At 46.7% G+C, this 43,428-nt stretch carries 48 protein-coding genes, 2 tRNA genes and 1 pseudogene (1 of these 51 cut by a window edge); 42 read left to right on the top strand and 9 right to left on the bottom strand.

Annotated elements, in window-relative coordinates; translation table 11 throughout:
• Positions 1-441 (top strand): FimV/HubP family polar landmark protein (locus M0R47_RS02310; RefSeq protein WP_292549720.1); only part of this gene is annotated, 441 nt, incomplete at its 5' end.
• 49 nt (positions 442-490) lie between these two features.
• Here the strand turns inward: M0R47_RS02310 and M0R47_RS02305 are convergent.
• The gene (locus M0R47_RS02305) at positions 491-1,261 is read right to left on the bottom strand and encodes an Hpt domain-containing protein (RefSeq protein ID WP_292549717.1); all 771 of its coding nucleotides are present in this window, start codon (positions 1,259-1,261) and stop codon (positions 491-493) included.
• A 416-nt stretch (positions 1,262-1,677) separates the two neighbouring features.
• On the opposite strand from M0R47_RS02305, the gene M0R47_RS02300 reads away from it, so the two are divergent.
• The 16 genes from M0R47_RS02300 to M0R47_RS02225 all read left to right on the top strand — a co-directional run bounded on the left by M0R47_RS02300 (position 1,678) and on the right by M0R47_RS02225 (position 14,592).
• On the top strand, positions 1,678-2,178 hold the full coding sequence (locus M0R47_RS02300) for a flagellar basal body-associated FliL family protein (RefSeq protein ID WP_292549714.1): 501 nt from the start codon (positions 1,678-1,680) through the stop codon (positions 2,176-2,178).
• A gap of 1 nt (position 2,179) precedes the next feature.
• Complete coding sequence (fliM, locus tag M0R47_RS02295; protein WP_292549710.1) at positions 2,180-3,175, top strand: flagellar motor switch protein FliM; 996 nt, start codon at positions 2,180-2,182, stop codon at positions 3,173-3,175.
• Positions 3,176-3,230: 55 nt separating this feature from the next.
• Positions 3,231-3,611: a flagellar motor switch protein FliN gene (gene fliN, locus M0R47_RS02290; protein WP_292549707.1), complete on the top strand. Its 381-nt coding sequence runs from the start codon at positions 3,231-3,233 to the stop codon at positions 3,609-3,611.
• Positions 3,611-4,051 carry a flagellar biosynthetic protein FliO gene (fliO, locus tag M0R47_RS02285; RefSeq protein ID WP_292549704.1) on the top strand — a complete coding sequence of 147 codons (441 nt, stop codon included), beginning with the start codon at positions 3,611-3,613 and terminating at the stop codon, positions 4,049-4,051. The genes fliN and fliO overlap by 1 nt, the downstream gene beginning before the upstream one ends.
• A 19-nt stretch (positions 4,052-4,070) precedes the next feature.
• Positions 4,071-4,817 (top strand): flagellar type III secretion system pore protein FliP, encoded by a 747-nt coding sequence (fliP, locus tag M0R47_RS02280; RefSeq protein ID WP_292549740.1) that lies wholly within the window; start codon positions 4,071-4,073, stop codon positions 4,815-4,817.
• A gap of 19 nt (positions 4,818-4,836) precedes the next feature.
• Positions 4,837-5,106 (top strand): flagellar biosynthesis protein FliQ, encoded by a 270-nt coding sequence (gene fliQ, locus M0R47_RS02275; protein WP_292549702.1) that lies wholly within the window; start codon positions 4,837-4,839, stop codon positions 5,104-5,106.
• Positions 5,107-5,109: 3 nt separating this feature from the next.
• On the top strand, positions 5,110-5,883 hold the full coding sequence (gene fliR, locus M0R47_RS02270; protein WP_292549699.1) for a flagellar biosynthetic protein FliR: 774 nt from the start codon (positions 5,110-5,112) through the stop codon (positions 5,881-5,883).
• Positions 5,884-5,886: 3 nt separating this feature from the next.
• Positions 5,887-7,017 carry a flagellar biosynthesis protein FlhB gene (gene flhB, locus M0R47_RS02265; protein WP_292549696.1) on the top strand — a complete coding sequence of 377 codons (1,131 nt, stop codon included), beginning with the start codon at positions 5,887-5,889 and terminating at the stop codon, positions 7,015-7,017.
• Between the two features lie 4 nt (positions 7,018-7,021).
• The gene (gene flhA, locus M0R47_RS02260; RefSeq protein WP_292549693.1) at positions 7,022-9,121 is read left to right on the top strand and encodes a flagellar biosynthesis protein FlhA; all 2,100 of its coding nucleotides are present in this window, start codon (positions 7,022-7,024) and stop codon (positions 9,119-9,121) included.
• Positions 9,122-9,137: 16 nt separating this feature from the next.
• Positions 9,138-10,697, top strand: a complete 1,560-nt coding sequence (flhF, locus tag M0R47_RS02255; protein ID WP_292549690.1) for a flagellar biosynthesis protein FlhF — start codon at positions 9,138-9,140, stop codon at positions 10,695-10,697.
• Positions 10,698-10,728: 31 nt separating this feature from the next.
• Complete coding sequence (locus tag M0R47_RS02250) at positions 10,729-11,562, top strand: MinD/ParA family protein (protein ID WP_292549687.1); 834 nt, start codon at positions 10,729-10,731, stop codon at positions 11,560-11,562.
• Positions 11,559-12,287, top strand: coding sequence for an RNA polymerase sigma factor FliA (locus tag M0R47_RS02245; protein ID WP_292549684.1), 729 nt, complete (start codon positions 11,559-11,561; stop codon positions 12,285-12,287). Before M0R47_RS02250 ends, M0R47_RS02245 begins: the two co-directional genes overlap by 4 nt.
• Positions 12,288-12,318: 31 nt before the next feature.
• Positions 12,319-13,074 (top strand): flagellar motor protein, encoded by a 756-nt coding sequence (locus M0R47_RS02240; RefSeq protein WP_292549682.1) that lies wholly within the window; start codon positions 12,319-12,321, stop codon positions 13,072-13,074.
• 3 nt (positions 13,075-13,077) lie between these two features.
• Positions 13,078-13,929 carry a flagellar motor protein MotD gene (gene motD, locus M0R47_RS02235; protein ID WP_292549680.1) on the top strand — a complete coding sequence of 284 codons (852 nt, stop codon included), beginning with the start codon at positions 13,078-13,080 and terminating at the stop codon, positions 13,927-13,929.
• Positions 13,930-14,014: 85 nt separating this feature from the next.
• On the top strand, positions 14,015-14,173 hold the full coding sequence (locus tag M0R47_RS02230) for a hypothetical protein (RefSeq protein WP_292549677.1): 159 nt from the start codon (positions 14,015-14,017) through the stop codon (positions 14,171-14,173).
• Positions 14,173-14,592: a DUF2802 domain-containing protein gene (locus tag M0R47_RS02225; protein ID WP_292549674.1), complete on the top strand. Its 420-nt coding sequence runs from the start codon at positions 14,173-14,175 to the stop codon at positions 14,590-14,592. Before M0R47_RS02230 ends, M0R47_RS02225 begins: the two co-directional genes overlap by 1 nt.
• A 70-nt stretch (positions 14,593-14,662) precedes the next feature.
• Here the strand turns inward: M0R47_RS02225 and M0R47_RS02220 are convergent, their stop codons facing one another.
• The gene (locus tag M0R47_RS02220; RefSeq protein ID WP_292549672.1) at positions 14,663-15,331 is read right to left on the bottom strand and encodes a Bax inhibitor-1/YccA family protein; all 669 of its coding nucleotides are present in this window, start codon (positions 15,329-15,331) and stop codon (positions 14,663-14,665) included.
• Between the two features lie 136 nt (positions 15,332-15,467).
• On the opposite strand from M0R47_RS02220, the gene M0R47_RS02215 reads away from it, so the two are divergent.
• Both M0R47_RS02215 and M0R47_RS02210 read left to right on the top strand, forming a co-directional pair.
• Positions 15,468-15,863 (top strand): group II truncated hemoglobin, encoded by a 396-nt coding sequence (locus M0R47_RS02215; RefSeq protein WP_292549669.1) that lies wholly within the window; start codon positions 15,468-15,470, stop codon positions 15,861-15,863.
• Entirely contained in the window at positions 15,856-16,626 is a 771-nt protein-coding gene (locus tag M0R47_RS02210) for a SprT family zinc-dependent metalloprotease (RefSeq protein WP_292549666.1), read from the top strand. The genes M0R47_RS02215 and M0R47_RS02210 overlap by 8 nt, the downstream gene beginning before the upstream one ends.
• Positions 16,627-16,712: 86 nt before the next feature.
• Here M0R47_RS02210 and nhaD read toward each other — a convergent pair whose 3' ends face one another.
• From nhaD to M0R47_RS02185, 5 genes are all read right to left on the bottom strand, one after another.
• Positions 16,713-18,143 carry a sodium:proton antiporter NhaD gene (gene nhaD / locus M0R47_RS02205; RefSeq protein WP_292549737.1) on the bottom strand — a complete coding sequence of 477 codons (1,431 nt, stop codon included), beginning with the start codon at positions 18,141-18,143 and terminating at the stop codon, positions 16,713-16,715.
• 297 nt (positions 18,144-18,440) lie between these two features.
• The gene (locus tag M0R47_RS02200) at positions 18,441-18,698 is read right to left on the bottom strand and encodes a hypothetical protein (protein WP_292549663.1); all 258 of its coding nucleotides are present in this window, start codon (positions 18,696-18,698) and stop codon (positions 18,441-18,443) included.
• Positions 18,699-18,706: 8 nt separating this feature from the next.
• Positions 18,707-20,536 carry a Na/Pi symporter gene (locus tag M0R47_RS02195; RefSeq protein WP_292549661.1) on the bottom strand — a complete coding sequence of 610 codons (1,830 nt, stop codon included), beginning with the start codon at positions 20,534-20,536 and terminating at the stop codon, positions 18,707-18,709.
• A gap of 128 nt (positions 20,537-20,664) precedes the next feature.
• Positions 20,665-21,489 carry an MOSC N-terminal beta barrel domain-containing protein gene (locus M0R47_RS02190; RefSeq protein ID WP_292549733.1) on the bottom strand — a complete coding sequence of 275 codons (825 nt, stop codon included), beginning with the start codon at positions 21,487-21,489 and terminating at the stop codon, positions 20,665-20,667.
• Positions 21,490-21,501: 12 nt separating this feature from the next.
• The gene (locus tag M0R47_RS02185; RefSeq protein WP_292549659.1) at positions 21,502-21,852 is read right to left on the bottom strand and encodes a hypothetical protein; all 351 of its coding nucleotides are present in this window, start codon (positions 21,850-21,852) and stop codon (positions 21,502-21,504) included.
• 260 nt (positions 21,853-22,112) lie between these two features.
• Here M0R47_RS02185 and M0R47_RS02180 point away from each other — a divergent pair, with 260 nt between their 5' ends.
• From M0R47_RS02180 to M0R47_RS02140, 9 genes and pseudogenes are all read left to right on the top strand, one after another.
• Positions 22,113-23,306, top strand: a complete 1,194-nt coding sequence (locus tag M0R47_RS02180; protein WP_292549731.1) for an ABC transporter substrate-binding protein — start codon at positions 22,113-22,115, stop codon at positions 23,304-23,306.
• Between the two features lie 2 nt (positions 23,307-23,308).
• Positions 23,309-24,269 (top strand): annotated as a pseudogene (locus M0R47_RS02175) (PQQ-dependent catabolism-associated beta-propeller protein).
• Positions 24,266-25,006, top strand: a complete 741-nt coding sequence (locus tag M0R47_RS02170; RefSeq protein WP_292549656.1) for an ABC transporter ATP-binding protein — start codon at positions 24,266-24,268, stop codon at positions 25,004-25,006. Before M0R47_RS02175 ends, M0R47_RS02170 begins: the two are co-directional and overlap by 4 nt.
• Before the next feature lie 59 nt (positions 25,007-25,065).
• A complete protein-coding gene (locus tag M0R47_RS02165) occupies positions 25,066-25,869 on the top strand; it encodes an ABC transporter permease (RefSeq protein ID WP_292549730.1) in 804 nt (267 codons plus the stop codon).
• A gap of 92 nt (positions 25,870-25,961) precedes the next feature.
• The gene (locus tag M0R47_RS02160) at positions 25,962-27,548 is read left to right on the top strand and encodes a hypothetical protein (protein ID WP_292549653.1); all 1,587 of its coding nucleotides are present in this window, start codon (positions 25,962-25,964) and stop codon (positions 27,546-27,548) included.
• A gap of 253 nt (positions 27,549-27,801) precedes the next feature.
• On the top strand, positions 27,802-28,287 hold the full coding sequence (locus tag M0R47_RS02155) for a hypothetical protein (RefSeq protein ID WP_292549651.1): 486 nt from the start codon (positions 27,802-27,804) through the stop codon (positions 28,285-28,287).
• A 50-nt stretch (positions 28,288-28,337) separates the two neighbouring features.
• Positions 28,338-28,412: transfer RNA gene (locus M0R47_RS02150), tRNA-Gly, on the top strand.
• Between the two features lie 54 nt (positions 28,413-28,466).
• A tRNA-Cys gene (locus M0R47_RS02145) sits at positions 28,467-28,540 on the top strand.
• A 716-nt stretch (positions 28,541-29,256) separates the two neighbouring features.
• Positions 29,257-29,508 carry a hypothetical protein gene (locus M0R47_RS02140; protein ID WP_292549648.1) on the top strand — a complete coding sequence of 84 codons (252 nt, stop codon included), beginning with the start codon at positions 29,257-29,259 and terminating at the stop codon, positions 29,506-29,508.
• Positions 29,509-29,610: 102 nt separating this feature from the next.
• Here the strand turns inward: M0R47_RS02140 and M0R47_RS02135 are convergent, their stop codons facing one another.
• Positions 29,611-30,387 carry a ComF family protein gene (locus M0R47_RS02135; protein ID WP_292549727.1) on the bottom strand — a complete coding sequence of 259 codons (777 nt, stop codon included), beginning with the start codon at positions 30,385-30,387 and terminating at the stop codon, positions 29,611-29,613.
• A 121-nt stretch (positions 30,388-30,508) separates the two neighbouring features.
• Here M0R47_RS02135 and bioB point away from each other — a divergent pair, with 121 nt between their 5' ends.
• The 12 genes from bioB (at position 30,509) to M0R47_RS02075 (ending at position 42,210) form a co-directional block, all read left to right on the top strand.
• On the top strand, positions 30,509-31,477 hold the full coding sequence (gene bioB, locus M0R47_RS02130) for a biotin synthase BioB (RefSeq protein WP_292549645.1): 969 nt from the start codon (positions 30,509-30,511) through the stop codon (positions 31,475-31,477).
• A 120-nt stretch (positions 31,478-31,597) separates the two neighbouring features.
• Positions 31,598-32,767, top strand: coding sequence for an 8-amino-7-oxononanoate synthase (gene bioF, locus M0R47_RS02125; RefSeq protein ID WP_292549642.1), 1,170 nt, complete (start codon positions 31,598-31,600; stop codon positions 32,765-32,767).
• Positions 32,764-33,537 carry a pimeloyl-ACP methyl ester esterase BioH gene (bioH, locus tag M0R47_RS02120; RefSeq protein ID WP_292549639.1) on the top strand — a complete coding sequence of 258 codons (774 nt, stop codon included), beginning with the start codon at positions 32,764-32,766 and terminating at the stop codon, positions 33,535-33,537. Before bioF ends, bioH begins: the two co-directional genes overlap by 4 nt.
• A complete protein-coding gene (gene bioC / locus M0R47_RS02115; RefSeq protein WP_292549636.1) occupies positions 33,528-34,301 on the top strand; it encodes a malonyl-ACP O-methyltransferase BioC in 774 nt (257 codons plus the stop codon). The genes bioH and bioC overlap by 10 nt, the downstream gene beginning before the upstream one ends.
• The gene (bioD, locus tag M0R47_RS02110; RefSeq protein WP_292549634.1) at positions 34,301-34,960 is read left to right on the top strand and encodes a dethiobiotin synthase; all 660 of its coding nucleotides are present in this window, start codon (positions 34,301-34,303) and stop codon (positions 34,958-34,960) included. Before bioC ends, bioD begins: the two co-directional genes overlap by 1 nt.
• Before the next feature lie 202 nt (positions 34,961-35,162).
• Positions 35,163-37,007: a hypothetical protein gene (locus tag M0R47_RS02105; RefSeq protein ID WP_292549631.1), complete on the top strand. Its 1,845-nt coding sequence runs from the start codon at positions 35,163-35,165 to the stop codon at positions 37,005-37,007.
• A 163-nt stretch (positions 37,008-37,170) separates the two neighbouring features.
• Entirely contained in the window at positions 37,171-37,569 is a 399-nt protein-coding gene (locus M0R47_RS02100) for a bacteriohemerythrin (RefSeq protein WP_292549629.1), read from the top strand.
• A gap of 249 nt (positions 37,570-37,818) precedes the next feature.
• Positions 37,819-38,973 carry a cytochrome c oxidase subunit II gene (gene coxB, locus M0R47_RS02095; RefSeq protein WP_292549626.1) on the top strand — a complete coding sequence of 385 codons (1,155 nt, stop codon included), beginning with the start codon at positions 37,819-37,821 and terminating at the stop codon, positions 38,971-38,973.
• Between the two features lie 54 nt (positions 38,974-39,027).
• A complete protein-coding gene (gene ctaD, locus M0R47_RS02090) occupies positions 39,028-40,635 on the top strand; it encodes a cytochrome c oxidase subunit I (protein ID WP_292549624.1) in 1,608 nt (535 codons plus the stop codon).
• 37 nt (positions 40,636-40,672) lie between these two features.
• A complete protein-coding gene (locus M0R47_RS02085) occupies positions 40,673-40,795 on the top strand; it encodes a hypothetical protein (RefSeq protein ID WP_292549621.1) in 123 nt (40 codons plus the stop codon).
• Positions 40,792-41,334 carry a cytochrome c oxidase assembly protein gene (locus M0R47_RS02080; protein ID WP_292549618.1) on the top strand — a complete coding sequence of 181 codons (543 nt, stop codon included), beginning with the start codon at positions 40,792-40,794 and terminating at the stop codon, positions 41,332-41,334. Before M0R47_RS02085 ends, M0R47_RS02080 begins: the two co-directional genes overlap by 4 nt.
• Before the next feature lie 12 nt (positions 41,335-41,346).
• A complete protein-coding gene (locus M0R47_RS02075) occupies positions 41,347-42,210 on the top strand; it encodes a cytochrome c oxidase subunit 3 (protein WP_292549615.1) in 864 nt (287 codons plus the stop codon).
• Positions 42,211-42,284: 74 nt separating this feature from the next.
• On the opposite strand, the gene M0R47_RS02070 is transcribed toward M0R47_RS02075, so the two are convergent.
• Positions 42,285-42,533: a twin transmembrane helix small protein gene (locus M0R47_RS02070; protein WP_292549612.1), complete on the bottom strand. Its 249-nt coding sequence runs from the start codon at positions 42,531-42,533 to the stop codon at positions 42,285-42,287.
• 106 nt (positions 42,534-42,639) lie between these two features.
• Between M0R47_RS02070 and M0R47_RS02065 the strand changes: the two genes are divergently transcribed.
• On the top strand, positions 42,640-43,350 hold the full coding sequence (locus tag M0R47_RS02065; protein WP_292549609.1) for an SURF1 family protein: 711 nt from the start codon (positions 42,640-42,642) through the stop codon (positions 43,348-43,350).
• Positions 43,343-43,428, top strand: partial view of a hypothetical protein gene (locus tag M0R47_RS02060; RefSeq protein ID WP_292549607.1) — the 5' portion only. 511 nt of this gene lie beyond the right edge of the window; only the first 86 of its 597 coding nucleotides appear in the window; it begins with the start codon at positions 43,343-43,345; its stop codon lies beyond the right edge, outside the window. Before M0R47_RS02065 ends, M0R47_RS02060 begins: the two co-directional genes overlap by 8 nt.

The raw sequence follows: 43,428 nt of genomic DNA, 5'->3' as shown, positions 1-43,428 counted from the left end.
GACGACTTTACTGCTCTCAGCGCTGTTGCGGATAAGCCGGGCGCAGAAATAGAAAGCGTTGATTTCGATCTAAGCTCGTTTTCAATGGATACCGAAGAGACGGCGGATGACTTTGCCGGTTTAGAAAATAACAATAAAAAGTCACAGGACATTGAGTTTTCTGCGGATAAATCATTAGACTTCAGTGATGATTTTGGCGGTGACTTTGACTTTAATTTTGATTTTGATCTGACAACTAGTGAGCAGTCCAGTCAGAATGATGAATTTGGTGTTTCTGATCTAACCGACATGGATGAGTTGGAAACGAAGCTGGATTTGGCAAAAGCCTATGTGGATATGGGCGATGCAGATGCGGCTAAGGATATTGCCAAAGAAGTGCTTGACCAAGGTACGGTTGAACAAAAAAAAGCAGCCCAGGCACTGCTTGACGAATTAGGCTAAACCGGTTTTTGCAGCCCGTAAGAAAGCCCTTTATGGGCTTTTTTATGGCTTAGTATTTGCCTAAGTGTGTCAGGATAAATTTTTGATGGCTTGAAAAAGTTAGAATGCATTGTTGCAGCATGAGAAAGTGCTGATATACGCTGGCAAAACTATTGTTTAACAGGCCGCTTTCTAATGCATTTGCTGACTGTTGAATGTCCGTTAAGCCACAAAAACTCGCCGAACCATTCAACTTGTGCGTAATTTCATGGGCAAGATCGTATTGCTTGTTTTCCAGCGCATTTTTAATGTCAATGACTTGCGAAGGCAATTCATCAAACAATTTTTCAAAAAGGGTTAGAGTAAGCCGCGGGTTATTTTTAGTTTTACTCAGGATTATTTGCACGTAATCAAAAGCCTTTGTTTGCCAAAGATCTATAACCTCATTGACCCGTTGTTCCGTTATGGGACCAGTCAGACAATCATAAAATGCCATCGGATATTGTTCATCGCTATAGAATTCGTCTTCCGTATTAGTGATAGCGATAACCGGTGTTTCGTTGTTTATTCCAAAAGGATTTTTGATGCGAGTGATAAGCTCCGATTGCCAAGGATAACGAGAGTGTTGCAATCGGTCGGGAATCGGTGCGGTCGAACAGTTTGCAGTAAAATCAAGCAGTATTAGGTCGAATTGAGTCGTTTCAATGTTCATCAAAATATCGTCATATTGGCTGGCTACAATAATATTTTGACGCCGATTCTTTAACGACAAATGGTTAATGTTGATATCAATGGTCATTAATACAATAAATTGTTCATGCTGCTTTGTTTTTAATGGCATTTCACTTTCCAAGGAATGATGTTGTTTTGATGAGCAACTGTGCCTGGCCATCAAGAACATTTATTGCGGACAGGGGTGAAAGTTTTCATTGCGCATAGGCGTCGGTTTTATGGCGGGTTCATTTACCAAGGTCGCGGTTCTTTGAGCGTATTCACTTCGCAAGACTTGTAATTGATGCTTGTCACAATTAATCATTAACATTTACAAGTATTCGTATCTTATTCTTTTAAAAGGATCTTTTTTCTTGTATGATTCGGTTTTGTGATGCCGGTCAATGATAACATTCAGCTGTTTGTTAGTGTTATTTACAGATGTCGGTGAATGGCAATTTTAATTTACTAAGTTGTTTTATAAGTATTATTGTTATGTGGTCTTTAAATTGCTTAATTACGGATTAAAAACTAAAGGGTTTTAACATGGCTGAACTTGAGCAAGAAAGCGGGAGCATAAAAAAGTCTCCCAAAAAACTGATCATCATAATTGTCGCGGCAATAATACTATTAGCAGCGGGTGGCGGCGCCACTTTCTTTCTTATGAAAGAGGATTCATCCAATGGAAAAGGTGAGCATGCTGATGAGGATGAGGCGGCAGTTCATGCGGAAAAGCTCTATTTTGATATGAGCAAACCGATTGTTGTCGACTTTCCCAAGGGAGCGGCAATTCAGCACGGGCGGATTACAGTGTCCATGTTAGTCGAAGGCGCCGAGACTATTGAAGTTTTAAAAAAAAATGAACCTATGATGCGCAATAATCTGTTGATGCTGATTGGTGCGCAAGACCCGGCAAGTTTGAATACTCGCGAAGGAAAGGAGCTGTTAGGCAAAGCTATGTTAGATGATGTGACCGCCGTGCTAGTAAAAATGGCAGGGAAGGGGAAGGTTAATGAGATTTTTTTTACTTCATTTGTAATGCAATAACATGAGTGATTTACTCTCGCAGGCAGAAATAGATGCACTGCTAAATGGTGTTAGCGATGGAGATATCGAAACAGAGGATGATTCCGAGTTTTATGCTGAAGCCGATGCTGAAGAATTTTATGAAAAAGGCGCGGTCAGGGAGTATGACTTTGCCAGCCAGGAAAGAATTGTTCGCGGGCGTATGCCGACCCTGGAAATGGTTAATGAACGGTTTGCCAGATTTATCCGCATTTCATTATTCAACTTTCTGCGTCGCTCGGCAGAAATCTTTATATCCGGTATTCAGGTTCAAAAGTTTTCTGAATATATACAGGGCTTGCTGGTTCCGACTAATTTAACGATTGTTCGGTTTAATCCCTTGCGCGGCAAGGCATTGATAGTCATCGATCCGCGACTTGTCTTTACGGTAGTCGATAATTTTTTTGGCGGTGCAGGACAATTTTATAACCAGACCGAAGGCAGGGAATTTACGCCGACTGAAATGCGGGTGGTTCGAATCATCATTGACATGATCTTCAAGGATTTGAAAGAAGCCTGGAAGCCGGTCATGGATCTCGATTTCGAGTATATCGGCGCAGAAATTAATCCACGGTTTGCCAATATTATCGGGCCTGGGGATATTATCGTGATCTCTACCATTCATGTCGAGCTGGAAGGCGGGGGTGGCGACGTCAATATTGCTATGCCCTATGCGATGCTTGAGCCAATCCGGGAGTTGTTGGATGCCATCAGCAGTGATAGTGGCGAGGTAGATAATGGTTGGCAGGCGGCATTGCGTGGAGAAGTATTGAGAGCAGAGGTCAATGTAAACAGCCTTCTAGTGGAAAAAAGCATGTCCATAAGAGACGTTATGCGGTTAAAAAAAGGCGATGTCATACCTATTGATATGCCGGAGACGGTAATCCTTAAAGCGGAAGGAATTCCTGTGTTTGAAGGTAAAGTGGGCGTATCGGACGGCAATTATGCAATACAGATTATGGATAAGGTAAAGCTTTGAATCGACCTGATGCGTTGTAGGGTTTGATCATAACAATATTAAGTTGGGAAATAACATGAGTGAATATCCAGATATGCCTGGGGGTGCAGAACCGGTTGATGACTTTGAGGCCGCTGCATTCCAGGAGTTTAATAATCAGTTTGAAGATAAACAATCATCTTCGGCTTCAGGCGATGAAATCAATCTTGATGTTATTTTGGACGTTCCCGTTACTATTTCAATGGAAATTGGCAGGACACAGATTAATATCAGAAATCTTTTGCAACTAAATCAGGGCTCGGTTGTTGAGTTGGAGCGTTTTGCCGGAGAACCGCTTGATGTGTTGGTGAACGGCACACTGATCGCGCATGGTGAAGTGGTAGTAATCAATGATAAATTCGGGATTCGCTTAACCGATGTCATAAGTCCGTCGGAACGGGTTAAAAGATTAGCCTGATGCCTGAAAAGATAATTACCGCATGGTTGATGTTCTGGTGGTTTCCCGCCTGTTTTGCTGTGCCGGGAGCCGATGTTTCCAAACAGGCAGTCAGGACGGTTTCCTCCGGAGATATGCTTCATTGGGGCATGGCCTTGTTGATAGTCTTGGCTATCTTTTTTTTCTGTGTCTGGGGAATGCGCAAGTTAAGCGGAATCTCTGCCGGTGGCACAGAAAAAATGCGCGTCGTTGGCGGTCTGTCATTGGGCATGCGGGAAAAAGTCGTTTTGCTCCAGGTTGGAAAAAAGCAGCTGATTTTAGGGGTGACGCCGGGACGTATCGACGCTCTGCATGTGTTGGAAGGCGACGATTGCTTGACTAATGAGCCGTCGTCTATCGACAAAGACAGCGGATTTAGCGCGATAGTGCAACAGGTAATCAAAGGAAGAGCCAATGGCTAACAGCGCTTTATTTCGATCAATGGCGTTTCGGTTGCTGATTATAGGGATCGCTTTTTTTGCGCTCGATACGCCGTCTTACGCCGCAGCGGGTATTGATGCAGTCACCATTACTACAGGCAAGCAAGGCGCTCAGACCTACTCGGTAACGATCCAGATTCTGGCGTTAATGACCTTGCTGACCGTGCTGCCGGCGCTGTTGCTGACCATGACGTCGTTTACCCGGATCATGATCGTCCTGAGCTTGCTGCGAACGGCATTAGGCACCGGACAGGCGCCAAGTAACCAGGTGTTGTTAGGCTTGTCCATGTTTTTGACAATCTTCATCATGATGCCGGTCTTCGATAAGGTGAACACCGAAGCCGTACAGCCCTATCTGGAAGAGAAAATCGACGTGACCGCAGCCCTTGAAAAAGCGTCCGAGCCGTTCCGGCAGTTTATGCTCAAGCAGACCAGAGAGTCAGACCTGGAATTATTTATCAGGATTTCCGGCAATGCGGAACTGGATTCGGCTGAAAACGTGCCGTTTTCGTTATTGTTGCCGGCTTTCGTGACCAGTGAATTGAAGACGGCTTTTCAAATAGGCTTCCTGATTTTTCTGCCTTTTTTGATCATCGATTTGGTGGTGGCCAGCGTGCTGATGTCCATGGGTATGATGATGCTGTCGCCGATGATTATTTCCCTGCCTTTTAAAATCATGTTGTTTGTTCTTGCTGACGGTTGGTCTTTGATCATGGAAATGTTGGCGGCGAGTTTTTATGTCAGTTGACGGCAGCTCAAGGTAATTTATGGCGCCGGAAACTATCTCCATGGTTGCCCAGGAGGCGATGATTGTTGCGATCAAGCTGACTGCGCCGATATTGCTGCCTTCTTTGGCGGTGGGTCTGATTATCGCGATGTTCCAGGCGGCCACCCAGATTAATGAGGCGACCTTGACATTTGTGCCCAAGGTCATCGTTATAGGGATTGTGTTGATGATTATGGGGCCGGCCATGCTGCAAATGTTCCTTGATTATTTTCAAGGCTTGATCAGGGACATCCCCCATTTAATTGGTTGAACGTTGAACTTTACCGATGCGCAGATTCTCAACCAAGCGGCATTGTTTATATGGCCGTTAATGCGTATTAGCGCGATGTTTGTATCCGTGCCGTTGTTTAGCATTCGAGCCGTGCCGGCTCGGGTCAGGCTGGTTCTTTCAGTGGCAATAACGCTCGTGGTCATGCCGTTGCTCCCCCCTTTACCGAAAGTTGAAATGTTCAGTTATCCCGGATTTATGATGGCCCTGACGCAGATTATGATCGGCTTGACGAGCGGCTTTATTTTACAGTTGGTATTTGCGGCGGTCGTGTTTACCGGGCAAAGCATTGCTTTAAGCATGGGTCTGGGCTTTTCGATGATGGTTGATCCGCAAAGCGGGCAGCAGGTGCCGGTGATTGCACAATTTTATACCGTCACTACGACGCTAATTTTTATTAGTTTGGATGGGCATTTATTGCTGATACAAATGCTGCTGGATAGTTTTAAAACCCTGCCGATTGGCGTTGACGGTATCGACAAGGCCGGTATCTGGTCTATCCTGGCGTGGAGCAGCCGAATGTTTGCCGGCGGATTATTGTTGGCTATGCCCGTGGTCGCCAGCCTGTTGCTGATTAATGTCATTTTTGGAGTGGCGTCCAGAGCGGCTCCGCAATTACAAATATTCTCGGTGGGCTTTCCGGTAACTTTGATGCTGGGCATGTTGTTGGTCTGGAAAACATTGCCGGATGTGCTGGATCAATTCTCCGGGATGTTAACGGACGCTTATGATTTGATCGGGCAGTTACTGCGATTGTAGATTATGGCTGAAGATTCGGATCAGGAAAAAACAGAACAGCCCACCGGTAAGCGTTTAGACGACGCCCGCAAAAAAGGCCAGATTGCCCGCTCCAGAGAGCTTAACACTTTCGCGATGCTGATCGTCAGCGCAACCTTGTTGCTGATTCAGGGGGAGAAAATCGGTAAGGGTCTGTTGGGCATGATGCGGGCCGACTTTCAACTGAGCCGTGAAACCATTTTTGATCCGGTCAGCCTCACTCTGTATTTTAAGCAGGCAATGATTGATGGCCTCATGTTGGTTGCGCCGTTTTTTGCGTTGATGGTCGTTGTCGCTATTATTGCGCCGATATCAATGGGCGGCTGGATATTTAGCTGGGAAGCTATTTCGCCCAAGCTGGAAAAAATGGACCCCATCAAGGGCATACCCCGGCTGTTTGCGATGCGGGGACTGATAGAAATGCTCAAAGCATTGCTGAAGATTTTATTGGTTTTTGCTGTCGCGGTTGCTTTGTACCGATCCTATATCAGTGAATTGCTGGGTTTGGGTGTCGAGTCGCCTGAGCAGGCAGTAGACCATGCACTCAATATCATTGGCATGTGCTTTTTACTGCTCAGTGCCTCGCTGATTGTTATTGCGATGCTTGATGTGCCTTATCAGTTATGGGATCACAACAAGAAACTGAAAATGACCTTGCAGGAAATCAAGGATGAGCATAAAGAGTCCGAGGGTAGCCCCGAGGTGAAAGGGCGGCAGCGCAGGATGCAAATGGATATGGCGCAAAACCGGATGATGGCGGAAGTGCCGAAAGCCGATGTTATTGTGACTAATCCCAGCCATTATGCGGTGGCTTTAAAATATGACCAAACTTCTAATGGCGCACCAAAACTAATTGCCAAGGGCGTCGATTTGATAGCCGCCCAAATCCGTAACGCGGCGATAGGCGCCGATGTGCCGCTGGTGGCGTCACCGCCCTTAGCCAGGGCGCTGTATTATTCGACCGAGTTGGATAGAGAGATACCGCAAGGGCTTTATTTGGCTGTGGCGCAAATACTTGCCTATGTCTATCAGTTAAAAGCAGCGCAGAAAAACGACTGGAGAGCGCCATTGCCACCGGCAGATATTAACGTGCCTGACGAATTTAAACGGGATTAGAGGTATGGATTTTACTAAATTAAAAGCCGCGTTGGCGATGCTGGGCAAAGCCGAGCTGGGTGCGCCGTTAGTTATCGTTATGATTCTGTCGATGCTGATATTGCCCTTGCCGGCATTCGTACTCGACCTGTTTTTTACCTTTAACATCGCATTCTCGCTAATCATCCTGCTGGTCGTTGTTTATACGCTTAAGCCGCTGGAATTTGCCTCATTTCCAACCGTTATCCTGCTTGCGACCATATTGCGTTTGGCGTTGAACGTGGCTTCGACGCGTGTCGTACTGATTGAGGGTCATAAGGGCGGCGACGCGGCCGGCAAGGTGATTGAGGCCTTTGGCGCTTTCGTGATCGGCGGCAACTTTGCCGTGGGTCTGGTGGTTTTTGCGATCCTGGTGATCATCAATTTCATGGTTGTCACCAAAGGCGCCGGGCGGATTGCCGAAGTCGGGGCGAGGTTTACCCTGGATGCGATGCCGGGCAAGCAAATGGCCATCGATGCCGATTTGAACGCCGGCTTGCTGACCCAGGATCAAGCACGTGAGCGGCGCGCCGAAGTGGCTACCGAAGCGGATTTTTACGGTTCTATGGACGGTGCGAGCAAGTTTGTCCGGGGTGATGCGATTGCCGGGATTATCATCCTGTTTGTTAATATGATCGGCGGCTTGGCCATTGGCGTTCTTCAGCACGATCTGAGTTTTGCCGAGGCAGGAAAGATTTATGTATTGCTGTCCATTGGCGATGGCTTGGTCGCCCAGATTCCGTCCCTGTTGTTGTCGGTAGCCTCCGCGCTGGTCGTTACTAAAGTTGGCAGCACTGGCGAAAATATCGGGCAACAGGTCACCGCGCAGCTGTTTGCAAACCCTAAAGCGTTGACGGTCTCGGCAGCGGTGGTTGGCGCGCTGGGCATCATTCCCGGCATGCCGAATTTAGTATTTATCTTGCTCGCCTCGGTTCTGGGCGGTGCAGCCTATTTAATCGAAAAACGGCATAAAGACGCCGAGTTGGTGACTATCGATTATCCGCAGGAGCTGACTCAAAACCTGCTCGCTCCTGAGACCAAAGAGCTGGGTTGGGATGATGTGATGCCGGTTGATGTGGTCGGCCTGGAAGTAGGTTATCGGCTCATTCCGCTGGTGGACAAGAACCAGGGTGGGCAGCTTATGGTTCGCATCAAGGGAGTACGGAAAAAGCTGTCCCAGGAATTGGGCTTTTTAATTCCATCGGTGCATATCCGGGATAATCTTGATTTAAGTCCAACGGCTTACAAGATTTCGCTGATGGGCGTGGCTGTAGGTGAGGCCGAAATTATGCCGGATATGGAGATGGCGATTAATCCCGGCCGTGTTTTTGGCACTTTGAAGGGCAAGGAATGCAAGGACCCTGCATTTGGCCTGGATGCGGTATGGATAGAACCCAACCAGAAAGATCATGCGCAAACCTTGGGTTATACGGTGGTCGACCCTGGGACGGTGGTGGCGACCCATCTGAGCCATCTTTTGCAGGCACATGCCCATGAGTTGTTCGGCTATGAAGAGGCGAATAAAGTACTCGACAACCTGGCTAAGTCCGCCCCTAAGCTGGTCGAGGACCTGGTGCCGAAAACATTGCCGTTGGGCGTAGTGGTCAAGGTATTGCAAAACTTGTTACAAGAGCATGTGCCTATCAGGGATATGCGCACTATCGTCGAAACTTTGGCGGAGTATGGGCTTAGGAGTCAAGATCCCGACATCCTGACATCGGCGGTACGTGCCGGATTAGGGCGGTTAATTATCCATGAAATCAGTGGCATGCAGGATGAGTTGCCGGTTATTACCTTGGATCATGAGTTGGAACAGTTATTGCATAAGTCTTTGCAAACGGCAGGCGAAAGTGGTGTTGGGATAGAACCGGGGTTAGCAGAACAAATGCATACATCCTTGCAGGAAAGTATGCAGAAGATGGAAATGGAAGGGCAGACCGCAGTGTTGCTGGTTTCTTCTTATATCCGCCCCTGGCTGTCCCGATTCGTTCGCCATTCAATTCCGGGTTTACATGTCTTGGCATACAATGAAATACCTGCTGATCGCCAGATCAAAGTGGTTTCAACTGTCGGACGAAGAACATAGTACATGAGGCTAAGTAATGAAAATTAAACGTTTTTTTGCGGCAGATATACGCCAGGCCATGCGCATGGTTAAAGAAGAATTGGGTTCAGATGCAGTCATAATGTCCAACAAATCTGTTGATGGCGGTGTTGAAATTGTCGCCGCGCGGGATTTTGATGAACAGCTGATCCAGAGCAAGCTGCAAAAACAGGCCGCAGAACAACAGTCTTCTGATCGGTCGTACAGGTCTTCTGCCGATAGCGATATTTTAAGCAGTCGTGAAACTAAAAAAGTTGATTTGCCTGATTTTGAAGCGGAAAAAAATCATTTGCATGTATTAAGCAGTCAAAGAAAACAAAGCGCGGAAGGTTTCGTGCCTGAGCGCTCTCCCGCGCGGCCGCAACGCTTCCCGGCCGATCGCGACACTTCCGGCATTTCTGGCGGTCGGTCGAACCGATTCCCTACCGATTCCGACACTTCCACCATCCCTGGCGGCCGCCGGAATATTGACCAATATGTCGGCTATGCGGAAAAAGTGCATCTACGCGGAAATATGGAAACGGTGTCCGCAAAAGCTGCCAAACCGGTCGTGTATTCCACGCCACAGAAGCCCAAGCCAGCAGAACGGCCTATGCAAATAGCTATGCCATCTGAAAAGCAGGGCAGCCCGGCCGATAATTTGCTGATGGAAATGAGCAAAGAGCTTAAATCCTTACGGTCTGCGATGGACTCCAAGCTGTCCAGCGTTAGCTGGGCCGCAATGTCACAAACCAACCCGGTCAGGGCTGACTTGCTACAGCGATTGGCTGGGATGAGTATTTCAAGAAAACTGAGTGTTAAAATTGCTAATCGCTTTACCAATCACACGGATCCAGAACTTGTTTTTAGTCAAGCTCAAGAGCTGTTGGCTAAAGTGCTGCCTGTGGCCGAGGATGATTTGCTACAGCACGGCGGTATTGCCGCTTTGGTAGGGCCTACTGGCGTCGGAAAAACCACAACGATTGCCAAGCTGGCCGCCAAATTCATTTTAAAACACGGGCCGAGACAGGTGGCGTTGATTACTACCGATAATTATCGCATTGGCGCGCATGAGCAGCTGAATACCTATGGACGGATACTTGACGTTCCGGTTCGGGTGGCATCCAGTGCCGCTGAATTGCGTAACCTGATCACCGGTTTTTCGGACAAGCGCCTTATTTTGATCGATACTGCCGGCATGAGCCAACGCGACATGAAGCTGGTCGAGCAGATTAACACCCTGCAACAAAGCGGCATTGCCATTAAATCCTATCTGGTAATGTCGGCTGCGACCGAATACAAGGCCATGAATGAAATCATCAAGGCTTTTCAGGTTTTTGAACCACAAGCCAGTATTTTGACTAAACTTGACGAAGCGGCAACGATAGGTTCGGCAGTTTCTTCAATCATAGAGAATAATCTGCCGCTGTCTTTTATTGCCGACGGCCAGCAAGTACCTGAGGATATGCACTGCCCTTGTGCCCGAACTTTAATCTCGCAATGTGTGGCTGAGCTGGATATGGAAACTGATTACAACGATATAAATAATGAAGCTTGGGCGGCACAAGGCTATGCATAAACAATCTGACCAAGCAGCCGGGATAAGAAAAATGAATAAAATGAAACCCGTTCGCGTCATTGCAGTCACCAGCGGCAAAGGGGGCGTAGGCAAAACAAACTTGTCGGTTAACATTGGCATCGCGTTGTCGCAAATGGGGCAGCGGGTGGTGTTAATGGATGCTGATATGGGACTGGCTAATGTCGATATTTTGCTAGGCGTGTATCCCCAGTTCAATCTGTCTCATGTGCTGTCAGGGGAAAAGACCTTGGATGAGATCATGATGGACGGCCCTTCAGGTTTGAGAGTGATTCCCGGGGCATCCGGTATTCAGAAAATGTCTGAATTGAACACAATTGAACAGGCCGCAGTGATCCGTGCCTTTAGCGAGATCGATCAGGATATCGATGTATTGATTGTCGATACTGCGGCCGGCATATCCGCAAGCGTGGTCAATTTTGCCCGCGCGTGCCAGGAAATTATCGTGGTTGTCTGCGATGAGCCGACATCGTTAACCGATGCTTACGCATTTATCAAGTTGCTGAACAGGGATTACGGCTTGTCCCATTTTCATGTGATCACCAATATGGTTCAAAGCGTTCAGCAAGGCCATGCGTTATTCCAGAAGTTAAACAAGGTAACGGATCGCTATCTGGATGTTACCCTGAAGTTTGCAGGCGCGGTGCCGTATGACGAATATTTGCGTAAATCAGTCCAAAAGCAGTCGCCGGTTATTATGGGCTTTCCCAGAAGCAAGGCTTCTCTCGCACTGAAAGCAATCGCATCAAGAATTGACAGTTGGCCGCTGAAATCTCAAGCAGGCGGCTATATTGAGTTTTTTATTGAAAGAATGATTCAATACGGATCCCAAAAGGATGTCGCATGAGTGGAGTGGCAATGTACACTGCGGTACAGGCTGGAGGCACCGATGAGCGTGTCTTGCAGCATGCGCCGTTAGTTAAGCGCATTGCCTACCACTTATTGAACAGGCTGCCGGATTCCGTTCAGGTCGATGATTTGATTCAGGCGGGGATGCTCGGCTTGCTGGAAGCCATCAAGAATTATGACGTCTCGCAGGGCGCCAGCTTTGATACCTATGCGGGCATTCGTATCCGGGGAGCCATGCTGGATGAGGTCAGGCGCAGTGATTGGACGCCTCGCTCCGTGCATAAGAAATCACGGATGGTTTCCGACGCCATACGGGAAATCGAAAATAGAACCGGCCGCGAAGCAAGAGACGTCGATGTGGCCGAGCAGCTAGGCATCGCCATGGATGAATATAATCACATTCTTCAGGACTCAAGCAGCTGCCGCCTGTTCAGTGTCGAAGAATTGGCGGAAGATGGTGATTATTACCTTGATGATGTCCTGGATCATGAACAAGGCCTTGTAGACGGCATCAGCCGGGAGGGTTTTCAACGGGCGTTGGCAAAGGCCATCATGGGCTTGCCTGAGCGTGAGCGTTTGGTTATAGCTCTTTATTATGATGAGGAACTAAATTTGCGCGAAATCGGAGAAGTTTTGAATGTGAGTGAATCCCGGGTCAGTCAAATCTGCACTCAGGCGGTGTTGAGATTGCGTTCAAGATTGTCCGAATGGACCAACGATTAATGATTTCCGGTAGGCAAGCTGAAAACTAAAAATGGATATTTTAAGTATTGCGGGGATTTTTGTCGGCTTCGGTGCAATTTTGTTGGGAGTTATGCTGGATGGCGGTGATGTCAGTTCGCTGATTAACGTACCTGCGCTCATTATTGTGTTTGGAGGAACAGTCGGGGCGACACTGTTGCAATTTCCGCCAGCCGTTTTTGTCAGGAGCATGAAAATGCTTTCATGGGTATTAATGCCTCAGAAAATAAATCTTTCTGTGCAGATTGACCAGGTAATTCATTGGAGTCACATGGCGCGTAAGGAAGGCTTGTTAGGCCTTGAAAATACGCTGCCCGATGAACAAGATCCGTTTATAAAAAAAGGCTTGCAGTTGCTGATTGACGGAACTGATCCTGATGCCATTCGGGATATACTGGATTTGGATATATTGTCGAAAGAAAGTATAGGCTTACAGGCGGCAGGATTATATGAAGCGATGGGTGGGTATGCGCCGACCATCGGTATTCTCGGCGCTGTGATGGGCTTAATTCATGTCATGCAAAACCTCACTAACCCGGAACTTTTAGGGGAGGGCATAGCAACAGCTTTTGTCGCGACAATATATGGCGTAGGATCTGCTAACCTGGTTTTTTTACCGATGTCCAATAAATTAAAAGCTTATGTACTTGCGGCGACCCAGGCCAGAGAAATGTTGGCTGATGGCATTATTGCTATTGCAGAGGGCGAAAATCCAAGAAATATCGAGCTGAAACTGGGCGGCTATCTACAAGATTCATCTAAAGACTAGGCTATGGCGAGGCGCAGGAAAAGACGTACAGCAGAGGCTAATAATCACGATCGGTGGCTGGTGTCATACGCCGATTTCATAACTTTGTTATTTGCCTTTTTTGTGGTCATGTATGCAATTTCCTCAGTTAATGAAGGCAAGTACAAGACACTGTCCGAGTCATTAGGCGAAGCGTTTTCCAATAACGGACAACACGGCAATGAAATTGACCCCATTCAGATAGGTACTGTGCCGACATCTATTCAGCCCATCCCGTTGGAAAATCCAGCGACGACAGATGTTGAGGAAAAGCGCGATCTAAGTGAAGAAATATTAAAGGAAAGAAAGCGGTTGAGCCAAGTGTCAGGCCAATTTGAGCAGGTTTTAGCGCCTTTTATTGACGACAAGTTCGTGGCAGTTAAGAAAAATGACTATTGGATAGAGCTGGAAATGAATAGCGAGATGCTGTTCTTGAGCGGTGAGGCGGAATTATCCAAAACAGCGATACCGGTATTGAAAAAGATTGCCGAGGTGATTAACCCGTTGCCCAATATGGTTCAGGTTGAAGGGCATACCGACAATGTCCCTATCGATAATATAAAGTTCAGGTCGAATTGGGATTTGTCGTCCGCCCGGGCAACCAGTGTTGTGCATGAGCTTGTTAAGGAGGGTATTCATCCTCTTCGTTTGTCGGCGATCGGCTATGGAGAATTTCATCCTATCGCCGACAACAAGACCGAGGTGGGCCGGTTTCAGAACCGGCGGGTGGTTCTGGTTTTAATGTCGCAGGCTTTTGCCCGTTATGGCGCGAATGATGAAGAACGCGCCAAATTGTTAAACTTGGCTCCGACGGCAACGGTTGTTGATCGGCCATGATGCTTTTTTAACAATAAAGCGGAATGACTGCTAATATTAAATATGAGATCCTCATTTACGCCAATTTTAGTTACAGGAGGCCGGTATGTTAGAAATACAGCCCGTATCACCCTCTTTTCCAGTCATAAAACCCAAAAAAATCGACCGGGATGATCATCGCCAGAAAAAACAGCAGCGCAGAGAAAATGCGGAAGAGCAAGAGCAAGATGCTGAACCTGCTCAACATATTGATGAAATTGCCTGATGAATAATCTTTTAATGGTCGCCTTTATCATTGAGAGCGTAATTATCGTTGTGATGCTTGTGGCGTTTTTTTGGCTGGTGCGTGGGCAAATGAAAATTAAACGCGATTATCAGGTTCTTAATGATGTCGTTCACGGTAACTGCAATGATATTGCCGGCTTGTGCTCCGCCGCTTTGAGTGTCGACAGCCGAATAGCCACGGTAGACAATCGGATAGCCGTTACCGACGAGCAAATCGATGATCTGGCGGCAAAGATTGCTGAAGTCGAGCAAAATGACCAGTCTTCTCACCCGTACAGCGGAGATATCCGAAAGGTAAGAAGCGGGGCTAGCGTTAATGAACTCATGCAAAACTCCGGGTTAAGCCATGATGAGGCCGCTTTATTGATCCGATTGCATGGCTCTAAAACACAGCCCTAAAACGGCAAACATAAAAAAAGCCCGGTTTACCAAATTAAGCCGGGCTTTTTTTATGTAAAAACGCTACTTATTAATCGTCGCCACTAAATACACCCAGCAATTGCAGCAGGCTCAGGAACAGATTGTAGATGGAAACGTATAAGGAAACAGTCGCCAGAATGTAGTTGGTCTCGCCACCGTGAATGATTTCACTGGTTTGGAATAAGATCATACCGGACATCAGCAGGATAAACATGGCCGATACCGCCAGCGATAAAGCCGGAATGGTGAAAAACAGTGCGCCCAGGCCTGCCAGGAATGCCACCAACACACCCACCATTAAAAAGCCGCCCATGAAGCTGAAATCTTTACGCGTAGTTAAAGCGTAGCCGGAAAGCCCCAGGAATATGACGCCTGTGCCCCCTAAGGCTGTCATGATCAGCTCGTGGCCGTTGCTGAAAGCCTTAATGTACATGGTTAAAATAGGGCCGAGAGTGAGCCCCATAAATCCGGTCAACGCAAAAACGAAAACCAGGCCCAAGCCACTGTTGCTAAATTTGGTGGTCAAGAACAACAGGCCGAAATAACCGACCAAAGTAATGATAGGGCCGAAATGCGGCAGGTTCAACATCATTGCCGCACCTGCGGTCATCGCACTGAACAGCAATGTCATCGACAATAATAAATAAGTGTTTCTTAGCACTTTGTTGGTTGCCAGAATATCGGCTTCCGGACGTGAAATAGCAGTATTTAGTCTCATTTTATTTGGACTCCTTAAAATACATGGTTAACAGAAAAGATAGACCGCTAAATCTTACAAGAGTTTGGAGGCGTTGGTAAGAATATTTAGTAAAATAGCGGATTATTGAAAGAATGATTTTTTACAGCATCGGATTATGACAGAAAACACACCAGTAACGCCTTATGAACTGATAGGCAAAGAGGCAGCGATACGCAGTTTGGTTGAGCGGTTCTATTTTTTTATGGATACCTTGCCCGAGGCCGCCGGAATTCGGGCCATGCATGCGGCGGACTTGTCGTCTGCGCATGACAAGTTGTTCAAATTTATATCCGGCTGGCTGGGAGGCCCCGATCTGTTTGTTCAGGAATACGGACACCCAAGGTTGCGGCAGCGGCATTTTCCGTTTGCAATAGATGCTTCTGCGCGAGATCAATGGATGTTGTGCATGAATAAAGCCTTAGCCGAAGTCAATATGGATGTAAGGCTCAGGGAGAATTTAAGCCAGGCATTACAACAGCTGGCAACTCACATGATTAACCAAGATGCTTAAGCTAATCGAAAATATCTTGTCACCATCAAAACAGAGAGCCGATATTTCTAATCCAGCATTTTCCTACCAGATCCGGCGCAGTCAACGGGCTACGCAGATGCGCATCGTCGTAACGCTTGGCAAAGTCGAAGTTGTCGCTCCTCCCAGAGCCTCCGAGCATAAGATTCATCAATTTGTTCAGATCAAACAACAGTGGATAATTCAAACCCTGGCTAAAATCGAAGCCAATAGCCTGCATCATAAAAAATTGGCTCCGGCTGTTTATGGCCATGGCGCTGAAGTTCCTTATCAGGGCGCATCGTATAAATTGTCAGTGCTAGCTTCAAAATTGAAACGGATAAAAATAGAATTTGGCCAGGAGTTTACCGCCCATGTGCCCGAGGCATTGTTAATTAAAGACCACAGTGCCGAAATAAAGGAAGCGTTAATTCGCTGGATGAAAAAGGAATCGAAAATTCAGGTAGAGCAGGTGGTAAAACAGCATGCGGAAAGAAAACAGCTGTTTCCGCAAACCATTAAGATTAAAACTCAAAGAAGCCGCTGGGGCAGCTGCGGCATTCATAACGACATCAATATCAATTGGCTGTTAATCATAGCCCCGCCCGAAGTCCTGGAATACGTGGTGGTTCATGAGCTTTGTCATATCAAAATCAGGAACCACTCCGCCCATTTTTGGGCCTTGGTTGGCGAACATTTGCCTGACTATAAAACCCGAAGACAGTGGCTGAAAAAGCATGGCAGCAGTTTGATGATGGGCTTGTGATTTGCGGACAGACTGACGACCAATTGCCGCGCCGATCGATAGCGTAAGCTGACCGGCGCGTAACAGTGGGATTTTAGCCGATACCCCTAAAAAAAACGCCCGTTAATAAGAAAGTGGGCGGCAATGCTGCCGAAATAACCCAGCACGATAACTGGCGTCCATTTCAGGTGGCTGGTGAAAGTATAAATCCCTTTCGCTTGTCCCATCAATCCCACTCCCGCTGCGGAACCGACCGCTAACATGCTGCCGCCGACGCCAGCGGTTAAGGTCACCAGTAGCCACTGGCCTTCGGATATGTCAGGCTCCATGATCAGTACCGACAGCATAATGGTGCCGTTGTCCACGAACGCGGAAGCGATGCCGACCAGAATGTTAGCGACTGTGGGGTCAGTGGTACCGTACAGATAATGGGAGGCCACTTCCATATAGCCGATGAAACTCAGGCCGCCGACGCCGACCATGACCCCGTAGAAAAACAGCAGCGTATCCCATTCCAGGTTAGCGACTTTCTGGAAAATATCAAACGGCTGCTCTTTCTCCAATTGTTGATTTATCTCTGCTTGCGGATTATTCATATATTTCATCGGTGCAAAATGATCGATTTTGCCGTCGGTCAAATCCATTGGCATCAATGCGGGCTGGGAGTCATGGGTTTTTTGCAGGTAATAACTGAAAAACTTCAAATAGGTCAAGCCCATCATCATCCCGGCGGCAGGTGGAAGGCCCAGGAAGTTTTCGAAGCAAGCCGAGGTAATAATGGTCATTACGAACAAACCGATGATAATCCAGCCGCCCCGTTTCATGGCTTGGGCTTCGGTTACCGCAGCCGGTTTTTCCTGAGGAATAAAGAAATGCATGATGGCTGCCGGAATAACGAAGTTGATGATGGCCGGAATCAATAGCGAGAAGAAATCGGCAAAAGGCACGACGCCTTTTTGCCAGACCAGCAGCGTGGTGATGTCGCCGAAAGGGCTGAACGAGCCGCCTGCGTTGGAGGCAACCACCACATTAATGCACGATAAGGTGACAAAGCGCGGGCAGCCTTTACCCATCGCCAGGATAACCGACCCCATCAACAGCGCGGTGGTCAGGTTGTTGCAGGCGGACGAAATAAAGAACGCCTGAAAGCCGGTAATCCAGAATAATTGCCGATAGCTGAAGTTCTTGCTCAATAGCCAGACCCGCAGGCTATCAAATACGCCCCGGTCTTCCATGGCGTTTAAATAAGTCATCGAAACCATGATGAACAAAAACAGTTCGCCATAGCTTTCCAGGGTGGTGCGAAACGCAACGCCCACTTGTTCGCTCATCCCTCCTTTGGCATAAAACACGGCGATAAAAATCCAGATCAGGCTGGCCGCGAACACCATCGGCTTGGATTTTTTTAACTCGGTTACTTCTTCGGTCATGGCCAGGATGTAGGCAACGGCAAATACAAGCAAAGCCAGATAACCGGCCCAATGCTGAGTCAAATCCAATGGCTGAGTCTGGACAGCTACGGCCTCTTCGGCGGCCATTGACAGGGAAGGAAAAAGCAGGATAAGCAACAGTGGATTATATTTTGAGCAAAATGCCATTTTCAGTAATTTAAAAAGCTGGCAAGGAAATACAGCAGAGTTGTTGATGTTCGGCATGTTTATTTTGATGGGTGATAATGCAAGCATTAATAAGATAAAAACGGATAAGAATACTTCGGTCTGCATATGCGATTCAAAAATACAAAAGACTAGCTTAAGGATGGAAAATCTAGACTAATTTAATCGGTATTATTATATTTGAAACAGTACCGGCTTGCGCTAGTAAGTAACGGGCGGTTAGGTTTTTTTTAGTTTTTTAAGCTGATGCAAAACTTCAATGCCCTTTTTTCGTTGTACCCTGATTACCTCCAGTTCAGTTTGATAACGTCTTATCAAGCAGTCGTCGTCAGCTTGCTGCAGGGCGTGAGTGATTTTGCGTTCTTTTTTCTTGAGCTTAAGCAGGATTTTCTTTAGTTCCTGAACATGTTGCCTTTTTTTATGTCTTTCGGTGTCAAAAAAGGCTTGTAGTTTATGAAGTAACTTTTCTATTTTCATCGCTTTAATCACCGATCAGGTTGGTGCGTAGACGGAGTATCCACGGCCTGAACAACATCGTTAATTTCAACTTCATTCAGGGCTAGTTGTTGTTCAACTTTGGCTGCGCTGGTGTCTTTGCTTAAAAATAGCGTTTCGGCGGCTTTTAGCAAATTCTTTTTAATGCTGTACATATAGGTGCTATCGTTAATCAGGGAAGAACCGGTTTCAGGGGTTATTTGCTGTTTCCTGATCAGCGTTTCAATGGCGCGATTCATTTGCATATCGTCATTTTTAATGATCGCTTTTAAAGCGTCCAGCGACAGTAACGGTAACTCATTATTCTCAATTTCGTGCCTGAAATTCTCAATCTGCTGGATATGCAGGACTAATTGGTAAGCAATTTTATTGTACTCGTTGATCGTGGCTTGATTGGTTGATGTTCTGAAGCGGGACCAGTTTTTCTGCAAGTGTTTAGTGTCTTTAACGGCTTCGACAAGGTGTTTGTTAGCCTCGCGCAGCCAGGAAAGTTTTGAAGACTGATCCATCTTCCAAGTAAAGTCGGCTTGGCTGATAAAAGCGATAATGGCGCTGTAAATGCCTTTTATCCGCCTTTCATAGACGGCATCGATATCGTATTCAATCGTGTGGCTGTTTTGTCCGATGAGCTGCTTGAGTAAGTCGTTTTCTTGGAGATCATGTTTGCGCAGGCCAAATGTGTGCAAAATAATATGAATGGCATTTTCGTATAAATGAATGCTTTCCAGCCTGACAGACTCAACGACTGTTTCGGGGAAGTCCATGGCAGACGGGTCCAAATATTTCGGCTTGAAAATAGCGGGGCGTTTTTCTATGAATATTCTTTCCAGTAATAGAACTTGCTGATGAATAAACGGGAAAAAGAGAATAACGCCTGCAAGATTAAACAGGCTGTGAAAGGCCGCCAGTTTCATCGCGCTATCTGAGGCGGCAATGCCCAAATTTTCGCTGATAATGTCAACAGCACTGCCGAATTGCTTGATAAACAGCAATACAATAATTCCGGTAAGCAGGTTAACTAACAGGTGCGAGCCCGCCAGTCGTTTGCCCTGGATATTGGCACCGAAAGAGGCAATGATTGCGGTGATAGTGCTGCCGATATTGGCGCCGATGACCAGAGCCAGTGCATTGTCGTAAGTAATTTGATGCACGGAAACCGCAGTAATGGTCAATAGCATCGTCGCATGGCTGGACTGCATGATAACGGTGGCAATAATTCCTGCGGCAGTATAGATCAATAGCCCTTTGACGCCGGGCATGGCGTAGTTAGCCAGGTTTATGGTGGTTTCGAAATGCTCGAAACTCTCTTTCATATAATGTATGCCGAGCAGCAGAAAACCCAAGCCGGTCAGGATGTAGCCGGCTCCCTTTAACTGCTTGCTGTTCTGGAAAACGCATAACACTCCAAAAACCAGCAGCGGCATGGCGTAGGTCGCAATGTTAACTTTTAATCCAAGTCCTGCAATCAGCCACGCGCCAGTGGTTGTGCCCAGATTGGAGCCGAAAATAATGCCGATGCCGGCGACTAAATCAAGCAAGCCAGCACTCAGGAACGAAATGGTAATGATGGAGACCAAGCCGCTGGACTGCATTAATGCAGCCGACAAAAAGCCAAAGCCGAAACTTTTCCAGGAAGTGTTGGTGGTTTTTTGCAGAATCCGCTCCAGCGCGCCTCCGGTAAAGGCTTTAAAGCCTTGTTCCAGAGACAGCATGCCGAACAGGAAAATAGAAACACCCGCCGCAATGCCTTTAAATTCATCGCTTAACCAAAAACCGTAAGACAATAACGGGATGACAATCAGCAAAAGGACTTTGTGCATGTAATTTCTTAAATAAATGACGATCGATTAATCGCCGGAACAGACTAGTACTCAGTCAATTGTTTTGTCTGCTGATAATCTAACTGTGGGAGCGGCTTCTCACTCGACATTATAAGTTTGACTGAGTACTAGATAGGCGGCTGTTTTACGCCTGTGGCTTTGATGCGTACGGCATCGCCGATTGTCAGTTGGCCGCACTGGTTATGGAGAGCGTTTTGCCCAAAATAAACTTTATTTTGCCATTTTCGGGTGCGGTTGAGGGTGGTCAGCGGTTCCTTGCCGGTTTGCGCGGTTTCAGGGTCGATGGCCGGGACTGAGCACCGGGAACAGGGCTTGGGCAGCCTGAAATCGATAGCGCCAATGCTGATTTCGCGCCAGCTGTCTTCTGCGTAGGCAGGGCAGCCGGAAATAACCAGATTGGGTCTGAAGCGGATCATCGGTAAATTCAGCTGCATGTCATGATTCAATGCGGCCAGCGAGTTTTCAGAAATAATCAGGAAAGGAAAGCCGTCGGAAAACGCCACTTTGTCGGCAGGTTGGGCGTAAACGGGATTAACCGGGCGAATGATCTCATCGGGCTGGTAAACCAATCGGCAATCCTGATGTAAGAAACCGCTAAGCCATTGGTCGGCTTCCGCTGAAACGCTACGAGCATCGCACTGGTCGTCCCAGATGGTGCTGTTGATGATTTGCCCGTCAACAGGCGCTAGGGGTAAAGAAAGACTTTCCATACCCGGCGCTGACAGGATCAGGTTGTGATCGGTTAGCGCGGTTTTAATTAATGCCATGCTCGGCAATTTACGCTGGCTGAGGAATTGCCGGTCTTTGTCGATGATCATCCACTTTCTATCGTGCTGAAAACCTTTTTCAGTGACAGGCCAGCTGTTTGCGCTAATGCCGGCTAATGATTTTACGGGATAAATGTATATCCCACTTAAGGTAAAGTGCGTCATTGACAAGAGTAATTAACCTAATAATGATTTTACAGCGCTGTCGAAGATGTTGCTGTGGGCTGCTTGTGCCTGAGCCGGGTTATTTTGAATGTCGGCGATAAGCTGGCTAAGAGCCTGTTGGGCCTGATCCTTATTTTCTATCGGTGCAGGTCTATCGCTGCTGCTTACCGGCGAAGATGTGGATAGTTTTAAGGACGTATCGGATAGCGTTACAGTTTCGCCGGATACGCTTGAGCTGTCGGGCTGATCGTTATTCGGCCGGGTTTCAATGGCGGATTCATCGCTTTTCAAATCATTTGTCCGCAGGGATGATGCCGGAGTAATAAAGGCGTCTGATCTTGGCTGTAATTTACTGGCGTCCATTGTTATGTCCTTTGTTTTTTATATTTATTGATGCTGAACTGTTTGTCGAGCGAAGTCAATATTCTAGTTTACAGCATCAGGCCATCAGCATGCATCTTGTCAAAGCAGAGCGGACTGATTTTATCGGTAGCCGGGCAATTTTAAACTGAATTATTTTATGGTTTTAGGCCCCGGTTTCAGCAGGCTTCATCGAAAAACTAAACAAAGTTAATGAATCCGTTAAAATTAGCGTCTGTGCGTTTTATTATTGCTAGGACATGATGCGACCAATTACCCAGCCTCTCCAGATAACAGTTAAGATTTTATTTGTTATTCATTTGCTTAGCGTGAATTTTGTTCATGCGGAAGCTAAACAGATCATTAATATTGCTTATTTTACGCAAGAGCAAAAAGTCCCGCCGCCGCTGTCTAACCTGGATGCTTTTATTCCAAACAAGGGCGTTTTGGGGTCGGAGCTTGCGATTGACGACAACAATACGACCGGACAATTTACCGGGCAGAAGTTTGTGCTGAAGAAATTCATCGTGCCGCTGGATGGCAATGTTGCCGATGCCTTTAATAAAGAGGTTGGCAATCAATTTTCGTATGTTGTGGTTAACTTGCCAGCCAACTCTTTAAATAAAGTCGCCGATTTATCCGCCGCAAAGCAAAAATTGTTGCTCGATGCGGCGACAGTCGACGATGCGTTGCGCAATGAGCAATGCCGCAATAACGTTTTGCATATTTTGCCTAACCGGGCCATGCGCGCCGATGCGCTGGCGCAATACATGATGAAAAAACGCTGGAATAAATGGTTTTTAGTCATCGGCGCTACCGAGGAAGACCGTCTGTTTGCCGAAGCGATCAAGCGGGCGGCTAAACGTTTCGGCATGAAATTAGTCGAGGAAAAAACCTGGGAACACACCTACGATGCGCGGCGCACGGCGCAATCGGATGTGGCGGTATTTACCCAGGTGGATGATTATGATGTGCTGGTCGTAGCCGATGAGCAAGGCCAGTTCGGCGAATATCTGGAATACAGGACCTGGAATGCAAGGCCGGTGATCGGCACTCAGGGATTGGTCGCTACGTCATGGCACCGGACCCATGAGCAATGGGGTGCGGTGCAGATCCAAAATCGCTTTAAAGAGCAGGCGGGGCGCTGGATGGAAGAGCAGGATTATGCCGCTTACCTGGCCGTCAGGGCCGTCGGTGAAGCGGCTACGCGCACTAAATCCAACGACGTAAATAAACTTAAGGATTATATGCTAAGCGATGCGTTTGCGTTGCAAGGCTATAAAGGCAATCCATTGTCGTTCCGGTCCTGGGATGGGCAGTTACGGCAGCCTGTGTTGCTGTCAGCGCCCAGATCGATGGTTGCCGTGGCACCGATTGAAGGCTTTTTGCATCCCCAAACCGAACTCGATACCTTGGGTTATGATCAACCTGAATCGACTTGTAAATGGAGTAAATAATGATGAGAAAAAATGTATTAGGACTGTTTCTAATGGTTGTTACGGTGGGAACAGCACAGGCCGAAACGGTGTTCGTTACGTTGGAAAAGGATAATGCACTGGCGGTTGTCGATCCCGTCGCCGGCAAGTTAATCAAGACGGTGGAAATTGGCCAGCGCCCCAGAGGCATCGCCATCAGCCCCGATAATAAGTTTTTGTATGTCGCAACCAGTGATGACAATACCATCAAGATTATCGATGCCGAGACACTCGAGGAAATAGGCAAACTGCCGTCCGGCGAAGACCCCGAAACGTTCGCACTAAACCCGGCGGGTGACCGGCTATATGTGTCTAACGAAGATGACAGCCAAGTAACCGTCATCGACATTAAGCGTAAAAAGGCCGTCAAACAGATTAAGGTCGGCGTGGAGCCTGAGGGTATTACTGTCAGCCCCGATAACCTCTGGGTAGCCAGCGCGTCCGAAACGACTAACATGGTGCATTGGATCGATACCAAAACCAATGCCATCGTCGAAAACACGTTGGTTGATCCGCGTCCCCGCGCGTTGAGCTTTACCGCCGACAGCCAGCAGTTGTGGGTCACCTGAAATGGCCGGCACCTTGATGGTTCTGGATGCTAAAACCAAGCAGATCGTCAAAAATATCAAGTTCGAAGTGCAAGGCGTGACGAGCGATAAAATTCAGCCGGTCGGTGTGGTGATCGATAAAGACAGGAAGCACGGCTATGTGGCGTTGGGGCCGGCAAACCGGGTTGCGGTGGTCAACGCCCAAACTTTTGAAGTTGAAAAATACCTGCTGGTCGGCCAACGAGTCTGGAATCTGGCTTTTTCTCCGGACCAAAAACGCCTTTACACCACTAACGGCACTAGCAACGATATTTCGCTGATTGACCTTGAAACTCAAACAGTGACTAAATCGGTCGGAGTGGGCACCTATCCTTGGGGAGTTGCAGTCAAACCATGAATTCATCGATAGCGTTGTCCGTTGAGGATTTGAGTTTCTCTTATGGCGGTAAAAAAGCACTGTCCAAGGTTAATTTTAAGATTCGACCGGGTGAGTGCACGGTTTTGTTAGGTCCTAACGGTGCGGGAAAAAGTACGTTGTTTTCCTTGATTACCCGCTTGTACGACACGCGCGACGGGCGTATCGAGTTGTGCGGTTTCGATATCAAGCGGCAAACGTTGTCGGCATTGGCAAGACTGGGCGTGGTTTTTCAGCAGACTACTCTGGACATGGATTTGTCGGTGATGCAAAACCTGCGTTACCACACTTCCTTGCATGGCATGGGGCGAAAACAGGCCGATCAAAGGATTCAGCAGGAGTTGGAGCGTTTGAATATGTACGACCGGCGTTTTGAAAAAGTCCGGCAGCTCAATGGCGGACACCGGCGGCGCGTGGAGATTGCCCGGGCCTTATTGCATAAGCCGTCGGTGCTGTTGCTGGATGAGCCTACCGTTGGTTTGGATGTGCCCAGTCGACTGTCCATCGTCGAATATGTGCATCGCTTGGCCGCCGAGGAAAAACTGGCGGTTTTATGGGCGAGCCATTTGATTGATGAGATTTATCCGGACGATCATTTAATCGTATTGCACAAAGGGCAGGTCAAAGCCAATGGAACGGTTGATGAGGTTCTTAAAGTAACCGCTACTCCAACGATTAAAGACGCTTTTTATAGTTTGACCCAGGGAGAGACAGCATGACTAACCGGCCGGTAGCGGATTCGCAGTTACCCGAAAGGCGCAGGGCAGGACAGCCCGGCATGAGAATACTCCATTACTGGCGCGCCATGTGGGGCATCATCTGGCGTGAATTATGGCGATTTGTTACCCAGCGCGAGCGGTTTATTTCCGCTTTGGTCAGGCCACTGGTCTGGCTATTCGTATTCGCGGCAGGATTCAGGGCCGCATTAGGGCTTGCGATCACTCCACCTTACGAAACCTATATTCTTTACGAAGTTTATATCACTCCCGGCCTGATCGGCATGATTCAGCTGTTTAACGGCATGCAGAGTTCATTGTCGATGGTTTACGACCGCGAAATGGGCAGTATGCGCATATTGATGGTTTGTCCGCTGCCGCGCTGGTTTTTATTGCTCAGTAAGTTATTGGCCGGTACCGGCGTATCGGTTTTGCAAGTCTATGTGTTTTTAGCGATTGCCTGGCTTTATGATATTCAGGCGCCGTGGCTGGGTTATGTGTGGCTTTTGCCGGCACTGCTATTGTCAGGGTTAATGCTGGGCGCTTTAGGCTTATTGTTGTCGTCGTTTATCAAACAATTGGAAAATTTTGCCGGTGTGATGAACTTTGTGATTTTCCCGATGTTTTTTATGTCAACCGCACTGTATCCTTTATGGAAAATCAAAGAGTCCAGTGCGCTGCTTTACAATCTGGCGCAATATAATCCATTTTCTCAAGCTGTTGAATTGATCCGTTTTTCTCTATACGGTCAGTTTAACAGCCAGGCATTTATTTATACTTTTGCTGCCTTTGTCCTGTTTATGACGGCGGCAATCATAGGCTACAACCCTTCAAAAGGGATGATGATGAGAAAAGGTGGGGCTTGATGGTTGAAATAATAGATTAAGATACCGATGGGTAATGGCATCCAAATTTTTTTCAAGACAAGGTAAAGCATTAAAATCAATTCGGTGAATATGTGAAGAACTCTTTTTTTCTGGTTATTCCAGCGCAACAAAAAAATCCCGCGCGCCTAAAAGAATTTGAAGCAAAGGCGCTACAGCATTGGGTCTCTGAATTGCCTACAGCTAACCCAGGATTAGCCACGCGCTTGCTCCATGATTTTCTTATAGATTTCAATGTCGTTGAAATGAAGGTTCAGCTAAGGCTGGACGCGCTGGAGCTTTTAAGTTCAAGCGTCCATGACATTGAAGATTATCTTCGATCCCGGCTGATTAAAGCGGGGTTCCCCAAAGAAGATAATGACAAGAAAATTTTGACTATTTTGGTTTCGATTGAAAAGGAATTCACCATAGGCTATTGGATGGTGCTTAAGGAGTTAACCAGGCGTGACGTCGGCTGGTTTCAAGGGAAGAATGCGGCATTGGCAATCCAACGCTGCATTAAGGGGCTGAGCAGTATTGTTGTCAGTCATTTTATTATGGGAATGCCGATCCCAGACTGGGTATGGATAGATTTGCATTCACTTTACAGCCTGAGCGTGACAATAAAAAACAGTACGACCAAAGTCCCCAATGATGCAAGTCAGCCCAGCAAAGCCAGTAGTCCTGAAGAATGTTATCGACAGATTCTATTGCTCAGCCTTGCCGATCCGACCGGTTTGATGCAAAAGGAAATTTTGCTGGTTTATAGCTTTATAGAAACGGTAGGGCCTTTGATTGGTCTAAAGAAAGAGCCGGTGAGCGGTCAGCAGATACAGTGCGTTGTTTTAATGGATGAAGATAAACCACCACAATACCAATTTGAAGCAAACGCCAAAAACGAGTCATTGATGCTGTATCTGGACTTTACCAAGCTGTTCAAGGCGTTTAAGCAGAAAGAAAAATTGATCAACGCTGTGGAGGCAAGGTTTAGTTCGATGCATGTATTGAAAAATGACATCGGAAAACCCTCGGCGGAGTTACTCGACTATCTTGAGCAAAGATGGATAGGAGTTGACTTGCAGGGGGTGCCTTTTTTTAGCGATAGAACGGATCGATATATTGCCGTAGGTTTGGAAACAACTCATGAACTGCAAAATGCCTTGGAATCCGTCGGCGAAAAAGATATGGAGTTTCTCGTTCAATCGGCATCTGACAGATTACTGTCGGGTATTTTTAATAAAACAGGCGTTCTGTCAGTAGGAAGCTTGGTCAGTTTTAGAAAAGCGGATAGTCCTGAACATAAACGCTCACTAGGGATCGTTAATAAGGTCATTGTCGATAAGCAAAGCGGCCGGATAAACTTTGGTATGCAGCTATTGGCCCATCAATCCATTGCCGTTACTTATATTCCGTTGGACGAGTTGGGTAAAGATGTCTCTCAAAAAGGGCTGTTTTATAGCGCGAGAGAACTGGAATACGAAAAAAACTACGTCGTTACCAATAGTTTTATGTTGAAAGATGATGATGTGATTCGGGTGTTTATGAATAATGAGGATTTTCCGGTTGTATTGAGCAACAGGAAGAACGTCGGCTTGGGTTACTGGCAGTTTGAATGTCGGCGGGTTGCGGAAAAGAGCAAGCCGATACCCTTGCAAGCTAAAAAAGGTTACGATTTCATTTAAATAACGCACGCTATTGAAATATAATGTGATATGTATATAGCGCTTGAAAAGTTTTCTTATCGTGGTAAGTTGATGTATCAAGTTGATTGTTGGTGAAGAATTGTCGGCCTTTTAAAGTGGACAGTTAAATAAAACTCAGGACACCAACTCGTACTGGATTGTTTTATGTATATGAGTTATCGAGGCGATCAGTTAGTATGCTTCGTACAAGGGCCTGAAAATAATAAAAAATTTACAATTGTGAGGATACGAAATGAGTAATGAAGAAAACGCTAAAAATACAGCAGATACGGCAAAAGAAACGGCTGGTAAGCTGTTTTCATCAATGATGAGCTTAAAAGAAAATAATCCAAAAGTTTTTTTTGGCGCTCTAGGGGGTGTGGTTCTTCTGCTTATTGTCATTATGGTAAGTGGTGGTGATTCAGGTACTATTTCCACGCCCGCGCCTAAAAATCTTGTTGCAGGGCAACGTTATGTTTTGAAGAACCCGAATACTTACGAGATTGAATCACCTATACAATTGGTTGCAGTGCCCGGAGCCATTGCAGCATTTGATGACAGTGAAGATGAAGAGAAAGGCAAGGTTGAGTCTTGCAGACGTATTAAGCAAGGAACGGCGGTAACTGTCGTAGATTTCCAAGACTTTGCTGGAAAGAAAAATGCATTCGTTAAGGTTCAGGTTGAAGATGGCGAATGTAAAGGTAGCTCGGGTTGGGTTTTATCAATTGATGTTCAATAAAAAGTTGACAAGGTCTAAAAAGAGCTTATAATGGCCAAATAAATTGAAGCGCGGGAATAGCTCAGTGGTAGAGCACAACCTTGCCAAGGTTGGGGTCGCGAGTTCGAATCTCGTTTCCCGCTCCAATTAATATTAAAAAAAGCCGCGAACTATCGCGGCTTTTTTATTTCACTAAATATGGCTGCGTAGCAAAATGGTTATGCAGTGGCCTGCAAAGCCATCTACGGCGGTTCGATTCCGCCCGCAGCCTCCATTAGTGGATTCAAACAGACTCAAAGAAGTCCATAAACCTGCAAGTCATAAGGCTTAGCGGGTTTTTTATTGTTCAGCAATATGTGTAAAAACCTCTGAAAACTGATGTGTTTGCATGCCGTATACGTAAACAGACGTTTACATTCGCCAATTTATCTTTTAGTTTAAGTATTGAAGTCCACACAAAAGTGCAGCAATCTATACTAGGCAGCGCTGGCTTTTGTGCTTAAACATACAGTCTAGTCTCTGCGGCACAAGCCGATGCTTAGGTATTTGACGATATACTGATGCCTTGTTATTTAGCTTAATATCCTTTTCGTTAAAGCAATTTGTTTGCGATGAGGTCTCGTTTGATAACTGCAAGAGAATTAACAATACAAGCATGGAATCTATATGAAAAGTTAATTAATCTTGACCTTGATCGTAATCGTAACCGTCAAGATTTTGAGCTTCAAATTGGATATTCAGGGCGACGCAATATTAAGCGGGAAACAAGGTTACATCGCTTATCGAACCGTGCTTATAATAGATATAAGCGGCGATTAAAAGCTTGTTTACGTGAAGGATAACGCCGTGAGGTTCTTGTTTAGCATTGGGTTTATGGCAAAAAGCAGAGTTATGAAACATTTATACGCTAACCTGTACAGTAAACTACTTTGATGGCGCTGCTTATCAAGTTTTTTATGACAGTTAGCAGCTTTAATTGATTAAGAAGAAATGGTTATTGCATTTAAAAAACTATTGGCCGTAGTCATGATATTTTCTATGGGGTCATTGTTGTCTTGCGCCGAGCTTAAAGAGGCGGGAAGAACAATAGGTCATACTACGCGCAATGTCACCCGAGAAATTGGGCATGGTACTAGAGATGCCGCCAAGGAAATCGGTCATGGTACGCGGCGCGTGGTCAACAGCATTGGACAGGAAACGAGCGGCTCGGCACAACAGTCATTACCCGATGATGAGCAATAACTTAGCAGATTATTACTTGACCGGCCACCTTACGCATTGTTTACATCCGCGCTCTACGCTAATAACCTTCACGAAATAAGCAATATTTGCCATTAATGCAAATCAAGCCCTCGCGCAAACCCAAACATCAACCCGGCTAGCGCCTGCTTTTTTCAATACGTAGGCAAGTTCATGAGCTGTTGAGCCGGTGGTCATCACATCGTCAAGTATCGCGATATGCCGGGCCTGGATGGGTTTGACGATGGAAAAGGCATTTTTCATGTTCTTGCGGCGTTTTCTTGCCGATAATTGAGTTTGATGCGGTGTATCTCGATGCCGGTGACAACTGGTGATGTCCAGCGGAATTAGCAATTCTTTGGCTACAGTTCTGCCGATTTCTATGGCCTGGTTGAAGCCGCGCTGGCGGTAGCGTGATTTATGCAATGGAACCGGCAAGATCAAGTCCGGCCATTCTGCGGTTTGTTTAAGATGTTCAGCCAGCAACATGCCCAGTAAGCGGGCATTCTTATAATTGGCGCCAAATTTTAAGGTGCTGATCAAATGCCGGATGGCTCCCTGGTGAATGAATGGCGCATAAGTCTCGTCAAAGGCCGGGTGCTTGCTCAGGCAGCGGCCGCACAAAACCGCCGGGAGCGGTTTTGCACGCGAAGCGCCCGAAGGGTGCTGGGCAGGGATTGCCCTGCATGACTGCGCGGGCGCGGTAGCGGGCGTTTCCAGTATTTCAGCGCAGCGATAACAGTGCAGAATATTCCGAGGCAGGTGCTTATAGCACGAATGGCAAATGTCGCGAGACTCGAATCCCCGGTTGCCGCACAAGATGCAGGTAGGCGGCAGCAGGTAATCCTGTATAATATTGATCCAGTTGTATACCATTTTTATTTGAACAGGTTGACAAGGTCATCGATGGTCTTTGTTGTAGGATGGGCTGGTGAAGGAAGCCCATCGTTTGCGATTGATAGACATCATACCTTTGCTTGATCCTACACTGGAGCTTAACAGAATGTCTGCAAACCCTGCAATTCGCCATGACTGGCAGTTGGACGAAGTGCAAGCGCTTTATGCGTTGCCTTTTAATGACCTGATTTTTAAGGCGCAAACCGTACATCGCGAGAACTTCGATCCCAATGAAGTTCAGATTAGCAGCCTGCTGAGCATCAAAACCGGATCCTGTTCAGAAGACTGCGGCTATTGTCCGCAAAGCGCCCGCTATGATTCCGATTTAAAGCCCGAAGCGTTAATGCCGGTTGATGCGGTTTTACAGGCGGCTCAGCTTGCCAAAGATCAAGGGGCATCGCGTTTTTGCATGGGCGCGGCCTGGCGTCAGCCTAAAGACCGCGATGTGGAGCGGGTGGTTGAAATGGTTCAGGGCGTCAAGGCGTTAGGTATGGAAACTTGTGTAACCCTGGGGATGCTGACCGAAGCCCAAACTGCCAGGCTGAAAGAAGGCGGCCTGGATTATTACAATCATAATCTGGATACGTCGGAAGATTATTATTCCGAAGTCATTACCACACGGACTTATCAGGATCGCTTGGATACGCTGGCGCGGGTCAGGGATGCCGGGATTAACGTCTGTTGCGGGGGTATTGTCGGCATGGGCGAGAGCGACGTCGATCGTGCCAAGCTGTTAATTGAACTGGCAAATCTGCCAAAGCATCCCGAAAGCGTGCCGGTCAATATGCTGGTGCAAGTTGAAGGCACGCCGCTGATGGGCACCGAATCGCTGGACCCGATCATCTTCATCAGGACCATTGCAGTCGCCCGGATCATGATGCCCAAGTCGCGGGTGCGTTTGTCCGCAGGCCGCAACAATATGAGCGACGAAATGCAGGCGCTGTGCTTTTTGGCCGGAGCCAACTCGATTTTTTACGGCGATAAATTATTGACCACCGATAACCCGATGACTAACCACGACTTGGCGTTGTTTGATCGGCTGGGTGTGTATTCCGGCGGTTCAAGCTACGCTTGATTAATTAAACCGTTCAATTGCCAATAAAAAAATTATTCACCACGAAGACACGAAGAGCACGAAGAACGAAATATAAAACTTCGTGTCCTTCGTGTCTTCGTGGTGAACATTCTCGACTTTATGACACCTCCATTCTCACAATTAGCAGTCGGCCTCGACGATATTGCCCGGCAGGGCTTGTATAGATCAAGACGAGTCATCGCATCCCCTCAAAGCATTAACCTGGACATTGACGGCAGGAATGTCGTCAACTTTTGCAGCAATGATTATTTGGGGTTGGCAAACCACTCTGGCGTGGTCAACGCGTTTAAAGCCGGTGTGGATCGCTACGGGGTCGGCAGCGGTTCGGCGCATTTGGTTTGCGGGCATAGCGCGGCTCATCATGCCTTGGAAGAAGAGCTGGCGGCGTTTACCGGCCGCGACCGGGCACTACTGTTTTCTACGGGATACATGGCCAACATCGGCGTGATCTCTGCTTTGTTGGGGCGCGGCGATGCGGTATTTGAAGACCGTTTAAATCATGCTTCCTTGCTGGACGGCGGCTTGTTGTCCGGCGCACGATTTAAGCGCTATGCCCATGCGGATGTGGTCGATCTAGGAGCAAATCTGGATAAAGCTCAAGGCAACAAACTGATTGTTACCGATGGCGTATTCAGCATGGATGGCGATTTTGCACCAATGGATGAATTGGCGGTTGCCGCAAAAAATCATAATGCCTGGCTGATGGTTGACGATGCGCACGGACTCGGCGTAATCGGCGAGCAGGGCGGCGGGATTCTGGAGTATTTCGGTCTTAGCCAGCAAGATGTGCCGGTGCTGATGGGAACTTTGGGCAAAGGTTTGGGCACGTTCGGCGCGTTTGTCGCCGGCCCGGACTTGTTGATTGAAACGCTGATCCAGAAAGCCCGCACTTATATTTATACTACCGCGATGCCGGCGGCGGTTGCCGAGGCGACGCGAGTCAGCCTGAAAATCGCCATTGAAGAAAACTGGCGCAGGGACAAGCTCAAACAACTGTCGGAGCGATTCAGGCTGGGCGCTGAGCAGTTGGGATTGCAGGTGATGCCGTCAGCGTCGGCCATCCAGCCGATCCTGATCGGTGACAGTCAAAGCGCTGTGGACATCAGTAATGCTTTGTTGAATGCCGGTTTTTTGGTCAGCGCAATACGCCCGCCGACGGTGCCTCAAGGCAGCGCAAGGCTGAGGGTGACTTTCTCAGCACTACATCAGGAACAGCATGTCGACCGTTTGTTGGATGCATTGGCTAGAATTATCCTAGGTCGCAAGTGACCAAAATTCATCTGGAAGTTTTTGGCGCAGGCAAGCCCATCGTGCTGGTGCATGGCTGGGCAATGCATACCGGCATCTGGCGAGAGTTTGCCAGGCAGCTGGCGCAAGATTACCGGGTTACCGGCATCGGTGTGCCGGGGCATGGGCGTAGCGGAAAAATCGATCCGTTTACGCTGGAGCGGATTAGTGATGAGTTGGTTAAAGCAGTTTCCGAGCCGAGTTGCTGGCTGGGTTGGTCTTTGGGTGCGACGGTGGTGCTCGACATAGCGGATCGTCATCCGGAGCGCGTATCTTCATTGGTTTTGCTGGCTGGGAATCCCTTGTTTACGCAAACAGCGCAATGGCCCGGCATGGATATTCATTTGCTGGATGAGTTTGCCGAACATTTGCATGAAAACTGTCAGGCGACCTTGCTGCGCTTTTTATCCTTGCAGGTAAAAGGCCTGTCCGACCATAAAGTTTTTTTGAAAGCGCTTAAAACTGCGGTGTTTGAATGCGATGCGCCTGACGCAAAAATCTTGCAGGGCGGCTTGGAGATACTGAAGCAGATGGATATGAGAGCGACTTTGTCCGGATTGAATATTCCCGTTTCGGTTATTTTAGGCGGTCTGGATACCTTGATTCCGGTAGCCGTAGGCCAAAAAATGCAGCTGCTATTGCCAAGCTTGGAATTGAACATTATCGACAGGGCAGGGCATGTGCCGTTTTTGTCGCACAGCCTTGAAACGGCGACGATTATTTCCCGATTTATGGATGAACAATGTATTTAGATAAAGCCAAAATCAGGCAGTCATTTGCGGCGGCCTCGGTGACTTATGACGGCGTTGCCGCATTGCAGCGCACTGTCGGTAAAGAACTGCTGGATATTATTGCCGCGGGAAGCCTGACTGGAACGCTGTTGGAATTGGGTTGCGGCACCGGCTTTTTGACCTCCGGGCTGTTGAAGTCTGGGCGCCCCATTGTCGCTCTGGATATCGCGTTGCCGATGTTGCAGGTAACGCGAACAAAACTGGCCGGTACGCCACATGTCTTCTATGTGTGCGCCGATGCCGAACAGTTGCCTCTTAACGGGCAAATAGCTGATAGCGTATTTTCCAATCTCGCGTTGCAATGGTGCACTAATCTTGAAGCCGTTTTTACCGACATTAAACGGGTATTGAAACCGGGCGGGCGATTGGTTTTTTCGACATTCGGGCCGCAAACGCTACAGGAATTAAAAAGCGCATGGGCGGAAGTTGACGGTTATAACCATGTTAATGAATTTTACAGCGAGCAGCAGTTGATCCGTTTTCTTCAGCTGGCGGGATATACCGAGATAAAAATTGAAACCAAGCTATATATATCAAGCTATGGCTCGGTTTTGGATTTGATGAAGGAGCTAAAACAGATCGGCGCACATAACGTGATTGCCGGGCGCAACAAAAGCATTACGACCAAAACGCAGATGCAGCGCATGATTGCGGCTTATCAGAAACATCGCTCCGGTGACCGGATTCCCGCGACCTTTGAGGTTATCATGGTTTCAGCAAGCTAATGGAAAAGGGATACTTTATAACAGGTACCGACACCAACGTCGGCAAAACCTGGGCGACGGTTGCGCTGATGCGTTACCTTAAAAGTCAGGGGAAATCAGTTGTAGGCATGAAGCCCGTTGCCGCCGGTTGCTTAATGCAGGACGGGCAGCTGAGAAATGAAGATGCGCTATTGATACAGGAAAACGCTTCATTGCCGGTTGATTACGACGTGATTAATCCGTATGCCTACGAATTGCCGGTCTCGCCCCATATTGCCGGTGTAAACAATCCGGCCAAATTGGATCTGCTGGTTGCCAAATTTGAGCAATTGAAGACTCTGGCTGACATTGTAGTTGTTGAAGGCGCGGGAGGCTGGTATAGCCCATTAAACGAACGTGAAGATAATAGCGATTTGGCAACGGCCCTAGGCCTGCCGGTCATAATGGTTGTCGCGATCAGGCTGGGTTGCATCAATCATGCTAAATTGACTTATCAGGCGATAATGCAGTCGGGCATAACCTGCGCGGGATGGATTGCGGCCTGTACCGACCCGGAATTGTTAAGCAGAGACGAGAATATACTGACCCTAACAAATGCTTTGGGTGTGCCTTTGCTGGGCGTGTTACCTTACAGAAAAGCTCCCGATTTCAAATTTCTCTCTGAAAAAGTCAAAATATAACGGCCTATTGCCAAGGGTGTATGAACACGGAAAATAGTGCTTCAAAAGCAGGCGAATTAGGCGGCGAACTGAGCCGTTGCCGAATGCCGTCACAGATAGCTTGGTAAAATAAAACATGACAAAGTCTTCGAGAAAGTCCTATTATTTTTCTTTTTTCGCAATTAAATTAGCCGTTTAATTTATTACGGCACAAGGTTAATGCATGTCAATTCGCTATATCTCATCAGTAAAACTACTTTTAATTGCCGGTACGTTGTTGTCCGGATGCTCAACAACCCGCCAAATTGTGGTTGACCATCCATCAACGCAGGCGAACCAGTTTCAACCCTTACAAGGTTTTCAATCTATTGATGGCGATGATTATTATGTGCGGTTAATTTCGGAGTTTGATTTTAAAGGGGACAATGTTTTAAAAAACGGCTGCGCAAATATGACGCCATCCTATGAAAAGGGTGATTTATCGGCGGCTCTTATTTATAACGTGCGTAACGAAGCTCTTAAGTTCAGCCGTGAGGCTACTGGCTTTTTATATCAGGCGACGACAGGCAAATGCAACTTTACCTTCGATACCAAAAAGCTTTACCTGACTCCATGGATACGCCTGGATTCGGGCAAGGAAACTATGGTCGATTATAACTTTTACACTAATGCGAATAGCGATGTGGATGTGTCGAGTCTGGTTGGCGATGTGAGCGCTGCCAGTAATTTGCTGGCATTAACCGGTGTTGGTATGGGAGTTGCCATTATTGGACAGGCTGCCGGACAATGGGTCAAGAGTAGTCAGCAAGCCGCGCCAGCATCGGCGCCTCAGCAGTCGGCCAAGCATAGTTCGGAGTCGCATTCGCTGCCGGCAGCCACGACTTATTCAGGTAAGACTGGGATGCTTAATCAGACGACATTTAAGGTTTTTGATGTGGCGGAAGGCGGATTCAATCTGCTTGGTTCAGACACCAAGCAGTTGGGGGAACTGAAGATTTATCCGGAAATTGTGCCTTCTTTGTTATTAAAAACAACGGCTGACGGCGTCCCCGATGCACGCGATATGTCGTTCGAAGAAATAGGTTACTCGCCAATAAAATCAGCGGCAGGGGAAATAAATCTTCAGCAACTGATTGAGCAATCGAAACACCCGGCAAAACCGAATTTAAAGCCTGACTGGAATAATTACCAGGAGGTGGAAGGCAATTGCCGGAAATTGAAGCTGGTAATGAAAGATTTAGGCTTTAATAAATTTGATCGTAATGCGGTGATTTACTATTTCCTGGCTAAAAATGGAGATTGGCATAACTACAATATTACTCGGCAAAGGACGCTGAGTGAAGAAATGCGGCCTAAGGTCATAGAAAGTTATCGCAGTAAAAATTTTGGCAATTGCCTTGCGGCCGATGATTACGTGGTTATGAAATCGATGGGCTTGCCGGTTAATACGCAGTCCGACTGGGACCAGATGGGCGAGGCCAGCCACAAAAAAGAGCAGTTGTTTACACCGCTTAAGTCGATTGAGAGGCAATTGGTTGCAGTGTTGAATAATCCGAACAAGGCGGAAATGGAGCACCAGTTGTTTCCTCTGATAAGCACGGCCAAAAACGGCGACGGTAGTGTATTGCTGCAAAATCATTTAGGTGATTTTGGCTTGGAATTATTGTTGATTCCTCCTGCTCCCGCCGCGCCGGTTCCTGCGGATGCGCCGGTTGGTCCGGTTGCTGGAAGCGTGCCTGCGGCTATTCCTGGAGAAGGAATTGTTGTCAGTGCCCGTCAATTGGCACAAGTTTTTTCAGGGTTGTTAATAAACGAGCTAAGTTGTGCGCGGCCTGTTCCTGATAGTTTCGGAAAATCTACAGGTAATGCGGGAATTTTATTGTTCATTACTAAAGAAGGCAGTCCGCGTGCTAAAGGCGGTGCGATGGAATTTGAATTCTCTGGCGGCAAGATTACGCGCATTGCGTTTCAGCTCTCCACCTACCGGGATTTCGAGCAGGATCTGTTGGATCGTCCGGAAATTGGCGGATGTCGAATTGATCCTTCTTTTTTGGCAAAATTGCACTAACGTAAAGAATGTTCTGATATATCGCTGTTTTTTTGAAATAAATAAAAAAATAGAGTCAAGATATTGATTTATAAGGAAAACAAAAATATGGATTTGAATGCATATATAATCCATAATGTTTGTGTGGTAAATAACTTATATCAAAAATATCAGGAGAGACGTTATGGCTTTAATTACTTGGACAGCTGGTCAGTACGGCACAAATGTTGGCTTTGCAGATGGTGAGCATAAGATTCTGTTTGATAAGCTTAACAAGCTGTATGATTTGGCGACGGGCAGGGCAGAGCGTTCAGCAATAGGTGTGCAATTAGACGATTTGATTTCGTATGTCGTTGACCATTTTGCGCATGAAGAACGGGAAATGTTGGCAAAAGGTTATGCCGGTTATGAGCGGCATAAGGAGGAGCATGAAGCTTTGATAGGCATTTGCGGCAGTTTGCAAGCAAAATTTCATGCCGGTGAGGCGGAAGTTGATGAAAGCGTTGGTCAGTTGGTTAAGGGCTGGTTAGACAGCCACATTCCTAACTTTGATATGGCTTATGCGGATGCGTTGAACAGCTAAGCCTGTTTAAAAATTAAAACCTAAAGGCTTGTGAGTCGCATTGATTCACAAGCCTTTTTATTTCGTCAAAGAATATCAAGTAAAGGACAGCTGGTGTAGATTGCCTTCATCGGTTAAAATCTGAAAGATTATTTGTGATAATTATTACGTAACATGGGAATGGAATAGCGCCGATCTTGGCACGTCCTGAAGTTACGAAACAATATGACGCATACAAGAGTTTATAACTACTAACGAGGAGGCTGCTCCGTGAAGAAAACAAAGCAACTGTTCGCAGGTCTGATCTTAATGGCTTTGGGCCTAGGGACAGCGCAGGCGGCATACACGCTCAATTTAATGGAAGGGGTCACAAAGGTCAGTAATGACATTTATGACCTGCACATGCTGGTTCTATGGATTTGTATATTCATAGGCATCGCTGTGTTCGGGACTATGTTTTACTCGATTTACCATCATCGTAAATCAAGAGGACATAAAGCGGAGCAGTTTCATGAAAATACAATGGTCGAAATTATTTGGACTATTATTCCGACCTTGATTTTGATTGGCATGGCTATTCCAGCTACGAAAGCCATGATAGAGCTGGACGATGTGCAAGAATCCGAGATGTCCATTAAGGTAACCGGGCATCAATGGAAATGGGAATATGACTATCTTGATAATGGGATTCACTTTTTCAGCAGCCTGGATGAAGCCAGCAATAAAGTACGCCAAGTTGGTTCTGGTTTAGATCCTCGATCAGTTCCTAACTACTTGTTGAATGTTGATAAACCGTTAGTTATTCCAACTAAAAAGAAAATTCGTTTTGTATTTACTTCGGCGGACGTGATCCATTCATGGTGGGTGCCGGATCTTGGTTGGAAAAAGGATACTAATCCGGGTTTCATCAACGAAGCGTGGACTTATGTTGAAGAACCGGGTACTTATCGTGGGCAATGTACCGAGCTTTGTGGTAAAGACCACGGATTTATGCCGATCGTTGTGATTGCAATGAACGAACCTGAATATAATGCCTGGGTAGAGCAGCAAAAAGCGGCTGTGGCTGCTGAAGCAGGCTCGGTTGGCAAAGAGTGGACTAAAGAAGAACTGGCTGCAAAAGGTAAATCGGTTTATGAGACTAGTTGCGCATCCTGCCATATGCCGGACGGTGCGGGGTTGCCAGGTACTTTCCCAGCGATAAAGGGAAGTCCAGTGGTAACTGGCGATATTAATGCCCAAGTTAAGCTAGTCTCGGAAGGAAAAGGCATGATGCCGGCCTTTGGTAAAATGTTAAGTGCAGTTGATTTTGCTGCAGTCGTTACATATACCCGTAATGGTCTGGGTAATTCGGTAGGAGATTCTATTCAGCCTTCCGCTATTCAGGCTCTGCAATCAGGAACACCGGTGGCAGATAAAAATGAATAAGTCATTGCATTCTTATCGATCTAATCTTTTTTATGTATTCAAGAGGTATAAAATATGTCTGCTGTAGTCGCTGAACATGATGATCATCACGATCATGGTCCTGCTAAGGGGCTCTTAAGATGGGTTATCACCACCAATCATAAAGATATCGGCACGTTGTATTTGCTGTTTGCTCTGGCGATGTTTTTTGTTGGCGGCACAATGGCGATGATTATTCGTGCCGAGTTATTTGAGCCGGGTATGCAATTTGTTAATCCCCAGTTCTTTAACTCAATGACCACTATGCATGCTCTGGTTATGGTGTTTGGTGCGGTTATGCCGGCATTCGTCGGCCTAGCCAACTGGATGATTCCAATGATGATTGGCGCACCGGATATGGCATTGCCGCGTATGAATAACATGAGTTTCTGGTTATTGGTTGCCGGTGTTTTATTGCTGGCTAGCACCTTGTTCATGGAAGGTGGCGCGCCTGCTAGTGGCTGGACTTTGTACCCGCCATTAGTATTGCAAACCGGTAAGGCACTGCCTTTTGCGATTTTCTCAGTGCATTTGCTGGGTATTTCGTCAATCATGGGTGCGATTAATATCATTGCTACTATTTTCAATATGCGTGCTCCCGGCATGACTTTAATGAAAATGCCGATGTTTGTCTGGACTTGGTTGATTACAGCGTTCTTGTTAATCGCAATCATGCCTGTTTTTGCGGGTGCGGTGACTATGTTACTGACAGACAAATTCTTCAATACCAGCTTCTTTGATGCGGCTGGTGGCGGTGATCCGGTTCTTTATCAGCACATTTTCTGGTTTTTTGGGCATCCCGAAGTTTATGTAATGATTTTGCCTACTTTTGGCGTGGCTTCTACCATCATTCCAGTATTTGCTCGCAAGCCTTTGTTCGGCTATAGCTCAATGGTTCATGCTACTGCTGCAATTGCGTTCTTGTCATTTATCGTTTGGGCTCACCACATGTTTACAGTGGGCATGCCTATAGCGGGCGAACTGTATTTCATGTACGCAACCATGTTAATTGCAATCCCTACCGGGGTTAAAGTTTTTAACTGGACTGCGACTATGTGGAAAGGCTCGATGACTTTTGAAACACCTATGCTCTTTAGCATTGCTTTCGTCGTTTTATTTACGATGGGCGGTTTCACCGGTTTGATGATGTCTGTTGCACCTGTTGATTTTCAGTACCACGACACTTATTTCATCGTGGCGCATTTTCATTACACACTGGTTCCGGCTTCTGTTTTTATCTTGATGGCTGCGGGTTACTTCTGGCTGCCTAAATGGACTGGCCATATGTATGATGAAAGAATTGGCCGGTTACACTTCTGGTTGTCTGTTATCTCAGTCAATATCCTGTTCTTCCCTCAGCATTTCTTGGGGCTTGCCGGGATGCCGCGCAGAATTCCAGACTATGCCGTGCAATTTGCGGATTGGAACATGATTTCAAGTATTGGCGGCTTTATATTCGGCGCCAGCCAATTGCTGTTCCTGTACATCGTTATCGATACAATCAGAGGCGGAACTGGCGAAAAAGTAACTGGTGAAGTGTGGGAAGATGCTGCCAAGCATAGCTTGGAGTGGACTTTGCCTTCCCCACCTCCATATCACTCTTTTACTACTCCACCTACAGTTATACCTACTGAACATATCTAAGGTGTTGCACGCAGGTTGCTTTCAAAAAGCAGCCTGCATGGATAACGTATCAGGTGAAATGATGAATACCAAACAAAAGAATATTTTGACGGCAGTGATTCTGGTTGCAGTTGCTATCGCTATTTATGTTTTTGCAGTGATAAGAGCAGTTTCTCAATGAAAGAAAGCGTTACTCAGAAAAACACCAAGTTAGTTCGAATATTGGTGTTTGTTGTATTGGGAATGTTTGGTTTTGGCTATGCTCTGGTTCCGCTTTACGATGTTTTATGTGACATAACAGGGCTCAATGGAAAAGTTGAATCGTCTGCAATAAAGGAAGTTGGCTACGAAGTTGATAAGAGCAGGGAAATCACCGTAGAATTTATGACTGCGCTGAATGAGACAACGCCGATGGTGTTTCGTTCAGAAGTAAAAAAAATAAAAGTCCACCCTGGCGAATATTATACGGTGAATTTTTATGCGGAAAATAAGACCGATAAGGTAATGGTTGCCCGGGCAATTCCAAGCATTTCACCCGGATTAGTAGCTGAATTTTTTAAGAAAACAGAGTGTTTCTGTTTTTCAGAACAAACTTTTAAAGCGCGGGAAGGCAGGACCATGCCGGTGCGCTTTGTTGTTAACCCTGAAATTCCCAAGGAATATAAAACAATTACACTCGCATATACATTTTTTGATAATACTGAAACATCAGTGAAATGAGAGAGGAAGGTCATGTCTACAACTAACGAGTATTACATTCCGCATAAAGCAACTTGGCCAGTCGTTGGAACTGCTGGTTTGGTGATGATGCTGGCTGGATTTGCAAATTATTTAAATGGTTCGGCAGCCGGTTCGGCTTGGATGTTATTGGGGCTAGCTATATTTATTGTTATGCTTGCCGGATGGTTCACATTACAGGCCGGGGAAAGTGAATCAGGCATGTACAGTACCCAGGTAGGTATTTCCTATCGTATGGGTATGATGTGGTTCATCTTTTCGGAAATCATGTTTTTCGCGGTGTTCTTCGGAACACTTTGGTACACGCGTAATCTATCGGTGCCATGGTTGGGCGGCGAAGGCACTGGAGCCGCAACTAAAGAGTTATTGTGGCCTTCTTTTGAAGCAGTCTGGCCAACCAATGGCCCAGGTAAAGTCGGCGGCGAATATGAGCCGATGGGAGCATGGGGATTGCCTTTTCTGAACACCTTGATATTGTTGACCAGCGGCGTGACTTGTACTTGGGCTCATCATGGCTTGCTTGCAAAAAACCGCGAACAGTTAATTAAAGGGTTGGCGGCTACTGTAGGCTTGGGGCTGTTGTTTGTGTCATTTCAGGCATTTGAATATCATGAAGCTTATACTGAAATGGGTTTAACACTTGGTTCAGGCATTTATGGTTCGACCTTTTTCATGTTGACTGGCTTTCATGGTTTTCACGTTTGTGTAGGTGCTATTATCCTGAGCGTTGTGCTGTTTCGTAGCTGGAAAGGGCACTTCAAACCGGAAAATCATTTTGCTTTCGAAGCAGCAGCTTGGTATTGGCACTTTGTTGACGTAGTATGGTTAGGCTTATTTATATTTGTTTATGTAATTTAATTTGAACTGCCATACCACAAAAAGCGCTGCCTAACAGACAGCGCTTTTTTTTTGTCACAATGGTTGAGCCGCTTTTATTTGGCAGGAGCCACTGGCGCTTGATGCACTCGAGTACCCAGGCCGTGAGGTGTGAACATGCCGGTTGCAAGGGCTATAAAAATGAAAATAAATAGTATGATTGAAAGGGTAATCCGAAAAGTCAGTGCCTTGACTGTTTTTTCGGATTGTTCCTGAGGCTTGTTTTTAATCAGATGGAATAATGCTGAGCCCAGGCTGATAATTATCAGAATAAAGGCGATAATAACGATGCTTTTTATAATCATGAGTATAGTTATGTTCATTGATGAATAAGGTTTTTGTATTCTCGGCTATTTAACTGCCTGTGCCAATAGGACAAAGAAAAAAGCATAATTTCCAGGATACTTGTCAATGAAGTTTAAACTCATCCCCACCTTAGTTTATTTATGCGTTTTACCGGTGTTGATTTCGCTGGGCATATGGCAATTAGATCGCTCAGAACAGAAACGGGCATTTCTTAAAGCACAGGAGCATGCGGCCGCAACTGAGACTCTGCATTTGACGGCAGCTGTTGAAAACAATACTGAAGCGCTGAGGTACAGAAATGTCGAAGTTGCAGGGCGCTATGATGTAGCGCATCAGTTCTTAGTAGATAACCAAATCAGCGACGGGAAAGCGGGTTATTTTGTCTTGACACCCTTTATATTGACCGGAGAAAACAAGGCTGTTCTGGTAAACAGGGGCTGGATTCCGTTAAATCAGGACAGGTCGATTCTACCTGATTTGCAGATTAATAAGGCGGAAGCCGTTATTACCGGACGGATTAATAATTTTCCAAGCGTTGGTATAAAATTAGAGGGATCAGAAATTCCAACCGAGGGTTGGCCATCGATAGTTCAGGTGGTTGATAGCAATGTATTAGCTAAAAAACTAGGCTACCCATTATTTCAATTCCAGGTTGAGCTTGCTAAAGAGCTGCCTGATGGATTTAAGCGGGAATGGCATACAGCGACCATTATGCAGCCCGAACAGCACACAGCCTATGCAATTCAGTGGTTTGCATTGGCATTAACACTAACGATACTATTTATTTGGTACAGCTTTAAAAAGAACAATGCATAATCAAAAGAGTAAAAATCATCTATTAATTCTGGCTATTTTTGCGATGTCTATTATTCCATTTTTGATCGCTTGGGGATT

The sequence above is a fragment of the Methylobacter sp. genome, from assembly GCF_023227905.1.
GTDB lineage: Bacteria > Pseudomonadota > Gammaproteobacteria > Methylococcales > Methylomonadaceae > Methylobacter_A.
Note: the sequence above shows the minus strand (reverse complement) of the source record. Positions and strands in the feature narration are given on the sequence as shown.

What these genes read in the sequence shown, in the direction of transcription:
- M0R47_RS02065 (WP_292549609.1), top strand. Translation starts at nt 42,640, where the DNA reads ATGAAGTTTAAACTCATCCCCACCTTAGTTTATTTATGCGTTTTACCG.
- M0R47_RS02245 (WP_292549684.1), top strand. Translation starts at nt 11,559, where the DNA reads ATGAGTGGAGTGGCAATGTACACTGCGGTACAGGCTGGAGGCACCGAT.
- M0R47_RS02220 (WP_292549672.1), bottom strand. Translation starts at nt 15,331, where the DNA reads ATGAGACTAAATACTGCTATTTCACGTCCGGAAGCCGATATTCTGGCA.
- M0R47_RS02200 (WP_292549663.1), bottom strand. Translation starts at nt 18,698, where the DNA reads ATGAAAATAGAAAAGTTACTTCATAAACTACAAGCCTTTTTTGACACC.
- M0R47_RS02165 (WP_292549730.1), top strand. Translation starts at nt 25,066, where the DNA reads ATGAGAATACTCCATTACTGGCGCGCCATGTGGGGCATCATCTGGCGT.
- flhB (WP_292549696.1), top strand. Translation starts at nt 5,887, where the DNA reads ATGGCTGAAGATTCGGATCAGGAAAAAACAGAACAGCCCACCGGTAAG.
- fliO (WP_292549704.1), top strand. Translation starts at nt 3,611, where the DNA reads ATGCCTGAAAAGATAATTACCGCATGGTTGATGTTCTGGTGGTTTCCC.
- M0R47_RS02155 (WP_292549651.1), top strand. Translation starts at nt 27,802, where the DNA reads ATGAGTAATGAAGAAAACGCTAAAAATACAGCAGATACGGCAAAAGAA.
- flhF (WP_292549690.1), top strand. Translation starts at nt 9,138, where the DNA reads ATGAAAATTAAACGTTTTTTTGCGGCAGATATACGCCAGGCCATGCGC.
- M0R47_RS02190 (WP_292549733.1), bottom strand. Translation starts at nt 21,489, where the DNA reads ATGACGCACTTTACCTTAAGTGGGATATACATTTATCCCGTAAAATCA.
- M0R47_RS02180 (WP_292549731.1), top strand. Translation starts at nt 22,113, where the DNA reads ATGCGACCAATTACCCAGCCTCTCCAGATAACAGTTAAGATTTTATTT.
- M0R47_RS02080 (WP_292549618.1), top strand. Translation starts at nt 40,792, where the DNA reads ATGAAAGAAAGCGTTACTCAGAAAAACACCAAGTTAGTTCGAATATTG.
- bioF (WP_292549642.1), top strand. Translation starts at nt 31,598, where the DNA reads ATGACACCTCCATTCTCACAATTAGCAGTCGGCCTCGACGATATTGCC.
- M0R47_RS02215 (WP_292549669.1), top strand. Translation starts at nt 15,468, where the DNA reads ATGACAGAAAACACACCAGTAACGCCTTATGAACTGATAGGCAAAGAG.
- M0R47_RS02075 (WP_292549615.1), top strand. Translation starts at nt 41,347, where the DNA reads ATGTCTACAACTAACGAGTATTACATTCCGCATAAAGCAACTTGGCCA.
- M0R47_RS02225 (WP_292549674.1), top strand. Translation starts at nt 14,173, where the DNA reads ATGAATAATCTTTTAATGGTCGCCTTTATCATTGAGAGCGTAATTATC.
- bioB (WP_292549645.1), top strand. Translation starts at nt 30,509, where the DNA reads ATGTCTGCAAACCCTGCAATTCGCCATGACTGGCAGTTGGACGAAGTG.
- fliN (WP_292549707.1), top strand. Translation starts at nt 3,231, where the DNA reads ATGAGTGAATATCCAGATATGCCTGGGGGTGCAGAACCGGTTGATGAC.
- M0R47_RS02195 (WP_292549661.1), bottom strand. Translation starts at nt 20,536, where the DNA reads ATGCACAAAGTCCTTTTGCTGATTGTCATCCCGTTATTGTCTTACGGT.
- M0R47_RS02070 (WP_292549612.1), bottom strand. Translation starts at nt 42,533, where the DNA reads ATGATTATAAAAAGCATCGTTATTATCGCCTTTATTCTGATAATTATC.
- fliP (WP_292549740.1), top strand. Translation starts at nt 4,071, where the DNA reads ATGGCGTTTCGGTTGCTGATTATAGGGATCGCTTTTTTTGCGCTCGAT.
- M0R47_RS02140 (WP_292549648.1), top strand. Translation starts at nt 29,257, where the DNA reads ATGGTTATTGCATTTAAAAAACTATTGGCCGTAGTCATGATATTTTCT.
- M0R47_RS02105 (WP_292549631.1), top strand. Translation starts at nt 35,163, where the DNA reads ATGTCAATTCGCTATATCTCATCAGTAAAACTACTTTTAATTGCCGGT.
- M0R47_RS02210 (WP_292549666.1), top strand. Translation starts at nt 15,856, where the DNA reads ATGCTTAAGCTAATCGAAAATATCTTGTCACCATCAAAACAGAGAGCC.
- M0R47_RS02170 (WP_292549656.1), top strand. Translation starts at nt 24,266, where the DNA reads ATGAATTCATCGATAGCGTTGTCCGTTGAGGATTTGAGTTTCTCTTAT.
- nhaD (WP_292549737.1), bottom strand. Translation starts at nt 18,143, where the DNA reads ATGGCCGCCGAAGAGGCCGTAGCTGTCCAGACTCAGCCATTGGATTTG.
- M0R47_RS02240 (WP_292549682.1), top strand. Translation starts at nt 12,319, where the DNA reads ATGGATATTTTAAGTATTGCGGGGATTTTTGTCGGCTTCGGTGCAATT.
- M0R47_RS02085 (WP_292549621.1), top strand. Translation starts at nt 40,673, where the DNA reads ATGGATAACGTATCAGGTGAAATGATGAATACCAAACAAAAGAATATT.
- ctaD (WP_292549624.1), top strand. Translation starts at nt 39,028, where the DNA reads ATGTCTGCTGTAGTCGCTGAACATGATGATCATCACGATCATGGTCCT.
- M0R47_RS02250 (WP_292549687.1), top strand. Translation starts at nt 10,729, where the DNA reads ATGAATAAAATGAAACCCGTTCGCGTCATTGCAGTCACCAGCGGCAAA.
- fliM (WP_292549710.1), top strand. Translation starts at nt 2,180, where the DNA reads ATGAGTGATTTACTCTCGCAGGCAGAAATAGATGCACTGCTAAATGGT.
- M0R47_RS02100 (WP_292549629.1), top strand. Translation starts at nt 37,171, where the DNA reads ATGGCTTTAATTACTTGGACAGCTGGTCAGTACGGCACAAATGTTGGC.
- M0R47_RS02305 (WP_292549717.1), bottom strand. Translation starts at nt 1,261, where the DNA reads ATGCCATTAAAAACAAAGCAGCATGAACAATTTATTGTATTAATGACC.
- M0R47_RS02230 (WP_292549677.1), top strand. Translation starts at nt 14,015, where the DNA reads ATGTTAGAAATACAGCCCGTATCACCCTCTTTTCCAGTCATAAAACCC.
- motD (WP_292549680.1), top strand. Translation starts at nt 13,078, where the DNA reads ATGGCGAGGCGCAGGAAAAGACGTACAGCAGAGGCTAATAATCACGAT.
- bioD (WP_292549634.1), top strand. Translation starts at nt 34,301, where the DNA reads ATGGAAAAGGGATACTTTATAACAGGTACCGACACCAACGTCGGCAAA.
- M0R47_RS02300 (WP_292549714.1), top strand. Translation starts at nt 1,678, where the DNA reads ATGGCTGAACTTGAGCAAGAAAGCGGGAGCATAAAAAAGTCTCCCAAA.
- fliQ (WP_292549702.1), top strand. Translation starts at nt 4,837, where the DNA reads ATGGCGCCGGAAACTATCTCCATGGTTGCCCAGGAGGCGATGATTGTT.
- flhA (WP_292549693.1), top strand. Translation starts at nt 7,022, where the DNA reads ATGGATTTTACTAAATTAAAAGCCGCGTTGGCGATGCTGGGCAAAGCC.
- bioC (WP_292549636.1), top strand. Translation starts at nt 33,528, where the DNA reads ATGTATTTAGATAAAGCCAAAATCAGGCAGTCATTTGCGGCGGCCTCG.
- M0R47_RS02185 (WP_292549659.1), bottom strand. Translation starts at nt 21,852, where the DNA reads ATGGACGCCAGTAAATTACAGCCAAGATCAGACGCCTTTATTACTCCG.